The organism is Leifsonia sp. KNZ13-11D (genome assembly GCF_056754895.1).
On the sequence record NZ_JBPGWU010000001.1, the window covers coordinates 3,868,662 to 3,919,375 of the forward strand.

General features: G+C 64.5%; 55 protein-coding genes, 1 tRNA gene and 1 pseudogene (1 of these 57 only partly in view). 32 read left to right on the forward strand and 25 right to left on the reverse strand.

What is annotated here, in order from left to right:
- The 4 genes in view from ACR9Y5_RS19030 to ACR9Y5_RS19045 are tightly spaced (at most 2 nt apart) and all read right to left on the reverse strand, a layout consistent with a single transcriptional unit that may run on beyond the window.
- Nucleotides 1–768 carry the 5' portion of a Gfo/Idh/MocA family protein gene (locus tag ACR9Y5_RS19030; RefSeq protein WP_481299443.1) on the reverse strand. The gene continues 327 nt to the left of window position 1, outside the view, so 768 of the gene's 1,095 nt are visible here — the first part of the coding sequence; its start codon is at nt 766–768; its stop codon lies off the left edge, out of view.
- Nucleotides 765–1,814: a Gfo/Idh/MocA family protein gene (locus ACR9Y5_RS19035; protein WP_481299444.1), complete on the reverse strand. Its 1,050-nt coding sequence runs from the start codon at nt 1,812–1,814 to the stop codon at nt 765–767. Before ACR9Y5_RS19035 ends, ACR9Y5_RS19030 begins: the two co-directional genes overlap by 4 nt.
- Nucleotides 1,811–2,857 (reverse strand): Gfo/Idh/MocA family protein, encoded by a 1,047-nt coding sequence (locus ACR9Y5_RS19040; RefSeq protein ID WP_481299445.1) that lies wholly within the window; start codon nt 2,855–2,857, stop codon nt 1,811–1,813. The genes ACR9Y5_RS19035 and ACR9Y5_RS19040 overlap by 4 nt, the downstream gene beginning before the upstream one ends.
- A 2-nt stretch (nt 2,858–2,859) precedes the next feature.
- Nucleotides 2,860–3,963 (reverse strand): Gfo/Idh/MocA family protein, encoded by a 1,104-nt coding sequence (locus ACR9Y5_RS19045; protein ID WP_481299446.1) that lies wholly within the window; start codon nt 3,961–3,963, stop codon nt 2,860–2,862.
- A 144-nt stretch (nt 3,964–4,107) separates the two neighbouring features.
- Here ACR9Y5_RS19045 and ACR9Y5_RS19050 point away from each other — a divergent pair, with 144 nt between their 5' ends.
- The 5 genes from ACR9Y5_RS19050 to ACR9Y5_RS19070 all read left to right on the forward strand — a co-directional run bounded on the left by ACR9Y5_RS19050 (nt 4,108) and on the right by ACR9Y5_RS19070 (nt 7,875).
- Nucleotides 4,108–5,112 carry a LacI family DNA-binding transcriptional regulator gene (locus ACR9Y5_RS19050; RefSeq protein WP_481299447.1) on the forward strand — a complete coding sequence of 335 codons (1,005 nt, stop codon included), beginning with the start codon at nt 4,108–4,110 and terminating at the stop codon, nt 5,110–5,112.
- Nucleotides 5,113–5,229: 117 nt separating this feature from the next.
- A complete protein-coding gene (gene panD, locus ACR9Y5_RS19055) occupies nt 5,230–5,640 on the forward strand; it encodes an aspartate 1-decarboxylase (RefSeq protein ID WP_481299448.1) in 411 nt (136 codons plus the stop codon).
- Between the two features lie 108 nt (nt 5,641–5,748).
- Nucleotides 5,749–6,267 carry a hypothetical protein gene (locus ACR9Y5_RS19060; protein WP_481299449.1) on the forward strand — a complete coding sequence of 173 codons (519 nt, stop codon included), beginning with the start codon at nt 5,749–5,751 and terminating at the stop codon, nt 6,265–6,267.
- 238 nt (nt 6,268–6,505) lie between these two features.
- Nucleotides 6,506–7,429, forward strand: coding sequence for a Ppx/GppA phosphatase family protein (locus tag ACR9Y5_RS19065; RefSeq protein WP_481299450.1), 924 nt, complete (start codon nt 6,506–6,508; stop codon nt 7,427–7,429).
- 146 nt (nt 7,430–7,575) lie between these two features.
- Entirely contained in the window at nt 7,576–7,875 is a 300-nt protein-coding gene (locus ACR9Y5_RS19070) for a hypothetical protein (RefSeq protein ID WP_481299451.1), read from the forward strand.
- Here ACR9Y5_RS19070 and ACR9Y5_RS19075 read toward each other — a convergent pair whose 3' ends face one another.
- The 3 genes from ACR9Y5_RS19075 to ACR9Y5_RS19085 are packed head-to-tail and all read right to left on the reverse strand — an operon-like array spanning nt 7,876 to nt 9,828.
- The gene (locus ACR9Y5_RS19075) at nt 7,876–8,346 is read right to left on the reverse strand and encodes a hypothetical protein (RefSeq protein WP_481299452.1); all 471 of its coding nucleotides are present in this window, start codon (nt 8,344–8,346) and stop codon (nt 7,876–7,878) included. It lies immediately after the preceding gene.
- Nucleotides 8,339–9,103, reverse strand: a complete 765-nt coding sequence (locus ACR9Y5_RS19080; RefSeq protein WP_481299453.1) for a hypothetical protein — start codon at nt 9,101–9,103, stop codon at nt 8,339–8,341. The genes ACR9Y5_RS19075 and ACR9Y5_RS19080 overlap by 8 nt, the downstream gene beginning before the upstream one ends.
- A complete protein-coding gene (locus tag ACR9Y5_RS19085; protein ID WP_481299454.1) occupies nt 9,100–9,828 on the reverse strand; it encodes a hypothetical protein in 729 nt (242 codons plus the stop codon). The genes ACR9Y5_RS19080 and ACR9Y5_RS19085 overlap by 4 nt, the downstream gene beginning before the upstream one ends.
- Nucleotides 9,829–10,021: 193 nt before the next feature.
- On the opposite strand from ACR9Y5_RS19085, the gene ACR9Y5_RS19090 reads away from it, so the two are divergent.
- A complete protein-coding gene (locus ACR9Y5_RS19090; RefSeq protein ID WP_481299455.1) occupies nt 10,022–10,300 on the forward strand; it encodes a hypothetical protein in 279 nt (92 codons plus the stop codon).
- Nucleotides 10,301–10,726: 426 nt separating this feature from the next.
- Here the strand turns inward: ACR9Y5_RS19090 and ACR9Y5_RS19095 are convergent, their stop codons facing one another.
- A complete protein-coding gene (locus ACR9Y5_RS19095) occupies nt 10,727–11,305 on the reverse strand; it encodes a TetR/AcrR family transcriptional regulator (RefSeq protein WP_481299456.1) in 579 nt (192 codons plus the stop codon).
- 96 nt (nt 11,306–11,401) lie between these two features.
- Between ACR9Y5_RS19095 and ACR9Y5_RS19100 the strand changes: the two are divergent.
- From ACR9Y5_RS19100 to ACR9Y5_RS19110, 3 genes and pseudogenes are all read left to right on the forward strand, one after another.
- Nucleotides 11,402–12,325, forward strand: a pseudogene (locus ACR9Y5_RS19100) (aldo/keto reductase).
- A 29-nt stretch (nt 12,326–12,354) separates the two neighbouring features.
- Nucleotides 12,355–12,759 (forward strand): nuclear transport factor 2 family protein, encoded by a 405-nt coding sequence (locus ACR9Y5_RS19105; protein WP_481299457.1) that lies wholly within the window; start codon nt 12,355–12,357, stop codon nt 12,757–12,759.
- A 29-nt stretch (nt 12,760–12,788) separates the two neighbouring features.
- Nucleotides 12,789–13,559, forward strand: a complete 771-nt coding sequence (locus ACR9Y5_RS19110) for an SDR family oxidoreductase (RefSeq protein ID WP_481299458.1) — start codon at nt 12,789–12,791, stop codon at nt 13,557–13,559.
- Nucleotides 13,560–13,728: 169 nt separating this feature from the next.
- Here ACR9Y5_RS19110 and ACR9Y5_RS19115 read toward each other — a convergent pair whose 3' ends face one another.
- Together ACR9Y5_RS19115 and ACR9Y5_RS19120 are read right to left on the reverse strand one after the other, a co-directional pair.
- Nucleotides 13,729–14,445, reverse strand: coding sequence for a DUF998 domain-containing protein (locus ACR9Y5_RS19115; RefSeq protein ID WP_481299459.1), 717 nt, complete (start codon nt 14,443–14,445; stop codon nt 13,729–13,731).
- Nucleotides 14,442–15,491, reverse strand: coding sequence for an aldo/keto reductase (locus ACR9Y5_RS19120; RefSeq protein WP_481299460.1), 1,050 nt, complete (start codon nt 15,489–15,491; stop codon nt 14,442–14,444). Before ACR9Y5_RS19120 ends, ACR9Y5_RS19115 begins: the two co-directional genes overlap by 4 nt.
- A 103-nt stretch (nt 15,492–15,594) precedes the next feature.
- Between ACR9Y5_RS19120 and ACR9Y5_RS19125 the strand changes: the two genes are divergently transcribed.
- Entirely contained in the window at nt 15,595–16,167 is a 573-nt protein-coding gene (locus tag ACR9Y5_RS19125; RefSeq protein WP_481299461.1) for a TetR/AcrR family transcriptional regulator, read from the forward strand.
- A 12-nt stretch (nt 16,168–16,179) separates the two neighbouring features.
- Here the strand turns inward: ACR9Y5_RS19125 and ACR9Y5_RS19130 are convergent, their stop codons facing one another.
- Entirely contained in the window at nt 16,180–17,415 is a 1,236-nt protein-coding gene (locus tag ACR9Y5_RS19130) for an amidohydrolase family protein (RefSeq protein ID WP_481299462.1), read from the reverse strand.
- Between the two features lie 59 nt (nt 17,416–17,474).
- Nucleotides 17,475–18,329 (reverse strand): isocitrate lyase/PEP mutase family protein, encoded by an 855-nt coding sequence (locus ACR9Y5_RS19135; RefSeq protein WP_481299463.1) that lies wholly within the window; start codon nt 18,327–18,329, stop codon nt 17,475–17,477.
- Between the two features lie 131 nt (nt 18,330–18,460).
- Between ACR9Y5_RS19135 and ACR9Y5_RS19140 the strand changes: the two genes are divergently transcribed.
- On the forward strand, nt 18,461–19,051 hold the full coding sequence (locus ACR9Y5_RS19140) for a TetR/AcrR family transcriptional regulator (RefSeq protein WP_481299464.1): 591 nt from the start codon (nt 18,461–18,463) through the stop codon (nt 19,049–19,051).
- 213 nt (nt 19,052–19,264) lie between these two features.
- On the opposite strand, the gene ACR9Y5_RS19145 is transcribed toward ACR9Y5_RS19140, so the two are convergent.
- A complete protein-coding gene (locus ACR9Y5_RS19145) occupies nt 19,265–20,638 on the reverse strand; it encodes an MFS transporter (protein WP_481299465.1) in 1,374 nt (457 codons plus the stop codon).
- Nucleotides 20,639–20,899: 261 nt separating this feature from the next.
- Here ACR9Y5_RS19145 and ACR9Y5_RS19150 point away from each other — a divergent pair, with 261 nt between their 5' ends.
- Both ACR9Y5_RS19150 and ACR9Y5_RS19155 read left to right on the forward strand, forming a co-directional pair.
- Entirely contained in the window at nt 20,900–21,829 is a 930-nt protein-coding gene (locus tag ACR9Y5_RS19150; RefSeq protein WP_481299466.1) for a LysR family transcriptional regulator, read from the forward strand.
- Nucleotides 21,830–21,938: 109 nt separating this feature from the next.
- Nucleotides 21,939–22,964 carry an alcohol dehydrogenase catalytic domain-containing protein gene (locus ACR9Y5_RS19155; protein ID WP_481299467.1) on the forward strand — a complete coding sequence of 342 codons (1,026 nt, stop codon included), beginning with the start codon at nt 21,939–21,941 and terminating at the stop codon, nt 22,962–22,964.
- A 322-nt stretch (nt 22,965–23,286) separates the two neighbouring features.
- On the opposite strand, the gene ACR9Y5_RS19160 is transcribed toward ACR9Y5_RS19155, so the two are convergent.
- Together ACR9Y5_RS19160 and ACR9Y5_RS19165 are read right to left on the reverse strand one after the other, a co-directional pair.
- Nucleotides 23,287–24,174, reverse strand: a complete 888-nt coding sequence (locus ACR9Y5_RS19160) for a class I mannose-6-phosphate isomerase (protein ID WP_481299468.1) — start codon at nt 24,172–24,174, stop codon at nt 23,287–23,289.
- Between the two features lie 143 nt (nt 24,175–24,317).
- Nucleotides 24,318–25,730, reverse strand: a complete 1,413-nt coding sequence (locus ACR9Y5_RS19165) for a sugar porter family MFS transporter (RefSeq protein ID WP_481299469.1) — start codon at nt 25,728–25,730, stop codon at nt 24,318–24,320.
- A gap of 121 nt (nt 25,731–25,851) precedes the next feature.
- Between ACR9Y5_RS19165 and ACR9Y5_RS19170 the strand changes: the two genes are divergently transcribed.
- The 3 genes from ACR9Y5_RS19170 (at nt 25,852) to ACR9Y5_RS19180 (ending at nt 29,031) form a co-directional block, all read left to right on the forward strand.
- Complete coding sequence (locus ACR9Y5_RS19170) at nt 25,852–26,853, forward strand: LacI family DNA-binding transcriptional regulator (protein ID WP_481299470.1); 1,002 nt, start codon at nt 25,852–25,854, stop codon at nt 26,851–26,853.
- 12 nt (nt 26,854–26,865) lie between these two features.
- Complete coding sequence (locus ACR9Y5_RS19175) at nt 26,866–27,894, forward strand: aldose 1-epimerase family protein (protein WP_481299471.1); 1,029 nt, start codon at nt 26,866–26,868, stop codon at nt 27,892–27,894.
- A 249-nt stretch (nt 27,895–28,143) separates the two neighbouring features.
- Nucleotides 28,144–29,031 (forward strand): hypothetical protein, encoded by an 888-nt coding sequence (locus ACR9Y5_RS19180; protein WP_481299472.1) that lies wholly within the window; start codon nt 28,144–28,146, stop codon nt 29,029–29,031.
- Here the strand turns inward: ACR9Y5_RS19180 and ACR9Y5_RS19185 are convergent.
- Together ACR9Y5_RS19185 and ACR9Y5_RS19190 are read right to left on the reverse strand one after the other, a co-directional pair.
- A complete protein-coding gene (locus ACR9Y5_RS19185) occupies nt 29,028–29,366 on the reverse strand; it encodes a helix-turn-helix domain-containing protein (protein ID WP_481299473.1) in 339 nt (112 codons plus the stop codon). The two genes, ACR9Y5_RS19180 and ACR9Y5_RS19185, sit on opposite strands and share 4 nt — an antisense overlap.
- A 24-nt stretch (nt 29,367–29,390) precedes the next feature.
- The gene (locus ACR9Y5_RS19190) at nt 29,391–29,795 is read right to left on the reverse strand and encodes a helix-turn-helix domain-containing protein (RefSeq protein ID WP_481299474.1); all 405 of its coding nucleotides are present in this window, start codon (nt 29,793–29,795) and stop codon (nt 29,391–29,393) included.
- 95 nt (nt 29,796–29,890) lie between these two features.
- On the opposite strand from ACR9Y5_RS19190, the gene ACR9Y5_RS19195 reads away from it, so the two are divergent.
- The 3 genes from ACR9Y5_RS19195 (at nt 29,891) to ACR9Y5_RS19205 (ending at nt 34,058) form a co-directional block, all read left to right on the forward strand.
- Nucleotides 29,891–30,949: a hypothetical protein gene (locus ACR9Y5_RS19195; protein ID WP_481299475.1), complete on the forward strand. Its 1,059-nt coding sequence runs from the start codon at nt 29,891–29,893 to the stop codon at nt 30,947–30,949.
- Entirely contained in the window at nt 30,946–32,775 is a 1,830-nt protein-coding gene (locus tag ACR9Y5_RS19200) for a hypothetical protein (protein ID WP_481299476.1), read from the forward strand. The genes ACR9Y5_RS19195 and ACR9Y5_RS19200 overlap by 4 nt, the downstream gene beginning before the upstream one ends.
- Before the next feature lie 221 nt (nt 32,776–32,996).
- On the forward strand, nt 32,997–34,058 hold the full coding sequence (locus ACR9Y5_RS19205) for a DUF4917 family protein (RefSeq protein WP_481299477.1): 1,062 nt from the start codon (nt 32,997–32,999) through the stop codon (nt 34,056–34,058).
- Between the two features lie 173 nt (nt 34,059–34,231).
- Here ACR9Y5_RS19205 and ACR9Y5_RS19210 read toward each other — a convergent pair.
- Nucleotides 34,232–34,315: transfer RNA gene (locus ACR9Y5_RS19210), tRNA-Leu, on the reverse strand.
- Nucleotides 34,316–34,457: 142 nt separating this feature from the next.
- On the opposite strand from ACR9Y5_RS19210, the gene ACR9Y5_RS19215 reads away from it, so the two are divergent.
- The 7 genes from ACR9Y5_RS19215 (at nt 34,458) to pknB (ending at nt 43,385) form a co-directional block, all read left to right on the forward strand.
- Complete coding sequence (locus ACR9Y5_RS19215; protein WP_481299478.1) at nt 34,458–35,195, forward strand: FhaA domain-containing protein; 738 nt, start codon at nt 34,458–34,460, stop codon at nt 35,193–35,195.
- Entirely contained in the window at nt 35,192–35,788 is a 597-nt protein-coding gene (locus ACR9Y5_RS19220) for an FHA domain-containing protein FhaB/FipA (protein WP_481299479.1), read from the forward strand. The genes ACR9Y5_RS19215 and ACR9Y5_RS19220 overlap by 4 nt, the downstream gene beginning before the upstream one ends.
- 2 nt (nt 35,789–35,790) lie before the next feature.
- Nucleotides 35,791–37,041, forward strand: a complete 1,251-nt coding sequence (locus ACR9Y5_RS19225) for a PP2C family protein-serine/threonine phosphatase (protein WP_481299480.1) — start codon at nt 35,791–35,793, stop codon at nt 37,039–37,041.
- Nucleotides 37,025–38,431, forward strand: coding sequence for an FtsW/RodA/SpoVE family cell cycle protein (locus ACR9Y5_RS19230; RefSeq protein ID WP_481299481.1), 1,407 nt, complete (start codon nt 37,025–37,027; stop codon nt 38,429–38,431). Before ACR9Y5_RS19225 ends, ACR9Y5_RS19230 begins: the two co-directional genes overlap by 17 nt.
- A gap of 1 nt (nt 38,432) precedes the next feature.
- Entirely contained in the window at nt 38,433–39,887 is a 1,455-nt protein-coding gene (locus ACR9Y5_RS19235; RefSeq protein WP_481299482.1) for a peptidoglycan D,D-transpeptidase FtsI family protein, read from the forward strand.
- Nucleotides 39,884–41,611, forward strand: a complete 1,728-nt coding sequence (locus ACR9Y5_RS19240) for a serine/threonine protein kinase (protein WP_481299483.1) — start codon at nt 39,884–39,886, stop codon at nt 41,609–41,611. The genes ACR9Y5_RS19235 and ACR9Y5_RS19240 overlap by 4 nt, the downstream gene beginning before the upstream one ends.
- Before the next feature lie 79 nt (nt 41,612–41,690).
- Complete coding sequence (gene pknB / locus ACR9Y5_RS19245) at nt 41,691–43,385, forward strand: Stk1 family PASTA domain-containing Ser/Thr kinase (protein WP_481299484.1); 1,695 nt, start codon at nt 41,691–41,693, stop codon at nt 43,383–43,385.
- Between the two features lie 16 nt (nt 43,386–43,401).
- Here the strand turns inward: pknB and ACR9Y5_RS19250 are convergent, their stop codons facing one another.
- The 3 genes from ACR9Y5_RS19250 to ACR9Y5_RS19260 are packed head-to-tail and all read right to left on the reverse strand — an operon-like array spanning nt 43,402 to nt 44,971.
- Entirely contained in the window at nt 43,402–44,040 is a 639-nt protein-coding gene (locus ACR9Y5_RS19250; protein ID WP_481299485.1) for an anthranilate synthase component II, read from the reverse strand.
- Complete coding sequence (locus tag ACR9Y5_RS19255) at nt 44,037–44,195, reverse strand: hypothetical protein (RefSeq protein ID WP_481299486.1); 159 nt, start codon at nt 44,193–44,195, stop codon at nt 44,037–44,039. Before ACR9Y5_RS19255 ends, ACR9Y5_RS19250 begins: the two co-directional genes overlap by 4 nt.
- 2 nt (nt 44,196–44,197) lie before the next feature.
- Nucleotides 44,198–44,971, reverse strand: coding sequence for a class E sortase (locus ACR9Y5_RS19260; RefSeq protein ID WP_481299487.1), 774 nt, complete (start codon nt 44,969–44,971; stop codon nt 44,198–44,200).
- Between the two features lie 111 nt (nt 44,972–45,082).
- On the opposite strand from ACR9Y5_RS19260, the gene ACR9Y5_RS19265 reads away from it, so the two are divergent.
- A complete protein-coding gene (locus tag ACR9Y5_RS19265) occupies nt 45,083–45,343 on the forward strand; it encodes a cell division protein CrgA (RefSeq protein WP_064110473.1) in 261 nt (86 codons plus the stop codon).
- 215 nt (nt 45,344–45,558) lie between these two features.
- Here the strand turns inward: ACR9Y5_RS19265 and ACR9Y5_RS19270 are convergent, their stop codons facing one another.
- Together ACR9Y5_RS19270 and ACR9Y5_RS19275 are read right to left on the reverse strand one after the other, a co-directional pair.
- Nucleotides 45,559–46,416: a rhomboid family intramembrane serine protease gene (locus ACR9Y5_RS19270; protein ID WP_481299488.1), complete on the reverse strand. Its 858-nt coding sequence runs from the start codon at nt 46,414–46,416 to the stop codon at nt 45,559–45,561.
- A 23-nt stretch (nt 46,417–46,439) separates the two neighbouring features.
- Nucleotides 46,440–46,979, reverse strand: coding sequence for a peptidylprolyl isomerase (locus tag ACR9Y5_RS19275; protein ID WP_310132698.1), 540 nt, complete (start codon nt 46,977–46,979; stop codon nt 46,440–46,442).
- Nucleotides 46,980–47,101: 122 nt separating this feature from the next.
- Between ACR9Y5_RS19275 and ACR9Y5_RS19280 the strand changes: the two genes are divergently transcribed.
- Both ACR9Y5_RS19280 and ACR9Y5_RS19285 read left to right on the forward strand, forming a co-directional pair.
- Nucleotides 47,102–47,668 (forward strand): hypothetical protein, encoded by a 567-nt coding sequence (locus ACR9Y5_RS19280; RefSeq protein WP_481299489.1) that lies wholly within the window; start codon nt 47,102–47,104, stop codon nt 47,666–47,668.
- A 68-nt stretch (nt 47,669–47,736) separates the two neighbouring features.
- The gene (locus tag ACR9Y5_RS19285; RefSeq protein ID WP_481299490.1) at nt 47,737–47,934 is read left to right on the forward strand and encodes a PspC domain-containing protein; all 198 of its coding nucleotides are present in this window, start codon (nt 47,737–47,739) and stop codon (nt 47,932–47,934) included.
- On the opposite strand, the gene ACR9Y5_RS19290 is transcribed toward ACR9Y5_RS19285, so the two are convergent.
- Complete coding sequence (locus tag ACR9Y5_RS19290; protein ID WP_481299491.1) at nt 47,931–48,371, reverse strand: NUDIX hydrolase; 441 nt, start codon at nt 48,369–48,371, stop codon at nt 47,931–47,933. The genes ACR9Y5_RS19285 and ACR9Y5_RS19290 overlap by 4 nt on opposite strands.
- Nucleotides 48,372–48,419: 48 nt before the next feature.
- On the opposite strand from ACR9Y5_RS19290, the gene ACR9Y5_RS19295 reads away from it, so the two are divergent.
- Nucleotides 48,420–49,283 (forward strand): Fpg/Nei family DNA glycosylase, encoded by an 864-nt coding sequence (locus ACR9Y5_RS19295; RefSeq protein WP_481299492.1) that lies wholly within the window; start codon nt 48,420–48,422, stop codon nt 49,281–49,283.
- Nucleotides 49,284–49,327: 44 nt separating this feature from the next.
- A complete protein-coding gene (locus ACR9Y5_RS19300; protein WP_481299493.1) occupies nt 49,328–49,459 on the forward strand; it encodes a hypothetical protein in 132 nt (43 codons plus the stop codon).
- A gap of 69 nt (nt 49,460–49,528) precedes the next feature.
- On the opposite strand, the gene ACR9Y5_RS19305 is transcribed toward ACR9Y5_RS19300, so the two are convergent.
- Nucleotides 49,529–49,960 carry a rhodanese-like domain-containing protein gene (locus ACR9Y5_RS19305; protein ID WP_481299494.1) on the reverse strand — a complete coding sequence of 144 codons (432 nt, stop codon included), beginning with the start codon at nt 49,958–49,960 and terminating at the stop codon, nt 49,529–49,531.
- Between the two features lie 93 nt (nt 49,961–50,053).
- On the opposite strand from ACR9Y5_RS19305, the gene ACR9Y5_RS19310 reads away from it, so the two are divergent.
- Entirely contained in the window at nt 50,054–50,518 is a 465-nt protein-coding gene (locus ACR9Y5_RS19310) for an Lrp/AsnC family transcriptional regulator (protein WP_481299495.1), read from the forward strand.
- Nucleotides 50,519–50,714 lie beyond the last annotated feature (196 nt).

Consider the following 50,714-nt stretch of genomic DNA (forward strand, 5'->3'; position numbering starts at 1 on the left):
CTCGAGCGCGTTGCGCATCTTGATGTCGACGTTCATGCTCCAGGCGGTGGTGATCTCGCCGAGCGCGCCGTTGCGGTACCGCACGATGGCGACCGCGACGTCCTCGTCCTCCAGGGCCGGCTTCGCACGGTTGGCGGTGAAGGCGGAGATCTCCTGGATGTCGCCCACGAGCCAGCGCAGCAGGTCGACGCCGTGCGAGCCCTCGTCGATCCAGGCGCCGCCGCCGTTCAGGTCGTGGTCGGACATCCACTCGACCATGTCGGGCGGGCAGCCGATCTCGGCGATGCCGGCGAGCCCGATGATGCTGCGGGTGAACAGCACAGTGCCGAGGACGCCGCTGTCGACGATCTGCTTGGCGCGGTCGGCTTCTTTCGAGAAGCGGCTGACGAACGCAGCGGTGCCTTCGACCCCGGCCGTGGCGACTGCGTCGGCCATCCGCTCGGCGTCCTCGGTCCGGGTGGCGATCGGCTTCTCGCAGAAGACGTGCTTCCCGGCCTGGGCCGCCGAGACCACCTGGTCGACGTGGCGGCCGTTCTCCGAGTGGACCATAACCACATCGATGTCGTCGCGGGCGACGAGCGCGCGCCAGTCGGTGGTGAAGTCCGCGACCCCCCAGCGTTCGGCGGCGGCGCGGCCGCGCGCCTCGTCATCGTCGGCGATGGCGACGATCTGCGCGCCGGGGATCTCGGAGAGGGCGCGCGCGCGGAACTCCGCGTGCACGTGTGCCCAGCTGATCATCCCGATTCGGACCGTGTCGGTCGCGGTCATACGTTTACTCCTGCTCTTGCGTCGATTGCGTGGCTGTCAGTGGTCTGGTGCTGAATGGCCTGCCGGCGGCCGGTGCGTGCCGCGGTGAGCGCGGCCTCCACAACTCGAAGGACGGCGAGTCCGGCCTCTCCTTCGGAGGGCGACGGCTCACCCGTCGTACGCACATGGAGGAAATGCCGCAGCATGTCCTCGTGCCCGTCGGCCAGAAGCCCGGGGATCGGGAGGGGATACGTCCAGCCACCGCTCGCGCCAACCTGTTCGATCGGCTGGCGGTGGAGGTTGTCGATGAGGATGCGACCGCCAGTGCCGACGATCTCGAAACGCGAATCCATAGCGCCGACAAGACTCCAGCTGTCCTCGCAGACCCCGATGGAACCGTTGGCGAACCGAAGCGTGAGCACCGCCGTGTCCTCCGCGCTCGTGCGCTCGCCCCAGACGAAGGTGCCGACCTCCGCGGACACCGAAGCGACCTCCGAGCCGACGAAGAAGCCACAGAACGCGATGCTGTGCACCGCCATGTCGAGCACGGCGCCTCCCCCGCTCCGGTCCGGGTCGAAGAACCAGTCGGAATGCGGCTTGCCGATTCCCTCGCGTGCGGCGACGCGGAAGACGGCACCGATCGATCCGGTGTCGACCGAGCGCTTGGCCTCCTGCAGCGCCGGGATGAACGGGACGTTCTCAGCGTAAAACAGTCGCGTACCCGCCGCTTGCGCGGCGTCAATCATCGCTTCCGCCTCCGCGACCGTGCGGCCGAGCGGCTTGATGCAGATCGCGTCCTTGCCGGCGGCTGCGGCGAGCAGCACCGCCTCGGCATGCACTTGCGGTGGGGCCACGATGTCAATTACGTCGATGTCGTCGCGGGCGACCGTCGCGGCGATGTCCGTGCTCCAGCTCGGAATCCCGAACCGTTCCGCGGTGGCGCGGGCGGACTCCTCGGTTGCTGCGACAACGCATCGCACCTCCGCCCCGACGATGCGCTGGAAGGCGGGCAGGTGCATGTTCTCGGCCCAGAACCCCGCGCCGACGACGGCGATCCCAGTGGTCATCGGCGCGGCTCCCCGTTGAGGGCCACGGTGCGATGCTCATCGAGCGACTGCTGGGCGGCGAGCATGAGCTCGAGTGCGTCGCGGGCCTCCGCCGCGGTCGCTGCCTTGGTGCCGTCCTCACGGCCCAGGATGCGGTCGACGAAGTACTGCTGCTCGCCGCTGTAGCCGTAGTCCCAGACCAGGTCGGGGTAGACCCAGCCGCGCTGGTCGGCACCCTGCCCGTCACCAATCAAGTGGAGGTTGAGTGCCTGGGAGTGCACGAGGTCGACCGTGGCGCTGCCATCGTTCCCGTAGACGTCGAGGGTGAAGTTGCCGCGCCCTGCGGTCCACGAGACGTACATGCTGGACACGACGCCGCTGGTGTGGCGAACCGTGACGATCGCGTTGTCCGGGCTTCCGTACTTCTTTGCCCCCTCGAGCTTGTAGGCGCCGCCCTCGGTCGTGACGTGTTCCGCCGGCCCAAAGAGCCACAGCACCAGGTCGCCGAAGTGGACGAGAGTGTCCAGGATCACGCCACCACCGTTCGCCGGGTCGTAGAACCAGTCGTTGGAGGGTTCCCAGCCGAACACGGCGGCCTGCGCGGCGATCAGCGGACCGAGCTCGCCCGAGTTGATCCGCTGTTGAAGCTGCGGAAGCGGCGGGGTGAAGCGGAGCATAAAGCCGAATTGCACCACGCGGTCGGATGCTGCCGCCGCGGCCACAACCCGGTCCGCGTCCGGAAGGGTCAGTGCGATGGGCTTCTGGCAGAAGACGTGCTTGCCCGCCTCCAGCGCCTGCACGACCTGGTCGGCGTGCAAGAAGTTCGGAGTAGCCAGCAGCACGGCGTCGACGGCGTCGTCATCGAGGATGCTCGAGAACGACGGCGCCACGTCAAGTCCGTACTGTCCTCCGAGGCGCTCGGCGGCCTCGAGGATCGGGTCGGTCACGGTGACGAGGCGGCCGCGCGCGATCCGCTCGTAGGCGGCGGCGTGGACCTTGGCGATGCGTCCGGCGCCGACAAGGCCGACGCGGACGGTGTCGGTGAGGGTGGTCAAATCGGTCATGGTCACGCCTCCGCCCCAGTGCCGATGAGCTGCTGGCCTGGCTTAACGTCGGCCGCGAGCGGGAAGGAGATCCGCTGCCCGGTCCGGTGCGACTCGTAGGCGCCGAGGATCATCTCTAGTGCCGCACGCCCGTCGCGGGCGTCGGGTACGGGTCGATCGCCGGTGCGGATGACGCGCTCGAACTCCACCAGCAGCTCGCGGTAGCAGGCGTCGTACCGTTCTTCGCCGACCAGATCGACGTAACGCCGGCCGAGCCACGGTTCCTCTGTGCCCTGGATTTCGTACTGCGGGCTCTTTTGGTAGTGCAACTCGATCTCGCCCTTGGTGCCGCTGAGGGAGGCGTGGTCTGGGCTGTTGAGCGGGCCGAAGTAGTCGGGCGCGTGCCAGGTGCTCTCGACGGTCACGATCGCGCCGTTCTCGAGTGTGTAGGTGGCGACGCCGTAGTCCTCGACGCCGAGGTCTTTGTAGGTGAGCGATCCGATGTGCGCGGTGACGGATGCGGCGTCGCTGCCGAAGAACCAGCGGAAGAAGTCGGTGAAGTGCACGCCGTGGTCGAGGAAGCCGCCACCTCCGCTCTTGACCGGGTCGGCGTACCAACCCTGGTCGGCTGCGCCCGGGTGGTCGAGGATCGCGCCTACCGGGAACCGGATGGAGTAGAAGCCGGACACCAGGTCGCCGACCGCGCCCGCATCCACAGCCTCCTTCACCTGCTGATAAGCGGGAAGGAAGCGCAGCAGGTAGGCCAGCATGACCGGCACCTTCTCGCCTGCGGTGACGATGCGGTCGGCGTCGGCGAGGGTCGTCGAGATCGGCTTGTCGAGCAGCACAGGCTTTCCTGCCGCGGCCGCCAGTTCGACGTGGTCGGCGTGCGCGGAGGTGTAGGAGGTGACGATCACCGCGTCCACATCGTCGCGCTGGATGAGTTCGGCGTAGTTCGTGGTCCAGCTGCCGCCGAACTTTTCGACGAAGCCGCGGGCGACCTCGGGTCGTTCGTCAGCGACACCGACAAGTTCGAGCCCGTCGATGCCCCGGACGAGTTCCTTGGCGAAGGGGTACGCGTGGTAGTGGTTGTGAAGGCCGGCGATGCCGATCCGGATGTTACTCACAGAAGTGCTCCGTTACAGATCTGTCCCCGGTGAGGGGCTCGGTGTAGAGTTACGCAACCGGTTTACTAAACCGCTTGCGTTAGCATTGCATGCGAGCGACGTGTTGCGCAACCGGTTTAGTAATCTGATTCGTAGGGAGCTTTGATGGACGGGAAGCCAACGACGATCCGAGAGATCGCCGCGATCGCCGGCGTGTCGGCCGGGACGGTCTCCCGTGTCATGAACGGCAAGCCCGGTGTCGGCAAAGAGGCCCGGGAGCGGATCTCCAAGCTGATCGCCGAATACGACTTCCGCGGGGACGGTAACGCACGGCAGTTAGCCAAGGGGCGTAGCGACACAATCGGAATCGTCTTTCCGCTTCACGCGTCGGAAGTCGTGATGCACCCGGTGTATCCCGACCTTCTCGGCGCAATCAGCGACGCCGCCCAAGAACTTGGCAAGGATGTAAACCTGTTCACGACAGCCGCCGGCGATCCGGTCGGTCATATCGTCGACGCGTTCAGGCGCAAGCGTATCGATGGCCTGATTCTTCCCGCCGCGAGCTCGGAAGATCCGTTGGTTGCCCGGGTCGCGGCGGAGGGCATCCCCACGGTGCTTATCGGTCACCGTCAGGAGGCGGAATTCATGACGTGGGTGGACTGTAGTCACGATGACGCGATCGATGAGATAACCACAGCCCTTATCCGCGCAGGTAGCCGACGTCTTGTACTGCTGAACGGGCCGAAGCGCGTCTCCGCGTACGCGCTCCGATCCGCCGGCTTTTGGCGGGCGGTGGAACGGTCCGAGTTCGCCGAGTTGACGTGCAAAGAGGTCGATGTCGAGATGAGTTACGGCGCTGGTCTTGCAGCTGCCAGCGTCATCGCTTCTGCTGATGCGGTGATCTGCTCCGCGGACAGCACCGCGGGGGGTGTCTTGGAACAGTTGCGACAGTTGGGGCGGGAAGTGCCGCTGGACGTTAGTGTTACTGGCTTCGACGACACACCATTCAGTTCGCATTCGAACCCGTCGCTGACGACCGTGAGAATGCCGCTTGGGGAGACGGGCAAACGAGCAGTCCGGCACCTCATTCAGATGACCGAATCAGCTGAGACACCCGACCCGGTCACCTTGAAGACGACCGTGATTTGGCGCGAATCGACCCGAAGGTGACGTGCCGCCGCCCGCTCGTTGAACGGCTAATGGTCGGCACATCAGGTCAGATGCTCTAATGCTGAGTTGCGGTGGACAAGCTGCCTTGTTGGTGAACTGATCTGCTTGGATTGGCATGTGCTGCGCACCATGTTCAAATCGAAGGTCCACAGGGCTGTAGTGACCCATTCAGACCTTCATTACGTCGGCTCGTTGACGATGGACAGCCAGTTGATGGAAGCTGCCGATCTTCTTCCGGGCGAGCAGGTAGCTGTCGTCGATGTGACGAACGGGTCGAGGTTCGAAACGTATCTGATCGCTGGCGAGCCGGGCAGCGGTGTGATCGGTGTCAACGGGGCGGCGGCTCACCTGGCCGATGTTGGCGACCTCGTCATCGTCATCTCCTACGCACAGATGGAGGACTCCGAAGCACGCCGGTTTAGACCGACTGTGGTTCATGTCGATGCGGAGAACCGGATCCTGAAGATTGGAGAGGATCCTGCTGCGGCGGTCGTGGAGGGATTGAGTTCACCGCCGTTCGCCCTCTGAGCCGCTGTGGAACCACGTCGGCAGCCGCAGCTCCCTATCCCGACGAGATGTCCTCTCCGAGCGTTTGAGTTGATCTATCGCGAACGCATCATGCCGTGAAATTCGGCCGTGTCGGCGGTGCCCGATAGCTTCGAGGTGGAGGAAACGATGAGTGAGGAGTTGGAGGCGCAGCTCGAAGCCCATTCCGAGCAGTTGCGATTGGTCGGTGAGGAGCTTGACCGTCAGCGCGACTCTGTGACGAAGCGGCGAAGCGCCTTGGGCTCGCGGGCTGCCTTGCTGGTCGGAGCGGCAAGCATCGCCGCAGGTTTTCACGTGTCAGGAACCGTCAACGGTTGGCAGGTTCTCGCCGTCGCTGCCTCCCTTGTCTCCGCGATTCTCGGTGTGGTTGCGCTCTGGCCGCGTCAGGGGCCGGATGTGAACGTCGAATCGTTCATCGACGGCCTTTACCGGTTGGGGCCCGCCGCGACCCAGCTTGAACTGATCAACACCAAGGCCGCCGTTCACCAGCATGAGGAGCTTGCATTGAAGCGCTCCGGTCGGATCTTGCGCCTCGGCTTCTCCTTTCTTGTACTCGCAATCCTGTTCACCGGCCTTCAGGCCGCTGGCGTATCGGTCACGATCACTTAGGAAGGGTCGCTTCTCACATGGGAGACAATCAGCAGCCAACGCCGCAATCGAGCCCGCCGAGAGATGTCCCGGCGGACCGGTTCCATTACGTGCAGAAGGAAGCTCAGCTGCCTACGCGGCCGACGCCGCCAGCTCGGGAGAACCCGAAGCGGTAGCCCTTCTCGTTCGCGGAGCCTCCGTCGCTCGAGCAGGGTTTTGCGGACGCAAGCCCGATGTGTGGGCACGCTAATGTCGGACAGTGCGCCTAGGAGTCTTGGACGTCGGTTCCAACACCATTCATTTGCTTGTTGTCGACGCTCATCCCGGCGCACGGCCGATACCGGCAGCCACTCACAAGTCAGTCCTCCGCCTGATGCGGTACATCACCCCCTCTGGCGCGATCAGCGACGAAGGCCGCGCGACCATCCTCGACGCCATCAAAGCGGCGGCCCGTGTCGCTGAAGAGGAGAACGTCGACGCGCTTCTGCCGTTCGCCACATCCGCGCTACGTGAGGCGACCAACGGTCCGGAGCTCCTCGACGCGATCCGCGCGCAAACCGGGGTGGATCTGCAGGTGCTCTCCGGAGCCGATGAGGCCCGACTGACGTTCCTTGCTGTGCGACGCTGGCTTGGTTGGTCCTCCGGCCGGATCCTGCTTCTCGACATCGGCGGGGGCTCGCTGGAGATCGCCGCGGGGGTGGACGAATACCCCGACGTCGCCGTGTCTGTTCCTCTTGGGGCAGGCCGAAGCACCATCAACTTCCTCCACGAGGACCCGCCCCAGAACGGCCACGTGGACGCGCTTCGCGACCACGCCAAAAACACGCTCGAAGGTGTTGTCGGGCAGTTCGAGCTATCCAGCGACGACCACGTGATCGGCACTTCCAAGACGATCCGCTCTCTCGCACGGCTCGCTGGCTCAACAATTCCAAGGCCGGGAGGGGCGGACCGTGTCACTTTGAGCCGAGGCGCGCTCGTCGACTGGGTGCCGCGGTTAGCGCGTATGCCCGCCGAGGCGCGCATGGCACTCCCAGGCATCACCGCCGACCGGACGTTTCAAATCGTCGCCGGCGGCGTGGTCCTTCGCGAAGCGATGCGCGCCTTCAACGTCGAAGAGCTCGAAGTGTGCCCTTGGGCTCTCCGAGAAGGGATCATTCTTCGTTACTTGGACCACTTGGACTAGCGCTATTGCATGCCTGCCAACGGTTGCCGTGACCGATGGTCCCGTAACGCCGGCTCAGGTGTGGTGTTGCGCGGTGAAGGTCGGACATTCCTGGTAGGTGCCCTGGGCGAACCTGGCGAGCCTCGATTAGCGACCAGAATAGGCGCATGGCTCTTTCTGGACCGGTATCGACCTTGTTAGTGGCGATCGACGGCGTGGACTCCGACGAGGACACCGCTCGGCTTCGCGATTTCATCCGGGCGGTCGCGGACGGGAATGGGTGGTGGCACCACATGACTTCGGTTTGGCTGGTTCGCACGGACCAGACACCGACGCAGCTACGCGATGGATTGAAGACCCAGTTCAGCGCCGATGCCCGGACCCTTGTGGTGGACGTCAGCGATTCGGTTCGCGCGTGGGCGGGACAACCCGAGCACGGAAGCGCGTGGCTCGCGAATCGCTGGTGATCACCAGGGCTGGAATCGGGACTTCGTGCCGTAAGTGAACGCGAAGTCTCGATCACCGTCGAGGTAGCCGATGACCATGTCGGGGATCTCGGGGGTGCCCCGAGTGGGGTCCCACGGCCCGAACTCCGATTCGGTTTCAATGAACTTCACGATGATTGCCGGCACTCCGTAGTGCGGGAACCGCGCGTTCCGCATCTGGGATTTCCACTGAACAAGCTGGCCCTCGCGCAGTTCGAAATCTTCCGAGAACGTGTCGTATGCCCGCTTGAGATCAGCCTCATAGGTCTCTTCGCCGGCGTACTGCAGATATGTCTGATCCATTTCGCGCTGCCGGCGTTGAAAGTCGCTGACCTCTCCGAAAAGCTCCGCGAAACCGTCGAGCGGGGTGGGGCGCTTCTCTTCGTCAGGCGCCTCCGAGCCCTCACCGGGTACTTGCGGGGCGCCGGTCTCATCGAGAGCATCGTCAGACACTGGACACCTTCTTCTTCTCGAACGCTCGCCGCATACGAGCAAGCGTTTCGGCCGACGCGACAAGGTCGTCTTCGCGGATCGGCGTGTACTCGCCAGCACCGATGTGCTCTGCGGTCAGCTCGTTCCGCTTGTCCGCGAGAGCAGCGTCGTATTCGGCTTCCGACTGGAATACCCGGAAAGCGAGCGCCTGCTTCTTCACCCACGCCATACCGTAGTGATCCGTGATCGACTCGAAGTAGAGCGCACGATTCAGTTCCCGCGACGGCGAACGGTCAAGCGGAAGCGCTGCGTACAGCTGGTAGACGCGCTTGGCTTCGCCAGCTGCCTTCTCCATCGGGTCGAACATGCACCTATGAAGAACAGGAGTGATGGAGTTCGCGAGACCGTTGACCATTTCCTGGAACTCGCGGACGTAACCGAAGCGAATGCGGAATCCACGCTCTTCTGTCTCCCATGCGTGGATGCCGCGGCTGGCCGCCGCCAGCTCTGGGGCCGCGAGCAGTCGAGCCACGAACGTCGGGCCTGCCACCCAAACGTTTTGACCCTCCTCGATCTGGCGCGGCCGCGAACTACGGAAATGACGGATTGCAGCGTTGTGGTTGTCGCCGATCGGGGCGAGGTCCTCTTCTATCCAATCGCGAGCGGTAGGCGAATAAAGAGAGCCTTCGATAAGCAGCACCGGCGGTGCCTGCACGATAGTGCTTTCATCTCCGCGCGCTTCGCCGATGTAGCCGACGACTTGGTAGTAGTCGCTCATGCTCCGCCCTCTCTGAGTAGGTAGTCACGCGTGTCCGGTCCGGGCCGTTCGGAGTCTGTGAATAGTTGCTCGACTAGAGCCAAGAAAGCGGCCACATCCTCCTCGGCGAGCGGCCGGGTTTCGAGAACGTATTCGAGAAAAAGGTCTATCCGCTCGGGATACGCGTATCCGATTACCGGATTGAGTACCGGCTCGGAACGTCTTTGCACCTTTACTCGACCCTCCCACATCCAACTTCTTCGCGTGTTGACGTCGGTGTTGATGATCTCTTTAACACTATTCCACGCCGGACGTTCACCCGTGACATATGCGGCGGCGGCAGTGAACGCGTCGTCGACCCAGTCGGTGAATGGTTTCGTGTAGGCGTCGATGTCGTGCGAGTGCTGCTGCACGAGATCGCGGCGTTCCCCTTTGTTCAGTGTCGGGTCCGTTTCGATCTTCCCTAACGCGAGCCCGCCGGTGTCGAATGGGCTCACCATTACGTCCACGCAATCCGCGGAGCTGTTTCTCTCGTAGCAGACATGGATGTTGCCGAACGCTTCATCCAGCGCGTTCACGTAGTAGTAGGTGTTGCCACCGATGCGAAGTATGCGCTCAGCCTCTTTCGTGGAAGCCTCCGGTTCGATGCGTTGGTGCTGATTTGTCAACCGAAGAAACAGCAACTCGCGCCAGTCGTTGCTCGTCTTCGGCTGCGAGTCGGGGCTCGATTGCACCCATACCACCATTCGGTGCGCACCTCCGTCCAGGGACCTTTCAGATTAGGGAACGCGTACAGTCAGGGCAAGGCCCAAAGCGGGGTACGCGGCTAGGAATGGTTTCGCGGCGAGCCCGCGCGAACGGCGCGCCGACCGCCAACTACGATTGTGGTGCCTGACGCCCGGCGCCCGGGCACGACAGCGCGGAGAGGCAGGTGTCCGGTTGGCGACAATCCTGATCAGCTATGACTTGAACCGTCCCGGGCAGGACTATAACGGACTCATCGCAGCAATCAAGGGTTTAGGTACCGGTTGGTGGCATCACCTCGACTCCACATGGCTCGTGGTGACGAGCAAGAACCCCAAGGAAGTACGTGACGAGCTAGTCGCCTTCCTCGACAAGGGCGACGAAATCTTGGTGATCGATGTCACTGGTGACGCGCGCGCGTGGCGTGGGTTCAAGAAGAGCGGGTCCGAGTGGCTCCACAACTCTTATAGGTAGCTCCCCCTTTATGGGTGGATCTACCGCAAACGGACGAGCCGAGTGCGGCTCAAACCTCAGCCGCCGGTGTGGCTCCCCGAGCGACAGTGCCACTATTACGCGAGTCCGCGACGTTTGAACCGGCCAGCACCAGGTCGAGCAAACCCGGGTATCGGGTGTTGAGTTCCGTTCGCCGCAGTCTGACCTGTTGAGTTCGTCCGGCCACAATGGTGTCGATGATGCCTGCATTGTGGAGGGTGTGGAAGTGGTGCGTCATCGTCGACTTTTGAACTTTGACGCCCCATCCTCGGACGGTTTTCCGGCGGGGAAACCCGTCCGAAAGTACCCGGATGATCTGTAGTCGGGTTGGGTCGGCGACAGCGCGTAGAACTGTGATGAGATCGGCGACGCCGAGCTCGGGGAGAACTCAGGCATAGCGGGACTCGATCACCGATACCCGACCGCATCGAATGCCGCGTCCACGAACGGCGCGAGCGGATCAGCGCCGTCTCGGTTGACCCATTGCACCAGGGCGGCGTCCCAGCAGGCGAGAGCACTCATGACGAGGGCGTTGGCAGCGGTGTCCGATAGCGCGTGACGCTGCTGGAGGGCCGTGACCAGCCCCTTTGACCAGTCGCGATGCTTCTGCATGCTCTTAGCCATCAGCTCGGGAGTGCTGTGCAGCACCCGCATCCCACGTAGCGGGCGAACCGAGTCCACTTCAGTGTCGTGGATGAGCGGCTGCAGAGATTCTCGCAGCGCGGTCCACGGCGGCGCCGTTGACACTTCGAGGGCTTCCTGGACACGTTCTCCGTCAGCTCGGGCTTCAACGAGGACGGTTTCCTCTTTCGAAGCGAAGTAGCGGTGAAAGCTGCGCGGGGAAACGTCGGCCTTCTGCGCGATCTCCTCAACGGTGACGCTGTTGTAGCCCCTGTCGATGTAGAGATCGAGCGCAACCGAGGCGATGTGCCGCCGGACGGCGTCGCGCGCGACTTCGCGGACGGACGCTCGTGTGATCTCGGACATAGAACAATTCTAGGCTGGCAGACTCTGACAGGAAAGGCATACACTGCCGGTGTGAGCGAACTACATAAAAGACGGTTGGGCACTCAGGGGCTTGAGGTGGCAGAGGTCGGCTTCGGCGCGATGGGGATCACGCTCGCGTACGGAGATGCTGACCCGATCGGCGGTACGGCTGCGATCCGGCGGGCGTACGAACTCGGCGTCACCCTTTTCGACACCGCGGAAATGTACGGGTGGGGCGAAAATGAACGAGTTGTCGGCGCCGCGCTCGCTCCGGTCCGCGACGGCGTCACGATCGCAACCAAGTTCGGTTTCACCCACGACTATGGCGTGGACAGCCGGCCAGACCATATCCGGGAAGTCCTCGAGAACTCGCTCCGATTCCTTGGGACCGATCACATTGACGTTCTGTATCAGCACCGACCGGACCCGTCCGTCCCCATCGAGGATGTCGCTGGGACGGTTGCGGAGTTCATCGATGCCGGCAAGGTGCGCTTCTTTGGACTGAGCGAGGCAGGCGAGGCGACGATCAGGCGCGCGCATGCTGTCCACCCGGTTTCCGTGCTGCAAACGGAGTACTCGCTGTTCGAACGTGACGTTGAAGTACTCTTCCCGGTGTTGCGCGAGCTCGGGATCGGGTTCGTTCCGTACTCGCCGCTTGGTCGCGGCTTCCTGACTGGGTCGGCGCGACCGGCAGCAGAATAAGACGACGACATGCGCAGCCGCGACCCTCGCTGGGCGCCGGGGAACTTCGAACGGAACGTTGCCGCGACCGCCCGGCTGGCGGAGCTTGCCGCATCAAAGGGGGCAACGGTTTCCCAACTCGCCCTCTCGTGGCTGCTTGCTCAGGGTGAAGACATTGTTCCTATCCCCGGCACTCGTAACGTGGACCGGGTCGCTGAGAACGTCGGCGCTGCTGCGCTCACCTTGACCAGAGAAGATCTGGCTGAAATCGACCGGATCCTCCCCCACGGGGGGTTCGGAGCCCGCTTCCCCAAAGGCCTCGTCCCTGTCTGGGACTAGCGCTTCGAAGGCCACTGGAAAGGCAAGGCATGACTTCTGACCGAACTATTGAACTCGATCGTGTTGCAGACGCGTTTGCTGCCGCATGGCTCGTCGGCTCCTGGGAGGACTACTTTGCCCTCTGGGGGGAGGACTTCACGTTCGAGTATCCGTCCCCTCCGTTCACTGGACGCTGGGAAGGGTCGTCCGCCCGGGAGAAACGGGACGCCTGGCGTGCCCTATTCGAGAACGCTCGGCTCACCTCCACTGGCGAAGACCTGCGCCTGTACGACGGCGACTGGGTCATCGTCTGCAACCACGGCGAAGGGATCGTTCGCGGCAAGCCCTACCGCGGCCTGCTCACAACCGTCCTCCATCGTGTTGACGCCGAAGGTCGCATCGTGGAGTATCGCGAGTTCCTTGGCGGAATAACCGTCAGCCCGACCGGGAACTAACTCCTCGATTAGCAAAGAAAGGTCATGACGTGAAGACACAACCGTTGAATGGAACAGTCGCCCTGATCACGGGTGCCTCAAGCGGTATTGGTGAGGAGACGGCGCGCCGGCTAGCTCAGGAGGGAGCAGCGGTATCTCTTGTCGCCCGTCGCGCGGACAGGCTGACCGAACTGGCCGCAGAGATCCGCGACACAGGCGGCCAAGCCGTCGTCATCCCGACTGACATCACCCAGCGAAACGAGGCGGAGAATGCGGTCGCGACGACGATTGACGAGCTCGGCCGCTTGGACATAGTCGTGAACAACGCCGGTCTCATGCTCGTCCACCCCGCCGCCACTGCCGACATCGACGAATGGGAGCGGATGATCGATGTGAACGTTCGAGGGATGCTTTACATCACTCGCGCCGCACTACCCCATTTGACGAAAGCGGCAACCGACGGTCTACGCCAGGTTGCGGATATTGTCAACATCAGCTCGGTCGCCGGGCGCCGCATCGCGGTCGCATACGGTGTTTATAACCTGACGAAGTTCGGCGTGAACGCTTTCACGGAGTCGCTCCGACAGGAGCTGACGAAAGCCACGAACGTTCGCGTCGGTGTCCTCGAACCCGGTGGAGTGAAGACGGAACTCGTCAGCCACAACTCAGCGGAGATCCGTGAGCGATGGACCGGCCGCCACGATGTCGAGGACCTTCGCCTCGATCCCGCAGACATTGCCGAAGGCATCACGTTCATGGTGACTAGGCCCCGTCACGTCTCCGTTCCCGACCTGTGGATCATGCCAACTGATCAAGTCTGAAACGTGATTGACCTGGCACGAGCTTGGCTCGACTTCGTCCAATGGACCCATAGCTGAGCCGAAGAAGGGCCCGCGTTTCTCGCCGCGGGCAGATCAGCTAGAGGCGTGCACCCCGCGGTCGACCTCGACCGGATCCACCGGTTACTAAAACGCTACTCATGGCTATCTCCTAGTTCGTCGCTGCGGGGACGGTTGTCAGAAGCTGCCGTCTGCGAACGCTCTGTCGCGCAAGGACGCCGCCGCCGAGAATGACGTGTCCGAACATGATGGGGTAGATCACAGCTCGTTCGAACAGGCCGATGTTCCAGATCCAGCCTGTGAGGAAATCGGTCATGAGCAAGGGGAATGCAACCAAGCCGACGATGCCCAGGACGACGCTGAGAATCGAAAGTGGCCGGGTGAGGCCAATACGGGACCCGGACGCTCCCACGAGAATCGCCATCACGTTGCCGGCGACCATTACACCTTGCGCTCCGAATGTGTGAAACGCGATCAATCCGTTAGCGACGTTCGCGCTTGAGCCTTGGAAGATCCCGACGAGCGACACTCCGATGCCGGCGATGGTCGCCGTTGTCACGATCCAGATCGGCCGCGAGCCCTTTCGAAGGTCGAATAGAAGGAACGCCCCGGCGATCAGAAGTAGGCCATAGAGCACCCAGCCGACATCCATGACTGCACCGAGCGGAGAGTTTCCAACCTGTCCGAACGCCGTCTGTGATGGACCGGTTAAGCCGAGATGACTGACCCAGTTGTAGAGCGCAGAGTACGGCGGGCTCTGCCACGCAGAAGCGGTGATGAACTCAGCGGTCCAGGAGATCAGCGGACCGAGAAGAATGAACAGCGCACCCGTGCGCGCGCGGGCGCCGGTTTTCAGGATCGAGTTCACGAGAGTGCCATACCCGGGATGCGCTTGCGGATAGCGTCGAGCTCGGCTTCATCGGAGATACCCTGCCAGTCGTACCGCGGAGTGTACGACTCCTCCAGCCTGAGGATCTCCTCGTCGCTAAGCGTGACCGTCAACGAGGCAACTGCGTCGTCGATCTGAGAGGTCGAACCGGCACCAACCAGTGGTGCTGTGACGACGGGCTTGCTTCGCAGCCATGCCAGGGCGATCTGCGCCCGGTTTACTCCGTGAGCTTCAGCGACTTCTCCGACGGTGTCGATGATCGCGTGGTTGGAATCCTCCTGGGCGGCGGAATACAGGGTGTCGGCAAACGCACCGTCGCTCGCAGAACGAGGCGTGACGCGAGCGTCGTCCCATGCTCGGGCAAGGCGCCCGCGGGCCAGCGGACTCCAGATGATGGTTCCCACGCCCTCGTCCAGGCAGAGAGGAATCATCTCGCGCTCCTCCTCGCGCGTCAGCAGGTTGTAATGGTTCTGCATGGACACGAACCGAGCCCAGCCGTTCTGCTTCTGAAGGTGAAGGGCCTTCGCGAACTCCCACGCGTGCATTGAAGAGGCCCCGAGGTAGCGGACCTTGCCCGCCTTAACCAGGTCGCTGAGAGCCTCAAGCGTCTCCTCGAGAGGCGTAGCGTGGTCGTTACGGTGCACCTGGTATAGGTCCACATACTCGGTGCCGAGACGCCGAAGCGAGTGATCGATCTCCGTCATGATCGCTTTGCGTGAGAGTCCACGACCGTTGGCCCCGGGGCGCATCGGGTGGCGGAGCTTTGTGGCGATGACGACCTGGTCGCGGTCGGCGAAATCTTTCAGCGCGCGGCCGAGGATCTCCTCGCTGGACCCGTTGGAGTACATGTTCGCGGTGTCGAAGAAGTTGATGCCGGACTCCAAGGCGTGCTTGATCAGCGGTCGGGACTCTTCCTCGCTCTTCGACCACACCGGGTGGCCTCGGTTGGGCTCCCCGTACGTCATGGCGCCGATAGCGATGGGTGATACATCCATGCCGGTGGTCCCGAGCTTCACGTACTCCATGTGTCCGCCTCCTGATAAGATCGCAACGTGCGGAGAACTCTCCGCACGTTGCGACAAACTAGCGGAGGATTGTCCGCATGTCAACGTGGGGCATCATCGGTTCATGAGCGAAGCGACCAGCGAGACTTACGGGACGCAGCGGAAAGCGGCCGCGCGCAACAGAATTGCGATCATCGAGGCTGCGCACCAGCTGTTCGCTGAGAATCCCCTCGTGCCGCTCAGCGAGGTTGCCAAGCGAGCCGGCGTCGGCGCGGGAACGCTTTACCGGCATTTCCCCACGCGAGACGACCTGATCCTCGCCGCATACGAACATGACATCGACCGCTTGACCCGCGGCGTGGATGAAATCCTGCAGCGGCAAACCTCCGGCAAGGCAGCGTTCATCGAATGGTTCGAGACCCTCTCGGCCTACATTCGAATCAAGCACGGTCTTGGCGAAGCCCTTCATAGCGCGGCAGCGCAGGAGGTCATTGACGCTTCTTGGGAACCGACGAGCGCGGCGGTGCAGAAACTCCTCGACCGTTGCGAAAAGGAAGGGTCGATCTCCCCAGGTCATCACGCAGCGGACATCATCATGTTGATGAGCTTCCTCTGGCGGGTGGCACCCAACGATGAGGGAGCAGCGCAGGCAAACCGGATCATTGAGACGGTCTTCCAAGGACTGAGTCCGCGCTAACCGGGCGGTCCCTCAGTAGTCGAGCGACGCCTGCAACGCTGCTCGGTCAAGCGCCTTCCCCGCAAAGTAGACGTCCTCGATCTTGCGAGTGTTGCGGATGTCAGAAAGCGGGTCCGCTGACAGCACGAGCAGGTCCGCGCGCCGGCCGACCTCGACAACTCCGCGGTCGCCGAGGCCCAATAACGCCGCCGGAACAGATGTCGCCGACGCGATCACATCGATAGGGGACATCCCCGAAGCGACCATCACCTCCATTTCATGGTGCTCCGCGAACCCGAAGAACCGAGTGATCACGCCCGTGTCGGCTGACATCACCACCGGCACACCGCCCTCGACATTCCGTCGCAGGCTCTCGCGGACGACATCGATTGAGCGTTGCGTGAATACTTCTGCGCTCCCGACGGGAGCTCGCTCACGCATGCCGAGGATTACCTCATGCATTGCAGTGCGCGTTTCGGGACCGACGGTCTCGGCAAGGAAAGGATCATCGAGCCAATCGACGTTTGACATGGAGGCTTGAATCGACACCGACGTGAAGGCGTAGACACCCTGCTCGCGCGAAAGCATGATGAGCTCGTCGTCCGGCCCAGGTGCGCGAACCAGGTGGGCTAATGCGCTGACCCCGGCACGAATGGCCCCTTTCGCATCTTCCAACTGGTACACGTGAGCGACCGTTCGCAAATTGTTCGCGGCGGCTTCTTCAACCGCGGCAGCGTAGACATTCGGTGGCAGTTTGGCTTTAGTGCCGTTGCGGTCGTCAATCCAGATTTTGATGCTGTCCGGGTGCGTCTGCGCAATCTGGCGGACCGCGTGTCGTGCCTGTTCGGGAGTTGAGACCTCCTGAAGGACGTCGGTCGCGAAGAACGGACCGCCGTTGCGTTCGCCAGGGGTGGGCGCAACGATGCCTGTCCCAGCGCTCAGGATCAGCGGAAGCGCCGCATCCAATTCGCCGCGGCGCTGACGATCTCGCAAAGAAATCTCCGCACCGGCTCTGTCTGTCCCCAGTGAGTGGACGACGGACACGCCGCAGTAGGCAAAGCGTCGCAACGCGTCCAGGACGTTGGCTTCCGAGAAGTTGGCAGCCGACGTGGTGGCACCCCGCAAGTATCCAAGATGGCCGTGGGCGCTGATCAGCGCCGGCATCACAAACTTGCCGGTCAAGTCGACGATGGTCCCGTCGGCCGCCGATCGTTGAGTGTGGCCGTCCCGCACGTCGACGATCAGCCCATCGTCGATGACGATGTCCATCCCTGGGGCGACGACTCCATCGCGGCCTGTTATAACCGTGGCGCCGACAAGTGTCGTTCTCATCGCTGCGACTCCTCCATCAAACCCCAGGAACGCGCTTGGGATCGGGCGTCCTCGATTCCCAGAAAGGCGTCGAACTCCGCGAGCGTGGGAAGTCGGTCCTCGATCTCAGTTGTGGATCCAGTCCGAGCGAGCTCGCCGAGCGCCTGGTCGATGGCCCGCTGCGCAGCGAAATGCGAAATAGCGTTATAGATGACAGCGTCGACGCCGGCGGCGGCCATTGTCGCCGCTGTCATTCCGGGTTTGTCAGTGGTGAAGATGGGCACGTGCACGGCCTGTCGCAACGCCGACCATTCAGCTTCTCCGACTTTCTCGGCTGCGATGAATACACCGTCCGCACCCGCTTCTTGGAACGCGTACGCCCGTGAGATCGCCTCCTCCGCGCCGAGCCGCCCGAAACAGTCGGTTCGGCCGATGACCATGAACTCTGACGACGAGCGGGCATCCAAACTGGCTGAGATCTTCGCTACCGCCTGTTCAACCGGCATCACCTCGGGCCTGGGGTGCAGGTGCTTGCCGAATACATGGTCTTCAATGTGAATGCCGGATGCGCCTGCCTGCTCCAAGGTCCTAGTCGTCCGCGCCACCTGAAGCGGGTTCCCGAAACCGCCTTCGCCGTCGACCAGAATCGGAGCAGACGCTATTGCGGCGACGCGGCGAACAACGCCAGCCAGATCCTCCAGGCCGATGTATCCGAGGTCAGGCAGGCCGTACAAGGTTGCGCCGGTTGCGTAGCTTCCCACGTACAGCGCATCGAACTCGTACGCGGTTGCGACTCTTGCCGAGATGCCATCGTAAACGCTTGCGAGGACGAGTGGATGATGAGAATTGACAGCCGAACGCAGGGTAACCATTGTGCTCCTTTGCAGCGAAGGCCGAGTCGCGCAAACCGGCGACTGTTTCAGACCATTTCGGTCTATAATCTACGGCGGAGACGATCGGAAGTCAACGACGTGCGGTCGACGTTGTGCGCAAGAATGAGTGGATGGTCTCATCTGCGCCATCTCGAGTGGGTCGTCCACCGGACCCCGACCTGCGCGATCGAGTGCTGGCAGCATCGATCGAGTGTTATGCCGAGCTTGGTTGGAGCGGGTTCAACTTCGGAGTGATCGCGCGCCGAGCCCGCGTCGGGAAAGCCGCGCTCTACTCACGTTGGCGCGATCCGCAGGAGCTGCTCTCGGACGCCTTCCGTGCAACTACTCCAGCCTTGGACAAACCCGAAACCGGGTCCCTGGAAGCTGATCTTGTGCAGGTGCTCACACAGTTCAGCAACCAGATGGAAGGGTCTCGAGGCAAAGCGGGTGCTCGGATCCTGCTTGAAAAGGAGCTAGTGCCCGAGGTTCATGAGGCAGTCCGAGCCGATATCACGCGGCCCCGCGTGGAGCTCTTGACAGCCGTGGTCGACCGCGGCCGTGCGCGCGGTGAGATCAATGTTCGCTCAGCCCCCAACGCGATCGCGAACATGTTGTTGAGCTTTGTCTTCGCGCGCATGGTACTGATCGAGGATGCCCCTCCGCGGTTTACCCGGGACGACATCGAACGGCTGGTCAAGATAGTGATTGACGGCGCGCATTAGGGCCGCCTCCGACCATTCCACCGAGCGATTGGCTCGGAGGCGGCGGGAAGGCTCACGCGCCATTAGGAGAAAGGCCCGATCATCGTCGCGGCCGTTCCTTTTGGCGCTTGTAGCGGATTGCAATGCGATGCCAACGAAGCCCGGCATCAGCTGCGCTGAGCCGGGCTCCATCGGTGTTTGCAGTGGTTGCTGAGACCGCGGTTTGTGGTCGACCTATTCGTGTGAGATGGACTCCAGTGATCGGCCTGTCGTCTTCGGCCCAAACAGCGCCAGAACACCCATCAGAACAAGCACGGCCGCCACAACCGAGAGGGTGATAGGCGCGCCCAGACCCTGGAGCATGAGGGACACGAGAATTCCTTGAAGCACGCCGGCGACGCGTCCCATCGCGTTCACCGTGCCAGAGGCGACGCCACGAACCGAAGTGGGGAATGCCTCGCCCATGTATGTGTAGAACGTCGTTGTGGCGGCGCACAACGCGGCGTACACGACGAAGGTTGCGACCACAGTTACCACCGGCGACGTCGACGCGACGAAAACAGCGACACCGATAGCGCCCAACACTCCCGCGACCAGGATCGCCGTCCGTCGTTCGATGCGATCGGCGACAATCATCAAGACGATGGGTCCGAGTAGGGTGCCCCACGTCGCGACACTGAGGACGCCGAGGGCGTCTGCCTGGCTCAGTCCCCGCTCAACCAGGATCGTCGACACCCATGACTCGAACCCGTAAAGTCCAAACACCAGGAGGAAGAAGGAGACCCCGATGACGATAAGGCGTCGAACATAAAGAGGCTTGAAAAGGTCCCTGAACGATCCGCGGTGCTCATCGACAACAACCTCTTCCTCGATCGGCGGGAGAGGTCCACGCCGCAGGAATGCCGACTCCAAACCGTCAACGATCTTCGATGCCTTCTGCACCTTGCCGTGCGTGCTGAGCCACCGGACGGTCTCAGGTAGTCCAATCGCGACCGCAATCGCGATAACGATACCGACGGCGCCCAGGACGAACATCCATCGCCATGCGCCGACCCCCGCCGGCACGATCAGCCGCGAGAGGCTGGCCGTGATGGGGCTCGACAACGCGCCCACGAAAACAACGATCGAGAAGAATCGACCTCGTGTGGCGCGGGGGAACATCTCGCTCAGGTAGACGATGACGACACCCGTCGCTGCTTGCACACCGACGCCCGTGAGGATGCGGCTGACGAACAAGGTCTCAAAGTTCGGCGCCAATGCTGAAAGCAAGGACGTGAGCGAATAGAAGACCGACGCGGCGATGAGCACGGGCTTTCGCCCAAAAGCGTCAGCCAGCCGCCCGCCCAGAAGGGCGCCGATCAGCATGCCAAAGAACACCGCGGAGGTAACCAGACCGACTTGAGCCAGTTCCAGATGCCACTCGGCCATCACGGTGGGAGCGGCGTAGGCGAACACCGCATTGTCGAACGACTCGACCACGTAGGCCAGGCCGAGAACGATCACCCAGAGTATATGAATACCGCCAGTGGGTATCCGATCCAGACGAGCTGTCGGGCTCGCTGTGACGCCGCCGGGAAGCGCGGACGCCGTTGTCGCTTGTTCGCTCACTGCCTTTCCTCTCCATGATGTGTTTGCAGGGCTTAGCCGGTCCGGAACGTGTTTTGGACGATTTCGGTCCGAATTGTGACAATAGTCGTCCCTTCACGCCAGCGCTGTCAAGAAGAACGTGAGGCCGAGGGAGATGAGGGCGCCGCTAGGGTTTCGCACACCAGCGACTTGGGCGTCCCCGAATCCCCTGCATGAAGGGCCGATATGATCTGGCAAAAGCCAGCCCGCGCTCGTAAGCGCGTCTAGTCTGGGAGAAGCAGCATGGATGTGCGACAGCTGGAATTCTTCGCTGCGGTCGCGGAGACGCAGAATTTCACGCGTGCCGCAGAACGGACATACGTCAGTCAGTCGGGTCTTTCGTCGTCCGTCCGCGCACTTGAACGAGAACTCGGCGTACCGTTGTTCGCCCGAACATCCAGCGGTGCCACGCTTACTTCGGCAGGGCGCGCGTTCCTGCCGCGTGCGCATCGTATGTTGGCCGATGCACGCGCGGCCCAGCGGGAACTCCTCGTACTTAGCGGCGAATTTGCTTCGCCCTCGGTGGCAGTTGGTTCCGAACAGTGCCTTGGGGATTTGGTCGATCTGGTCGACCTGATCACGACGTTCAACGTGAAAGAGCCGAACTACGAACTCACCTTTGTACAAGCGCCATCAGACCAGCTCGTGGAATCCGTAAGTTCGAGCGATTTGGACCTGGCTCTCGTCGCTCGCGGGCAGTTCCAAGCCGTACCCGCCAATTCGATTGCCGGGACGAGATTCGTCCGGTTGCGAAGCGAACCTTTTGTTGCGGTCGTCCCCCGGAATCACCAGTTAAGCGATACTCGCGTGGGCCTGGCAGCCTTTCAACAGGAACGCTTCGTCGATTTTCAGCCTAGTTGGCCGGCGCGCAGAGAGCTTGATTATGCGTTCCGTCGCGTGGGCATCGAACGTCGCACAAACACCGCTGTCGGGGACGTGCACTTGCTGCTTTCTCTCGTGGCGAGCGGCTTTGGCATTGCGGTCGTCCCGCTGTCGATCGCCGCCAAGCCCGAGGCGTCGGAGCTGAGAGTGATCACCCTCGAAGAAGAGCTGGGGTGGGAGATCTACCTTGCCGTTTCCGAGAATGCCACTCGTGCTGCCCAAGCGTTTGCATCCATGCTGCTTTCGGACGAGGAAGTTACGGCTGCCCGGATGGAACTCGATAGGGTTTAGCACTGCAAGTGCTCGGCTCCCGACATAAACGCAGCCAACGGATTGTCTTCTAACGGGCATAAGAATCCGCTGTTGGACGAGGACGCGGCAGTTTTCTACCGTGGAACACATGGCTTCCATGTATGCGCAACAGTTGGACATCCCGGGACCGATTGGGTCCCACCCGCTGCACTGGCGTGAGATCACGCGCCCCGAACCTGGGCCAGGTCAGTTGCTGATCGAGGTGGCCGGGTGCGGAGTGTGCCGGTCGAATCTCCACATGATCGAAGGCGATTGGGTCGACGGTGGGGTGCCCGCCATCAGCCCGATCATCCCCGGGCACGAAGTGACCGGCCATGTAGCCGCCATCGGTGATGGCGTTGCCGGCTACGCCGTGGGCGACGCGGTCGGGGTCACACCTCTCTGGTGGACGTGTGAGAAGTGCGAGTACTGCACGACCGGTCGTGAACAGCTTTGCCACGAGCGTCGGATCACAGGTGAGCACGTCGACGGAGGATACGCGCAGTTCATGCTCTCCAACGCCGCGCACACGTACCACGTTCCTGACGGACTGGACCTGGCTGAGATCGCACCGCTTTTCTGCCCGGGGATCACCGCCTACGGAGCTGTCGACAAGATCGATATTGTCCCCGGAATGACCATCGCGGTGTTCGGTTTGGGTGGGGTGGGCCATATGGCCGTCCAGTTTGCGGCACTCACCGGCGCCCGGGTGGTCGCCGTAGGACGAAACCGCGAACATCTCGACGTCGCGTTGGAGCTCGGCGCTCACGAGGCGGTCGACTCCACGGATGCTGCTGCACTCGCGGCCATCGCTGAATCCGCGGACGCGGTTCTCACGTTCGCGCCCTCAGATAGCGTCACGCAACAGGCGCTTCAGACCTTGAAATGGGGAGGGACCTTCGTCAGCGCCGTCCCGGTGAGCGTCGAAGGCTTCCCGTTCAATAAGGCGCAAACGATCAAGGGCTCAATCCTGGGAAATCGTGAGCAGATGCGCGCGATTCTGCAACTGGCAGCCGAGGGCAAGATCCGCACGATCGTCGACAGATTCCCGCTGGAGAACGCAACTCACGTGCTCGAGAAGCTCGCTTCCGGAGCAATTCGTTCGCGCGCTGTGCTCGAGAACGTGGCTAGATAAACCCGACTGGCACAAGAGAAGGCCCCGACCGTCGCGGTTGGGGCCTTCTTCTTTCAGTGCCTGTTATCGCGATGGCTTCCTGACTGCGCTAGGAAGGATCGCGAATGATCAGGCGGATGCCGGATTCTCTCCAACCGCGGCAAGAGCTGGAGACTGGCCTGTGGGTGAGACGGCATACGGGCAGGTAGAGCGCAGCCCACCGCGTAACGTCTCGACGACGGGTTCAGCTGCGACCAGTCACGGCAACGCATGCTTTCATCCTTGAGCTCGCATCATGGAAGCTCTGATCCGGCCAGCATGAGCTCCGCACTCGTTGTGGGTTTCAGCCAGCGGGAGTGCAACGAATGACGCGCACGTCCCCGCTGACTGTTGTCGTTCCGGCCGAATGCGGTACAAGGAGTACCTCGCCTCGTGACAGCGACCGTGATCCCTCGTTGTCACCGTCCCACGCGAGCTCCCCGTGCCCGTCGAGCGTAATGAGCACCGCGAAAGCCGCCTCCAGCGCCAGCGGGTCGAGCGGGTGCAGCAACTCGGCATGGAAGTACGAATCCGCTTCGGGAGGGAGCAGGCGCACTCGTGCGCCTTCCGGCGCGCGACCGTGGGCAGCTTCCAATCGCTCGCCGGTGAATCCGCGCAGGTTCACGGCGTCCAGAGCGGTCTCCGGTTCAAGACCGAGGAACGCATCCGCCTCGTCCAATGCGGGGTACGGTGCGAACTCCAGAATGATCGACAGATCCGTGGGCTCCTGAAGCTCCACGAGGGTTATATCGGGGCCGATCGAATGCGGAGTGCCTGCCGGGACGTACAACCAGTCCCCGGCAGTCACGGTCAATTCGTTGAGGCCGTCGAGAAGCGCCTGCGAATTCTGCTCGCGCACCCAACGTCGCAGCGTCTCCCGGTCCACGTCTTCGCGAAATCCCAGCCACACCTTGCCTTCGGACTCCCCGGTGTCCGTGATCAGCCATGCCTCGGTCTTGCCGCGCGGCGAGTCCAAATGGGCGGCCGCGAACGCCGCGTCGGGATGCACGTGATTAAATAGCCGCTCGCCTGTGCTGAGGATCTTGACGAGCAACCCAGTATCGACCCCGAATCGCTCTACGTGTTCTCGCCCAAGATAGCTCACGGGATCCTGTGCGATCGCCTGCTTCAATGTGGTGCCGTCATCCAACGTGGTGAGCCCGACGGTGTCGCTGCCGTAGGTCGTGGTCACGGAGGCGACGAAGTCCTCAGGGACATGGTCGCTGCGTGAACCTGATCCACGAAGCGCAAGGATTCCGGCGCCTCCTCGGTAGGGACGATCAGCCGGCTGGTTCGGGCCGAGCAGGATTGGTTCCATAAGGGCTCTCTCTTCTATCAGTGGTGGTCGCGAACGGAATGCATCGAGCCGGTCTCCAACTCGACCTCGATGTCTTCAAGCGTCCGAGCCTTGGTTTCTGGCAGGATCCGCCAAAGGACGATCGCGCCAGCTACGGCGAAGACGGCGAATGCCCAGAACAAGGTCGTCGCGCTGAAAGTCGAGATGACCGACAAGACCACGAGAGAGATGATCAGGTCAAGGCTCCAGTGAGTGACCGTTCCGAATGAGGATGCTTTGCCTCGCACATGGCTGGGAAAGATCTCGCTGTTGACCAACCAGATCGCGATGCCCAGGCTTGCGGCGAACACGCCTTCGTAGACGACTAGGCCGAGGACAAGCAGTTGGCCGACGAGGGTTGATTGCGGGAAAAGGTACAGCACTCCGATACCGACCAGAGCCGCAGCGACAATCAGAGTCCCGCCGATCAGCAGCGGCCGTCGCCCGAGGAAATCCACCAGCAGCAGCCCGAGCAACGTGAACACCAGGAACGCGCCGCCGATTCCAACCGACGACAGAATCGCCGACGAGTCGCCGAATCCCGCGTTCTTCAGCATCGTCGGTGCGTAGTAAAGGATGGCGTTGACACCCGAGAGCTGATTGGTGGCTGCAACGACCACGCCGATCACAATTCCCCGGCGGACGCCGCGGGAGGCGAACAGAGTCTTGAAGGAGACGGCGCGTTCGCGACCGACGGCCTCCTCGATCGACGCGAGTTCCTTTGACACTGTCTGCTCGTCCGGCCGGATTCGGTTGAGTACAGCTCGTGCGTCCGCCCTGCGGCCGGTTGTCGCCAGCCAGCGCGGGCTCTCAGGCAACGGGATCAGGCCGATCAGCATGATGACAGCAGGTACCGCGGCAAGGCCGATCATCCACCGCCAACCGTGGATCGCTGCGAACGCGTAGCCGACGAGGTACGAAACGAAGATCCCGAACGCGACGAACAGCTGGTTGAACGACACCAGGCGACCGCGGACTTTCGCTGGCGCAATTTCGGCGATGTACATCGGCACGACTAGCGAGGAGGAACCAACCGAAAGCCCCAGCAGGAAACGAGCAACATAGATCAGTGGGAGCGAATCGATTAGCGAGCTACCGAGCGCACCGACGATGTAAAGGACAGCCAACGCAATCAGCGTGCGTTTACGGCCAATCCGGTCGACCAGGGGGCCACTGACAATGACGCCGACGACTGCTCCGGCGAGGAGGACGGCGACGAAAGCTTGCTGCCCGAACTGGTTGAGATGGAGTTCGGGCGTCACATAAAGCAGCGCTGCCGACACTATCCCGGTGTCGTAGCCGAATAGCAGCCCTCCCAACCCTGCAATGATCGACGCCCAAATCACGATGCCTCGGTGATGGGACGGCGCGGATGTGTTTTGGCGGGCCGCAACGGTTCTATTGGTGGTCATTGTCGTCTCCTGAACGTCGTTGTTGTGGAATCAGAGCCTTTTCGCGTTTGAGGTAGCGTTACCTTTGCTCTAGGTAGCGCTACCATAGTGCGAAACCGTCGGAGTGTCAAAGGAGGAGACCGTGGTGACATTGCATGAAGTGGCCCGCCGCGCCGGAGTCTCTCCAATGACCGCATCCCGCGTGTTCGCGGGAAAAGCGTCCGTGGCGGAGGCTTCCCGCGCCGCCGTCCTCGCAGCTGCAGCCGAGCTTGGCTACGTTCCGAATGAAGTCGCGCGTAGCCTGCGCAGCAACCGCAGTCACGTCATCGCGCTCATCGTTTCCGACATCGAGAACGCGTTTTTCGCGACGATCGCAAAGACCGCCGAGAAGGCGTTGGCCGAAGCCGGATATCGGTTGATGATCTCCAGCAGCGACGAAGACGTGGAACAGGAACGCGACTTGCTTGTGGGCGTCGGACAGGTCCGCGCGGACGCGCTCCTGATCACGCCGACTCCACACAATGGCGAGGCGCTGCATCAGTTGCGAGCGCGCGGCTTACCGATTGTTCAGCTCGATCGAGCTGTACCGGGGGTCGAGTGCCCCAGCGTGCTGCTGGCAAACGCTGAAGCCGCCGAGCTCGCAATCAACCACCTGTATCAGCGCGGACATCGAGAAGTCACGATGATTAGTGGTCCCTTGAGTTTGACGACCGGGCATGAGCGCGCTGACGGCGCCCGCGCTGCCGCGGCGGCACTGACCGATATGAAGTTGACCGTGATCGAGGCGACATCGTTCATGCACGAGCCGTCCGTCGACACCGTCGTCGCCGCGCTCGAAACCTCAGCGACGGCGATCATCGCCGGCAACAACATCGTCCTCGAAGCGTGCATGGACGCGTTCACTCGCAATCACGTCTCAGTTCCGGACGACATAGCGTTGATCGCGTTCGACGACCTGCCGTGGATGAATTGGGTGCAGCCCGCTGTCACGTCGATTCGTCAGCCGCTTGAAGCAATGACCCGCACCGCGGTCGACAGGTTGCTTCAGCAGCTTGCTGGCCCCTCTGACCTTGAGCCGACCGCTACGGTGCAGCGATTCTCCGCTGACCTCGTCGAACGCGATTCGGTGCCGACCCGCCGCTAAGGAATCCCCAAAATGACCAAATCCAATGTGCACGACCTCGTCCGCGCGCGTTCTCATCTGTTCGGAACCCATCGTGCCCCGGCACGAATTGACGAGTTCACGGCCGAACAGGGCCCCGAGCGAGGTGCGAGGGTCATGCGTCTGGTCAATGGCGGAGGATTGGAGCTCGAGCTTCACCCCGACAGAGCTTTGGATATCGGCCATGCAACGGTCGATGGCATCCCGTTCGCGTGGGCGTCGCCGGTCGGATTCGCCGCTCCTGGTCTCGCTGAACATTTCGGGCACGGGTGGCTGCGCACCTTCGGCGGTGGACTCCTCGCAACCTGTGGGATGGATACCTTCGGCGATCCGAGCAATGGCGTTGACGGTGAACCGCACCCGCAGCACGGCCGCTTCGGGACGCAGCCCGCCCGAGTCACCCGCGCGGTGGCAAGTGACGAGTCCCTCACGGTGGATGCGGAAATAGTTCAAGCCGCGGTCCACGGCGAGTACATCGTCGTGCGGCGGCGAATCGAAACCCGCATCGGATCACGTTCAGTCAGCGTTGTCGACGACGTCACCAACCGCTCCGACCGCGAACAACCGCACATGGTGCTGTACCACGCGAACGTGGGGTGGCCGGTCCTCGGTCCGCGAAGCATTCTGTCGAACGACGCGATCTCAGTCGAACCGGAGAACGCGGAAGCGATGTCCACCGGAGATGACTGGTCTGCCGTCACGGAACCGGACCCTGATGCCGGCAGTTTGGTCTACCTGCACCGCATGCCTGCCGACCAATGGGCGTCCACGCGTATCGAGAACCCTGAAACCCGGCTCGCGCTGACGATTTCTGCGGACACCAGCACGTTGCCCTACCTGCATTCATGGAAGGTGATGCGCACGTCGCAGTACGTCCTCGGCGTTGAACCGGCGAACAGTCCTGTCATGTCGGGCGCGGCGGATGCATCCAGTCGGGGCGCGCTGCTCATGCTGCAGCCAGGGGAAACCGTCCGCCACCGGCTCAGATACGACTTCGAGACCTCACTTGATCGTGGTGAGTAAGACCGAACTTACAAAACGAACGCGGAGCTACGCGGATGCCTTCTTGCGTGCCGGGGCGCGGTCCCAGAAGGGCCACGACTGTGGTCGTTGATACGGCGTCATGCGATCCAATACTATACGGAGCGTTGGTATATCGCTGCGAAAGCGCAAGGGCGCTGGCTGCGCGCGGGGCCGATAGCGGGATCGTGCACCTAACCTCCGCGGAGGTCGCCCTGGTGCGCCGGTCACGAAGCGCACTATTAATAGACAATGAGCGAGTTCAGACCGGTCATCGATGATCCCGTCTGGTCGGAGGTACGCGACTTCGTACGCGATCGCGTAAACGCGTGTGTTGGCCGTACCGCTTATTCCGAGGGCGAATTGAACATCGCCGCGACAAAGCTGTGCGTCTGGGCGTGGGAGACAGCAGGGTTCGATCTGGAGACGGAGATTGTCTTCCGCCCCGACGTGATCGCCCATTACATCGCCTCCGGGGCGAGCGAATATAAGCCGGCCGGACGAGGCAACCTCCGTTCGCAGTTGCTGCGCATGTCCGAGGTGATGCTTCCCAGCCTCGCTCAAAGGAAGATGCCGCCTCTGCCCGCTTCCGATCCGACGCGACCCTATAAGCCGAAGGAGGTCGTCTCGATGCGCGGCTGGGCGGAGTGGCAGAGTACGCCCGCAAGGCGGGCGAACGCGCGCACACTGATAGCCCTCGGCTTTGGCGCCGGCCTCAGCACGATAGAAATCGGGCATCTGCGGGTGCGGGACATCGAGGTCGACGCAAACGGCGTCATGGTTCACGTGTCCGGTGAACGAGCCCGGCAGGTACCCGTACTCAGGGAGTGGGAGCAGGAATTGGTGGCGCGGACGGAACAACTCGAGTCGGACCGATGGGTGTTCCGCGAGAACCACACAGCGTTCTACCCGAATCTTGTCTCGAACTTCGTCAATCGCTCTCAGGCGACAGTGGTGCGACCGCAGGTCCAGCGGATGCGGACGACCTGGCTGCTCACACACCTCAACGCGCGCACGCCGTTGGCGCCTCTACTGGCTGCGGCAGGCGTCGACTCGCTCGGATCCCTTGGCCGCTACCTTCGCTTCGTGGACCCGCTGCCCGCGTCGGCGGCCAGATCCTTGCTGCGAGAGCCGGTTTAGGCGAACTCGTCTGGAACGTCGGGCGCGGCATGCCTGTCCTCGAAATAGATGAGGAATCGGGCGCTATCTTCGGCGGTCATGATGGTCGCGCCGTTCAGCATCCGCGACACCTTCGCCGTCCGCAAGCCTGTTGCTTCCGCGACGAGGCGCTGAGTAACTCCGTGTTCAGCCATCTGTCGACGAATCCTGCTCGCGCGTCTCGCCTGCATGAGAGACGCACGCGCACGCGCACGCTCGTCGATTCCGATGGTCGGCACCAGCTCTGGCGTGTCAACGAGCCCGAAAGTCTTCGGGTAAATCAGATAGTCGCGGGGACGGTAACGCGGATCGGGCACCGCATTAGCGTATATGTTGCGCTGTTAGCGCATCTCACGCCGCGCTCGCGCCTGAGGACCCGCTGGCGCCGCCGTTTCCTTCGCCGAGGGTGCCATGTACATCTGATCCATCATCTCGCGCAAGTGCCGAGAGGCGTAAACGAGACGCCCGAGGTCATCTAGTCGCATCACGATGGTGCCGTTGAGAAGACGGGAGAGCCGGTCGTAGCTGATGCCGGAATCCGACGCAAGCTGTTTCCGGGTCACGCGGTGCCGTCGTAAGCCAGTCCGAACATGCTCCGCAACCACATGTTGGAAGTGCGCGGCGAACCGCTCTGCTTCCTCACGACCCGGTGCCACGCCGACGAGGCGCACCGGTTCGTCACCGTCGCGCCCGAACGCATCAGGTGGGACAAGGTAATTGCGTGGCACATAGCGCGGGTCCGGCACCCCTTCAGCTTACCTTCTAGGGCTGTAGGCCCGCCCTCGCGCGCTGTAGGCCCCAAAATGGCCGGCAACGCTTTTCGGTCGCTCATAGACCCAACATGAACGAAGACAACCTTCTCCACAGCACCCCGTCCACCACGAAGCTGACCACCGCAGACCGGGCGTACTACATTCCCGACGGTGCCGCTTCAAAGCCTCTTGACCTTGACGGTGCCGAGCTATTTAATAACCAACACGACGAACGGATTCGCCGCACTATTGCGAACTTCACTCCACGAATGTCCAGAGAGCTCTGGCGCCGGGTCGGAGATTTCACCCGGTCTGCTGTCACTGACTTCGCGCCGAATCATGGGCGTGAAGCCGAACTGGTCATGTCGGTCGTCGCACGTCTCGCCATCTGGTCAGAGTCCGTTGGTGCCCTAGAGCTCGAACGCGAGACGGTGTTCAGCGGTCACAACATCGAGCAGTACATCGCCAGCGGCAGCCACAAGGGTTCTGCATCGGCAGTGTCCGACGCGCGACTGATGCTCATGCGGGTAGGTGCAGAGCTCGGCGTCATCGACCGAGAGCGTGTTCGCAGCCGGCCCCGTAAGCGCCCCTCCGTAATGTCCCCGTACACCGCGGCCGAGATGGCACTATTCCGGTCGATGGGGACCACCCGGTCCAGCGCATCCCGCCGACACAACTGGACCGTGTTCCTGACCCTCGCCGCCGGATGCGGTCTCTCCGCAGACGAACTGCTGAGCGTCAAGCACACCGATGTCAGCAGCCTGAACGGAGCCCTCGTCGTCCACGTCGCGGGTCGGACAGTCACCTGCTCCGCACGGTTCGAAGACGACCTCGCATCCTTGCTGGCGAACATCACCAGCGAGTACCTGTGGACCATCCCAAGCGGGTGGCGTCCAGGGGAAAGAACCCCCTCCGGCTGGCTCCACGCAATGATTCGGGGGTCAGCACGCAACGAACCGTATCCCGTCGCCGGAAGGCTCCGCGCAACCTGGATTGTTGAGCAGCTGAACAAGGGCGTGCCGGTGAACACGCTCACCGCGGCGCTCGGAATCACATCGCTTCGCCCCCTCGAAGGCTACCTGCCCTACATGACGGCGCAGAGTCCCGAAGCGGCCAGTGCCGCCCTCCGTTCGGAGGTGGCCGCGTGACCATCCGCACCGACCGCAACCGTGCCGCGGCAATCGTCAAGGAATACCTTCCCAGCATCACCATCGTCGGCAGCACCGGAATCATCGTCGACGACAAAGTCGCCTTCATCCGCGACCTCATCCGCTCCTCCGGCATCCCGAACCAAATCGACGCTTGGAACGCCGAAGACAATGCCGACAAATCCGCCGGCGGCCGACCGCGCATCATCTCCACCGAGACAGTGCTCACGCTGCTCCTGCTCGCCGCAGCAGAACAGGAGAGCCTCGAGGTCGTCGACATCGCACGCACCGTTCACGAACGGCTCTCCGACCGCAGTCTGACCCTGCTCGGACTTCCCACTCGGAAACGGGACTTCGCGAAAGACTGGTACGCCCCGATTCGTTTCGCGCTCAACCGCCTCGTCGCAACCATCGACCCCAAGCCGGGCCGTCGCAACAAGTTCCCGACCCGGGAAGAATACGAGGCCATCCTCGCCCAACGTGTGAAAGAGAACAGCGCGGCGAAGCAGGAGCGGCTTGACTGGGTGACGAACACCCTTCTTCACTCCACCATGAGCCTGCTGCCGCCGCGGTTCTGGTCCGCATGGAAGGGCGACCTCACCATCGATGCGACCGTCGTCCCGGCGTACGGGAAGAAAGGCGCTCCCTACCAGCCGAGCACGGTCGACCCTCTGAAGCAGCACCTCGCTGTTGAATACGACGCCGGGTGGTACATGCGCAACGCGAAACACGACAGCGTCGAGAAGATGAAGCTCGCGAAGAAGGCCGTGTTCGGATGGGACCTCACGCTCTGCGCGATGACCAAGCATGACCCGAATGGTGAAACGACGTTCCCCCAGCTCATCCTCGGCATTGGAATGACCGTACCCGGCAGCGCGCTCATCCAAACGGGACGCAGCGTGGTCGAGTTCATCGCCGCCAACGGACACCCGGCAGGCCGCATCACCGGGGACCGCGGCTACGCCGCCAGCGCCAGTCCTGCGGACTTCCAACTGCCGCTGAGGCGGCTCGGCTACGACATGGTCACCGACTACAAAGTCGACCAGCTCGGCGACAACGACCTCTACTCCTACGCGGGCGCCATCGGCGTCGAAGGAGCCTTCTACTGCCCGGCTATGCCGAAGAACCTCATCAACGCGACAAAGGATTACAGGGCGAAGAACATCCCTTGGGACGTCTGGCAGAAGCGCATCCAGAAGCGCAGAGACTTCCGCCTCCGTCCCAAGGGAAAGCCCAACGCGGACGGCAGCATCACCATGATGTGCCCGGCACGCGGCTCGGGAGCCACCGCCACCTGCCCCATCGCCGGCGCCTGCTCCACGGAGCAGTACAGCCCTCTGGTCCCCATCACCAACCCGCCAGTCGAAACCAAACGGGGCCCCATCTGCACCAACAAAGCTTCCGTGAAGTTCCCCATCGAACACGGCGCGAAGTTCCAGCAGAAGTACCACTTCGGCAGCCAGGAATGGCGCGACATCTACCAAACCGACAGAAGCACCATCGAGGGCATCAACGGCGCGCTGAAGTCAGCGAACATCCCCCTCGACGGTGCAACGGTCCGCCGTCTCCGCGGGTACACCTCCCAGTACCTGCTCGTCACGATGCTGGTCGCCACCGAGAACCTGCGACGAATCCAGTCGTACCGCGACTCGCTACTCCAACACGCGAACGAGACGGCCCGAGACAAGCACCTGGACGCGAAACACGTCGCCAAACAGACGCGCAAGTCCAAAGAAGAGGTGCGAGTCGGCGCCTGGGATGGGTTCCCCGAGAAGACCGACGCCGAACGCGAGGAAACCGCCCGCGTAGTGAAGGGCACCAACTAACGCAACGCAAAAGAGAGGAAGGCCCCCGAACACTCGGGGGCCTTCCTCTTATTGTTTCCATCTCATTCCGCGCATGGCCCTCGCTCGCGGGCTCGCGGCGCCAAACATTGACCAGACAGACTGAGAAGCAAACCCCGACACAAGGACTAAATGCTGGACTTTGCCTTCTTAAGCACTGCAATCGTCAACGCCCGCGCACCTCGTCGCCGGGAGTATCGCGCATGATCGGTTACGAGGAAGCGTTCGCCTGGATCGAGCAACTGCCCGGCAAAGCGCCCACACTTCTGCTCGGCAACGGATTCAGCGTCGCGTACGATCCCGCGCGCTTCTCCTACAGGGCCTTGCGTGAGACCGCGCAACAATCCGGGTTCATCGGTGCAATCGCCGGCAAGTTCTTCGACGCCCTCAACACATACGACTTCGAACTCGTCATCCGTCAGCTGCTGGACGCGGCATACGCGCTGGAAGTCCTCGACCCGATGGCACACGCCACCGAAATCGCCCAGCTCCGTAGCGAGGCGGCGGCGCTAAAAGACGGACTAGCGAAGACCCTCGCCGATCTCCACCCGGAACGCCCAACGGACATCAACGATGCTCAATACAGGCGAGTCCGCGCCTTCATCGACCGCTACTCCCGCATCTACTCGGCGAACTACGACCTCCTGCTGTACTGGACAACGATGCACGACGAAGCTGCACCCAGCCAGTTCGGCACAGCAGATGACGGATTTCGTCAACCCGAGAACCGCGACGCCGAATACGTGGTGTGGAACTACCTCTCGCCGCAAACACAGACGATCCACTACCTCCACGGCGCGCTGCACCTCTACCGAGACACCGAAGAGGCCGAACTTCGCAAACTCACCTGGGTACGCACCGGCGAAGCACTTATTGACCAAATACGTCAACAGCTCGAAGCGAACCGCTTCCCGCTCATCGTCGCGGAAGGCACCAGCAAAGAGAAACTGAGCCGCATCCAAACCAGCGACTACCTATCCAAGGGATTGCGATCTCTCGCAACAATCGGCGGCGGAATGGTCGTCTTCGGCTTGTCGATGAGCCCCAACGACGAACACATCATGAAAGCGATCGCGCAGTCGAAAGTCAGCCGGCTAGCAGTGTCCGTGTACGGGGATCCCGCCTCCGACGCGAACCGGCAACTCATCACAGCCGCACAGCAGCTCGTGACCCGACGCCTTGACGGACGCGGTCGAGTCGCTCTCGAAGTCGTTTTCTTCGACGCCTCAACCATTCCACTGTGGACGGAACCGCCGGCACCATAGGGGCCTCACCTTGCGGGGCTTCCCAACCTGCCTAGGCTCGGAGTGCCGCAGATGCGGAGGCCCGCCGGACGGCCCCGACAAATGAAGAAGGCCCCCGATAACTCGGGGGCCTTCTTCATTCGTTCGTCAGGGTTTTATCAATAGATCAGGTGAGATCTATCAATACCCCTTCGTGCGCGAGGGGGGACTTGAACCCCCACGCCCTTGCGGGCACTGGCACCTGAAGCCAGCGCGTCTGCCAATTCCGCCACTCGCGCGAACCCAGGAACTCTAACACGACGCGCGGATCGTTCACGAATCCGGGCATCCTCCGGTCGGCTGATCTTCACCCGATAGCCAGTGGCTTTCCCAGGGTTCCGACTAACATGCATGTAGTCATCGAGCCGGAAGCGGGAGACTGTGGGCATTCTGGACAACTTCGAGCGGGGGCTCGAGCGCGCCGTCAATGGCGCGTTCGCGAAGACCTTCCGCTCCGGGCTGCAGCCGGTCGAGCTCACCAGCGCTCTCCGCAAAGAACTCGACACGAAGGCCGCGGTCGTCGCGCGCGACCGCGCGCTCGCGCCCAACCGCTTCGTGCTGCGGATGTCCGACGCCGATTTCACTCGGATGCGCTCGATGGGCGCCGCGCTCACCGACGAGCTGATCGACTTCGTGCAGAAGCACGCGGCCGCCCAGCACTACCAGTTCGCCGGCGGCATCTCGATCGAGCTGGAGCAGGACGCCGAGCTGTCGGTGGGGATGCTGCAGGTGGAGTCCGAGAATGTGAAGGGCGACGTCGCCTGGACGCCGGTGCTCGACATCGACGGGGTGCACCACCCGCTCACGCACTCCCGCACCGTGATCGGCCGGGGCGCCGACGCCGACATCACCGTGAACGACACCGGCATCTCGCGCCGCCACGTCATGATCACCTGGGACGGCCACCGCGCGCAGGTCGAGGACCTCGGGTCGACCAACGGAACGAAGCTCGACGGCGAGCCGCTCCGCAAGGCGATCCTCGAGCCGGAGTCCGTCATCACGCTGGGCCGCACACGAATCGTCTTCCGCGTGCTCCCCCAGGCCGCTCCCGTTCAGCGCGGCCGCGTCGACGACGCGACCCGGCGGCACGATGTCGGCAACTTCTGGAGCCCTTCGTGAACCCCAGTGAGCTGACCCTGCTGGTGCTGCGGTTCGGCTTCCTCCTTCTGCTGTGGCTGTTCGTGTTCGGGATCGTCTACGCCCTGCGCACCGACCTGTTCGGCCAGCGCGTCCGCAAGCTGCCCGAGTCCCGTTCGGCCGCGACGCCCGCGTCCCCGTTCCCGGCGGCCGCCCCCGCAGCTGCCCCAGCCCCCGCGCCGGTCGCGGCCGGTCCCACCGAACCGGTCATGAGGGCCGCGCCGGTCTCCACCCTGCCGTCCGGCGCCAACCGCGCCGGCGGCCACACCAACGCCAGCGTGCAGACCACGCGCCGCCTGGTCATCACCTCGGGTCCGCGGGCCGGCACCGAGCTTCCGCTCGGCCGCGACCCGATCACGATCGGTCGCTCCAGCGACTCCAACCTCGTCATCCGCGACGACTACACCTCCACCCACCACGCCCGCCTGCTCCTCTGGAACGACGAGTGGATGATCCAGGATCTCGACTCCACGAACGGCACGTTCCTCGACGGCCGCCGCGTGACGGTCCCGACCCAGGTCCCGCTCGACACGCCGATCAAGATCGGTACGACCACGTTCGAGCTGCGGCGGTAATCGTGGCGGCGAACAAGGCGGCGGCGATCTCCCACGTCGGGAAGATCCGCTCGAACAACCAGGACTCCGGGTACGCCGGACGCCAGCTGTTCGTGGTCGCCGACGGCATGGGCGGTCACGCCGGCGGCGACGTCGCCTCGGCGATCGCCGTCACCCGGATCCGGGAGGCCGACCGCGAGTACGAGACACCTGGCGAAGCCGAGTTCGCCCTGCAGTCGTCGCTGATCGCCGCCAACTCGCTGCTCGCCGAGACAGTCTTCGAGCATCCGGAACTGACCGGGATGGGCACCACGGTGAGCGCGATGGTACGCGTCGGCGATCAGGTCGCCTTCGCCCACATCGGCGACTCCCGCATCTACCTGTTCCGCGACGGCGAGCTCAAGCAGGTCTCCACCGACCACACCTTCGTGCAGCGACTCGTCGACAGCGGCCGCATCACCGAGGAGGAGGCGATGGTCCACCCCCGCCGCTCGGTGCTCATGCGGGTGCTCGGGGATGTGGACGCCTCCCCCGAGATCGACACGTGGACGCTGGACACCCGTCCGGGCGACCGCTGGCTCATCTGCTCCGACGGTCTGAGCGGCGTTGTCAAGCACGACGACATGCTGGCGGCCCTCTCGTCGAAGGACGGACCCAAGCAGGTGGCGGAGCGCCTGCTCAAGCAGAGCCTCGACGCCGGAGCCCCGGACAACGTCACCGCGATCGTGCTCGACATCGGCGACACCGCGCGCGGCGACGTCGTCAAGGAGCCCGTCACCGTCGGCTCCGCCGCGTCCCCGCTGCAGTTCGGCGTCGAGCCCAAGCCGACCACACGCGCCGCGCGGCTGCCCGGCCTCCGCCTGCACCCGATCCGCCCGGCCACCGGGCCGACGCACTTCGAGCCGCAGTCCGAGGACTACCTCGACGAGCTGATCGAGGAGGATGCGCGCCGCGCCCGGCGCCGCCGCCTCACCTGGATGATCGGTCTGATCGTGCTCGTGGTGGCGATCGTGCTCGCCATCGTGCTCGGCTACCAGTGGACCCAGTCCCGCTACTACGTGGGAGCGGCTCCCGACGGCAAGGTCGCCATCTACCAGGGCGTGCAGCAGGGCATCGGACCGATCAGCCTCTCGCACCTCTACCAGGAGTCGGACGTCGACATCGACGACCTGCCGGTGTACGACAAGCAGCAGGTCGAGCAGACCATCAACGCCGACGACCTGCGTGCGGCCCAGACGATCGTGGAGCAGCTGAGCGATGCCGGCAGACAGTAGGACCGCCGCGCGCGAGCAGGCCCGACCGCCCCGGAACCCGACCGGGCCGGTGAAGCGGCTGCGCCTTCCGGCGAAGCTCCGCAACCGCGAGCTGTTCCTCCTCCTGATCGCGTGCGCCATCAATGCGGCGGCGGTCGTCCTCGTGCAGCTCGGCGCGCTGGGGCATGTGGACCTGACGCTCGTCTACCTGGGCGCCGGGCTCTCCGCGCTGGTGCTCGGCATGCACATCGCGCTGCGGTTCGTGGCGCCCCAGGCGGACCCGTTCCTGCTGCCGATCGCGACCCTCCTGACCGGCATCGGGATCGCCGAGATCTACCGCATCGACATCCACTACAAGGATGCCGGCTGGGACAGCGCCGGGGTCAAGCAGATCGTATGGAGTGCCATCGCGATCGTCTGCGCGATCCTGGTGGTGGTGCTCATCCGCAACCACCGCATCCTGCAGCGCTACACCTATCTCTTCGGCTTCGCGGCGCTCGTGCTGCTGCTCCTCCCGATGCTTCCCGGCATCGGGCGCGAGATCTACGGCGCGCGGGTGTGGATCGGGATCGGGCCGTTCAGCTTCCAGCCCGGCGAGATCGCGAAGATCTGCCTCGCGGTGTTCTTCGCCGGCTACCTGGTGCAGGCGCGCGACTCCCTCTCGACGGTGGGAAAGAAGTTCCTCGGCATCCGCTTCCCGCGCGCCCGCGACCTCGGACCGCTGCTCGTCGTCTGGCTGATGGCGATGGCCGTCATCGTCTTCCAGCGCGACCTCGGAACGGGTCTGCTCATCTTCGGTCTCTTCCTCGTGATGCTGTACGTGGCGACCGCGCGCATCAGCTGGGTCATCCTGGGTCTGCTCCTGATCGTGGGGGGCGCCGTGGTCGCCAGCCAAGTGCTCCCTTACGTGCACGACCGCTTCGCCAACTGGCTGAGCCCGTTCTCGCAGAACGTCTACGATGCGCAGGGCGGCAGCTTCCAGCTCGTCCAGGGGCTCTTCGGGCTCGCCCACGGCGGCCTCATCGGAACCGGTCTCGGACAGGGTCAGCCCTGGATCACCCCGGTCTCGCAGAGCGACTACATCATCGCGAGCCTGGGCGAAGAGCTGGGCCTCGCCGGCCTTTTCGCGCTGTTCGCGCTCTACCTCGTCTTCGTCGCACGCGGGCTCCGCATCGGCTTCGCCGGTCAGGACGACTTCGGCAAGCTGCTCGCCGTCGGTCTCTCGTTCACGCTCGCCCTGCAGTGCTTCATCGTCATCGGCGGCGTGACCCGCGTCATCCCTCTGACCGGCCTCACCACGCCGTTCCTGGCCGCGGGCGGCTCGTCCCTCGTCGCCAACTGGATCATCGTGGCGCTGCTGCTGCGGTTGTCCGACACCGTCCGCAATCAACCCCGGCTGGTGGTGAGCTGACATGAACCGTGAGATCAAGCGCGTGAGCACGATCGTGCTCGGGATGTTCCTGGCCCTGCTGGTCTCGACGTCCATCCTGCAGGTGTTCCAGGCGGACACGCTGAACACGGATGCGCGCAACACCCGCGCGCTCAACGACAGCTACTCCGCGCAGCGCGGCGCCATCCTCGTGCAGGGGCAGCCGATCGCGCAGTCCGTGCCGTCGAACGACGTCTACAAGTGGCAGCGCGTCTACAGCAACGGCCCGCTCTACTCGGCCGTCACCGGCTTCTTCCCGATCAACGGGGAGCCGACGGGTCTCGAGGGCGCGCTCAACGCCAAGCTGAGCGGCTCGGCGAACTCGCAGTTCTTCGACCGCGTGAACGCCATCCTGACGGGCAAGAACCCTCAGGGCGCGGCGGTCGAGACGACGATCGACCCGGTGGCGCAGCAGGCGGCGTGGGATGCGCTGGGCGACAAGCAAGGGGCCGTGGTGCTCCTGCAGCCCAAGACCGGCAAGATCCTCGCGATGGTCTCGAAGCCCACCTACGACCCGAACATCCTGGCCTCCCACGACGGCAACGCCGTCGACGCCGCCTACAAGCAGCTCCTCGAAGCCCCCGGCGAACCGTTGATCAACCGCACGATCGGCGGCAACCTCAACCCGCCCGGGTCCACCTTCAAGCCGGTGATGAGCGCCTCCGCGTTCGGAACCGGCCAGTACACCAAGGACAGCCAGCTCCCGAACCCCGCGTCCCTCCCCCTCCCCGGCTCGGGCACCGTCGTCAAGAACGACTCGCTCACCACCTGCGGGCCCGGCGCCACCGTCTCGATCGCCACCGCGCAGATCCTCTCCTGCAACATCCCCTTCGCCGAGCTCGGCATGCAGCTGAAGCCCGAGGTGATCAAAGATCAGGCGGACAAGTTCGGGTTCAACCAGTCGCTCAGCATCCCCATCCCGGTCGAGAAGAGCGTCTACCCGCTGTACCCGGACCCGGCCGAGCGCGCGCTCGGGTCCTTCGGGCAGATGGACGACCGCGCCACCCCGTTGCAGATGGCGATGGTGTCCGCGGCGATCGCCAACGGCGGCACGCTGATGACGCCCAACCTGGTGGACTCCATCCGGTCGGCCGATCTGCAGACCGAGGAGAGCTTCCAGCCGAAGGAGTTCTCGCGCCCGCTGAGCCAGCAGAATGCGGACACCATCAAGCAGATGATGGTGGACGGCGTCGATCACGGCGTGGCGAGCAATGCAAGAATAGACGGGGTCCAGGTCGGCGGTAAGACGGGCACTGCGCAGAACGGGGAGAACGATCCCTACACGCTGTGGTTCACCGGTTTCGCGCCGGCGAACGACCCCGAGTTCGCTGTGGCTGTAGTTGTCGAAAATGGCGGTGGACAGGGTCAGAACGGCACGGGGAACTCTCTTGCCGCTCCGATCGCGAGGAAAGTACTAGAGGCGGTGCTGAATAAATGAGACCCACAGCAGGGCTCACCTTCGGGGGACGTTACGAGCTGCAGTCGCGGATCGCGATCGGCGGCATGGGCGAAGTGTGGCAGGCCACGGACCTCGTCATCGGTCGCACCGTCGCCATCAAGATCCTGAAGGACGAGTACCTCGGCGATCCCGGCTTCCTCGAGCGCTTCCGTGCGGAGGCCCGCCACGCGGCTCTCGTCAACCACGAGGGCATCGCCAACGTCTACGACTACGGCGAGGAGGAGGGCAGCGCCTACCTCGTCATGGAGCTCGTCCCCGGCGAGGCCCTGTCGAGCATCCTGGAGCGGGAGCACGTCCTCAGCACCGACCGGACTCTCGACATCGTCGCGCAGACGGCCGCCGCCCTCCACGCCGCGCACGCGGCCGGCCTGGTGCACCGCGACATCAAGCCCGGCAACCTGCTGATCACCCCGGACGGCCGGGTCAAGATCACCGACTTCGGCATCGCCCGCATCGCGGACCAGGTGCCGCTGACCGCCACCGGTCAGGTCATGGGAACCGTGCAGTACCTCTCGCCGGAGCAGGCGTCCGGTCACCCGGCCTCCCCGACGACGGACATCTACTCGCTGGGCATCGTGGCCTACGAGTGCCTGGCCGGGCGCCGGCCGTTCACCGGCGAGTCGCAGGTGGCGATCGCCATGGCGCAGATCAACGAGGCTCCGCCGGAGCTCCCCGCCACTGTGGCGGAGCCGGTCCGCAACCTCGTCTTCGCGTGCATCGCGAAGAACCCGGCCGACCGTCCCGCGTCCGCCGCGCACCTCGCACGCGCCGCCCAGGCCCTGCGCCGCGGCGACGTGCATGCGGCCGCCGCGGCCGTCCCGGCGATCCTCGGGGCCGCCGCAGCGACGGACGCCGCCACCGTGCTCATGCAGGGACCGGTGGCGCCGACCCAGGCGACGACGGTCCTGCCGGCCACCGCCGTCGCGCCGGTCATCGAGGAGGAGACGACCGCGCCGGTCGAGGAGCGGAAGCGCAGCCGGTGGACCTGGCCGCTGATCGCCCTGATCGCCCTGCTCGCGCTGGTGCTGATCGGCACGATCATCACACTGGTCGCCCAGCCCAAGGCGGCGCCCACGTCGTCCCCCGTCGTCACGTCCAGCAGCCAGCCGACCACGCCGTCGCCGAAGCCGACCCCGACGAGCAACACCGTCCAGATCACGGAGAGCGACTTCCTGGGCCTGACCGCCGACCAGGCGCGCGACAAGCTCCAGCAGCTCGGGATGGTCGCCGACGTCTCGCAGGGCAACGCTGCGACCACCCAGGACCAGGCGAACAAGGTCTACTCGGTCAACCCGACCGGCCCGGTGCCGAAGGGCTCGACCGTCTCGGCGAAGGTCTACGGCCCCGTCGCGCCGATCCCGACGCCGACCGACACCGTCTCGGCGACACCACCGTCGGGAGAGGGCACGCCGAACTCGCAGATCACGGTGAACTTCGGCTCGGCCACCTGCCCCGCAGGGCAGAACCTGATCGGGCGCCGGCTGTACGTGAACGGCCAGCCGCAGACGCCGGTGAACGACACGAAGATGGTGTGGTCGCCGAGCGCGGCCGGGACCTACCAGCTCACTTACACCATCTTCTGCGGGGAGTCCGTGGAGTCCGGTCAGTCGCCTGCGCTGCCGTACGAGGTCACCTCCTCGACCTCGACGCCGGCGCCGGGAGCCGGCGGCGCCGGGGGCGGCGGGGGCACCGGCAACAAGTGACCCCGGCCCGGAGCCTCGGGCGGATATCCAGCCGGGCCCCGCTACACTAACCGGAGTCAGCACCCAGAAGGAGTCCGCATTGAGCCCAGATAGCCGCCTGCTCGCAGGCCGATATCAGGTCGGCGAACTCATCGGCCGGGGCGGTATGTCGGACGTTCACCGCGGCACCGACACCCGCCTGGGCCGTACGGTGGCGATCAAGCTGCTGAAGCCTTCCCTGGCGACCGACCCCGCGTTCCGTACCCGCTTCCGGCAGGAGGCGCAGGCCGCAGCCCGCATGACCCACCCGACGATCGTGCGCGTCTTCGACGCCGGCGAGGAGACCGTTCGCGAGCCGAACGGCCACGAGGCGCAGCTTCCGTTCATCGTCATGGAGTTCGTCGACGGCGTCCTCCTGAAAGACCTCATCAAGAAGGGCCCGCTCGAGCTCTCGGAGGCTGTCCGCATCACGGAGGGCATCCTCACCGCTCTCGAGTACTCGCATCGCGCCGGCGTCGTGCACCGCGACATCAAGCCCGGCAACGTGATGATCACCAAGACCGGCCAGGTGAAGGTGATGGACTTCGGCATCGCCCGGGCCATCAGCGACTCATCGGCGACGGTCGCGCAGACCACCGCGGTGCTCGGCACCGCCAGCTACTTCTCGCCCGAGCAGGCGAAGGGCGAGTCCGTCGACGCCCGCACCGACCTCTACTCCACCGGCGTCGTGCTGTTCGAGATGCTCACCGGGCGTCCGCCCTTCCGCGGAGACACCCCGGTGGCGGTCGCCTACCAGCATGTGAGCGAGACCGCTGTCGCGCCCAGCACCGTCAACCCCAAGATCTCGCCCGCAATGGACGTCGTGGTCGCCCGGGCTCTCACCAAGGACCGCTTCGAGCGCTACCAGACCGTCGCGGAGTTCCGCGCCGACCTCGAGGAGGCGGCCGCCGGTCGCGTCCCGAAGCGCAAGCACGAGGACGAGCTCGCCGAGACCCTCTTCGGTGCACCGCCGAGCTCGGTCTCCGGGCCGGAGGCGGCCTTCCGGCAGCTGGCCGAGGACCAGACGATGACGCGCACGCAGCGTCGTCCACCGGTCATCTGGATCTGGGCCGGCATCGCCATCATGGCGGTCGTCATCGTCGCGGTGCTCGCGTGGGTGCTTCGGCTGGCGCCCAGCACGACGATGCCGGACTCGTCCCGCAAGGTGCCCAACCTCTCCGGGCAGACCATCGACAAGGCGTCGACCGAACTCGAGAACATGAAGCTCAAGTGGGTGCAGACGACCGAGTCGAGCCCGACGTACTCGCAGGGCGAGGTGATCCGCACCGACCCCGGCGCGGGGATCGTCGTCGCCACCGGTGACACCATCACGGTGTACGTGTCGACAGGCAAGAAGACGGTGTCCGTCCCGGACGTCCACAACATGACGGTGGATGCGGCGACGCAGGCGCTTCAGCAGGCGGGGCTCACCGTGGGGCCGACGACGTCGGAGAACTCGGCGACGGTGCCGGCGAACGTGGTGATCTCCACGGATCCCGCAGCGAACGCGTCCGCGCACGAAGGCGACGCGATCGGCCTGCACGTGTCCAGCGGCAAGGTGACTCTCACCGACCTGACCGGTCAGACCATCCAGGCCGCCACCGGCATCCTGTCGCAGCTCGGGTTGACGGCTGATCCGAAGCCGGATCCGACGTGCCCGCAGGACAAGGGCGCGACGATGGTGCACACCCAGTCGGTCGCCCCCGGGGATGTCCCGCAGGGCACGACCGTGGATCTGACCTACTGCTCGGGCTGATCCGACGCCGGGCCGGTCAGCCCAGCTTGACCAACGGGTTGAGGGAGCGGGACGCCTCCGCCGCGCCCGCCAGCCCCGCCGCCTCGAGCCAGTTGCCCAGCATCCGGTAGCCGCCCTCGGTCAGCACCGACTCGGGGTGGAACTGCACCCCGTAGATCGGGGCGTCGCGGTGCTGCAGCGCCATGATCACGCCACCCTCGGTGCGCGCGGTGATCTGGAGTTCCTCGGGCAAAGTCCCGTCCACGACGGCGAGGGAGTGGTACCGCGTGGCCGTGAAGGGCTGCGGAACGCCGTCGAAGAGCGTGGTGTCGTCGTGGCTGACCTTCGAGGTCTTGCCGTGCATCAGCTCTTCCGCGTTGGTGACCACTCCGCCGAACGCCTCGGCGATCGCCTGGTGGCCGAGGCACACGCCGAGCAGCGGCTGCCCGGTTCGCAGCACCTGCTCGACGATGGCAATGGAGACCCCGGCGTCAGCCGGCTTGCCGGGACCGGGAGAGAGCAGGATCGCGTCGTACTCCGCGAGCCTGCCGGCCAGTTCGTCCGCGGAGATGTCGTCGTTACGGACGACCTCCGTCTCGGCGCCCAGTTCGCGCAGATAGCCGTTCAGCGTGTAGACGAAGCTGTCGTAGTTGTCGATGACGAGTACGCGAGTCACGGCCCCACGGTACCTTCCTGCGGACCGAGGAGCGAATCCACCCAGGGAAAGACCCAGGTCACGAGGACGAAGAGCGTCACGGCCACCAGCACGAGCAGGATGAGCAGCCGCACCCACCAGGGTCCGGGCAGCACTCTCCAGAGGGCTCCGTACATCGTCAGCCTCCCTGTCCGACCGCGGCAGCGATCTCGCTCGGAACGTCCTGGGGCGGAGCGAACGTCTGGAACACGCTGTAGGCGATCAGGCGCTCGCCCGCGTGGAAGGGCGGGTTGCACGTCGTGATCGTCATGAACCGCTCGACGGGAGTTGCCGCGGGCTCCCGCGGGACCGGGAGCAGCACGCTGACCGCCGTCGGCTGCACGTACTCGAAGTTCCGGAAGGTATAGGTGTACCAACCGTCCTGGGTCTGCACGTAGATCCGGTCGCCGATGCGGAGCTTCGAGAGGTCGATGAAGGTGTTGCCCCATCCCGAGTCGTGCCCGGCGACGGCGAAGTTGCCGACCTGACCGGGCATCTGGGTGTCGACGTAGTGCCCGACGCCCGCGGTGTAGCTGTTCAGGACGCGCTCCGTGTCGACGGTCTGCCGGATGACCCGCTTCCAGTCCGGACCGAGCCTCGGCACATACAGCACTGCGAACGGCTGGTACGGCGCCGGAGCGGCCATGACGGGTGGGTCGAGCTGCGCCGTCTCGGTGCCGGGCGTTGGCTTGGGTGCCTTGAGCGCATCGTTCACCCACTTCTGGCTCTGCTGGGCGGCGGCGGTGGTCTGCTGGCCGGCCAGCACGAGGTTGTTCCACCAGAGCTGCCAGCCGAGGAAGAGGAGGACGAGCACGCCCGCCGTGATCAGCAGCTCGCCGATGACGCCGACCACCGTGGGACGCCGCGCAGGCCGGCGCAGCCGTCGGCGGTCGCGGGTGTCGGGCGTGGTCATGTGTCGGATTCTAGAGACGGTCGCTGGGAAACGGCACGGCACATTCCGGCTCACGACCCCTGTTCGGGGGCCTCAGAAAGCTCCGGGCCTTCCCCGCTACACTGTGGAGCTATGGCCCGCAGCAAGTCGAAGACGAAACCCGAGCGACCCGCCCGCGCCGAGCGCACGGCAGCGGCGTCCGGAGAAGAGGCGCCGAACCCGGTGTGGTTCAAGCCGCTCATGTTCGGCTTCATGCTGCTCGGGCTGATCTGGATCATCGTCTTCTACGTGAGCCAGAACCAGTACCCCATTCCGGCCCTCGGCGCCTGGAACATCCTCGTCGGCTTCGGGATCGCTTTCATCGGGTTCCTGATGACCACTCGCTGGCGCTAGCGGCCTCTCACACGTCTTCGACCCGGGCCGGCTCCCAGCCGGCCCGGGTCGTGTGTTTTCCACACTTCTCCACAGGCGGCCTGTGAGTAGTCGGGCCGCGTTCGGCCGCGCTTTCCCCAGTGTTAATAAGCCTGTGGAGAGTTACAAGCGTGTAATTACCCACAGTGTTAATAAGCCTGTGGATAACTTATCCACGCCTTGTGGGATTACAAGACTCACACGAAGAAGTGGATGAGGCTGATCGCGACGAACACCACGCAGAGCAGCACGAGCAGCGGAAGCTGCCAGCGCCGGCGCTGAGGCTGGCGGGTCTCCACGTAGATCAGCCCGACGAGCAGGCCGCCGATGAGGCCGCCCACGTGCGCCTGCCAGGCGATGTTGAACCCCGGCAGGAAGCCGATCCCCAGATTGATGGCCAGCAGCACGAGCATCTGCGTCGCGTTGCCGCCCAGTCGTCTCTGGATGATGAAGAACGCTCCGAACAGGCCGAAGATCGCTCCGGAGGCGCCGAGCACCGGCTGCACCGGCGACGCGAGCAGCAGCACGCCGAGCGATCCGGCGAAGCCGCTGATCAGGAAGAGCGCCAGATATCGAGCCCGTCCGAGCATCGGCTCCAGGGCCATCCCGAACACCAGGAGCGTGTACATGTTCAGGGCGATGTGGATGATGTTGGCGTGCGCGAAGACGCTGGTGAACATCCGCCAGGGCTCGAAGGCCACCCCGAACGTGCCGCTCGGGTACGAGTACGCGCCGGCGTACACGATGGCGCTGTTCACGGGGAGGTTGAGCAGTTGCCCGAGCGTCTGGACGATGAACACGAGCACGCAGACGGCGATGATCGCATAGGTCACCACCGGCGCGCCCGACCCGGTGAGCCGCGTGAGCCAGGCCGGCTTGGTGCGAGGGTGCGTCGCGCGCTGCTGCGCCATGCACTCCGGGCACACCACGCCGACGGCTGCCGGGGTCTGGCATTCGCCGCAGATCGTGCGGCCGCAGCGCTGGCAGAGCACATAGCTCTGACGGTCAGGATGCCGGTAGCAGTAACTCGCGCGGGCGTCGACGGGCTGAGTCATGTGTGCCGCTCGCCCGTCCTCTCTCAGACCTGCTCGACGTCGATCGACTCGATGACCACGTCGTCCAGCGGCCGGTCCCGGGCGTCCGTCGGCACCTCGGCGAGCTTGTCGACGATCTTGCGCGACGCGTCGTCGGCGACCTCGCCGAAGATCGTGTGCTTGCCCTGCAGCCAGGTGGTGGGCGCGACGGTGATGAAGAACTGCGAGCCGTTGGTGCCGCGTCCGCCCTGGATGCCGGCGTTGGCCATGGCCAGGATGTACGGCTGGGTGAAGTCGAGCTCCGGGTTGATCTCGTCGTCGAACTGGTAGCCCGGACCGCCGACGCCCTGGCCGAGCGGGTCGCCGCCCTGGATCATGAAGCCCGGGATGATGCGGTGGAAGACCACACCGTCGTAGAGAGGAGCGGTCGACTTCTCGCCCGTGGCGGGGTGCGTCCACTCGATCTCGCCCGTCGCCAGCCCGACGAAGTTGCGAACCGTCTTCGGCGCGTGGTTGCCGAAGAGGTTGACCTTGATGTCTCCGTAGTTAGTGTGGAGCGTGGCGACAGCGGTGTGCTTAGACATGGCACCAATTCTTGCACAGGGCGTACAGACGACTTGGGCGGCCTGAGGACCTCTCGGGCCATCCTCAGCCCTTTCGGTGGCAAGATGGAGTCAGTCGCCACCCCGACTCGACGGAGGAACAGATGAGCCTGACACGGAAGCGCAAGAAGGAGCTCAAGCGACTGCGCAGCGGAGCCGAGGACCTGTGGACCCAGCAGCAGGAGGTGCTGGCGAACGCCAACGCCCTCGCGGCCGAGGCTCGCAAGCAGGCGGCCTACTACACCCGCGAAGAGATCGCGCCGCGCGTCCGTGGGGGGTACGACCAGTACGTGCGCCCCGCCGCCGAGACCGCGAAGGCCACCGCCGGCCGCTACGCGGGCCAGGCGCGCGAGCGCGTCGTGAGTGACGTCATCCCCGCGGTCGGCACCGCCGTCGGAACCGCGCTGTCCGTCGTCGACCACGCACGCGCGGCCCGCTCCGCCGCCTTCGCGGGCGAGTTCAAGAAGGCCGGCAAGGAGCTGACGAAGAAGACGAAAGCGGCCACGCAGAGCTCGGGTCCGGGTGCGGGAGGCGTCATCGCCATCGGACTGGGCATCATCGCGGCCGTCGGTCTGCTCTACGCGGTCTGGCAGACGTTCCGCGCCGACGATGAGCTGTGGGTCGCCGACGAGGAGCCCGCGGCTCCGGCGAGCGGCACCACCGAGCAGTAACGACCCCCGGGTCTTTTCGGGGGTTTCCCCGATGGTGAGGATGCGCGCCCGCTGACACGCTGGAGCGCATGAACAGTCTCTTCCGGCCGCGCGATGGCCGCATCCTCGCCGACGTCTGCGCCGGACTCGCCCTCCGCTTCGGCTTGCGGCCGTGGACCGTGCGCCTGCTCTTCCTGCTGTCGTGCCTGCTTCCGGGTCCGCAGTTCATCGCCTATCTCGTGATGTGGATCGTCATCCCGAGCGAAGGCCGGACGGCGACGGTCTAGCCCCCGGTTCCGGCCGAGCTCTCCTGCAATCCGGCGAAGGCCAGTGCGATGTCGACCAGTTCGACGTGCCGCTTGGGGATGCTCGTGAGGGCGAACCACGCGGCCTCGTCCGTGGTTCCATCCTGCTCATCCGTCAGCTCCCCGCCGACCACCGTCGCGCGGTACACGATGCGCAGCGCATGGAGGGGACCCGCCTCCGGGACGAACCGGTGCTCGGCCGGGATCACCTTCGAGTCGATCCCGAGCAGCTCCCCGACCTCGGCGACGTACCCGGTCTCCTCCGCGATCTCGCGCACCACAGCGTCCGCCGGATCCTCGCCCGGGTCGATCCCGCCGCCCGGCAGCGTCCATCCGGACCGGCCGCTCTCGTTCCAGTGGGCGAGAAGGATGCGGTCGCCCTCCGTGATCACGCCGTAGGCGGCGACGCGGATGTCCATCGCCACACTCTACTTCCGTTGTCGGTGGTGAGGGGCAGACTAGAGGTGATGCCCGAACTGCCGGAAGTCACCGCTCTCGCCGCCGACCTCGATGGCCGGCTGAAGGGGCGCGTCGTCGAGCGGCTGTCGATCGTGGCCTTCTCGGCACTCAAGACGTTCGATCCTCCGGCCGATGCGCTTCACGGCCTGACCATCGCCGGCGTCAGCCGTCACGGCAAGTTCCTCGACATCGCGGCGGGTGAGCTCCACGTCGTGGTGCATCTGGCCCGTGCCGGCTGGATCCGCTGGCGCGATGCTCCGCCGCCGCCGTCGACCGGGCGCCTGGGCAAAGGCCCGCTCGCCGCGCGGCTGGTCCTCGACGACGGCTCTGGCCTCGACATCACCGAAGCGGGCACCAAGAAGAGCCTCGCGATCTACGTCGTGCGCGACCCGGCGGAGGTGCCGGGCATTCAGCGACTCGGACCGGACCCGCTCGATCCGTCGTTCACGGAGGAGGCGTTCGCCTCCATCCTGGCGGCGCAGGGGCGCGCGCAGATCAAGGGCGTCCTGCGCAATCAGTCGCTCATCGCCGGGATCGGCAACGCCTACTCCGACGAGATCCTGCACGTGGCCAAGATGTCGCCGTACAAGCCGGCCAACATGGCAGCCGACGACGTGGCGCGCCTGTACGAGGCGATGCAGTCGACGCTGCGGGAGGCGCTGGCTCGCGCCGACGGCCTCGCCGCCTCCGAGCTGAAGAGCGAGAAGAAGTCCAACCTGCGGGTCCACGGTCGCCCCGGTCAGCCGTGCCCCGTCTGCGGCGACACCATCCGCCAGGTCATCTTCCACGACTCCACCTTCCAGTACTGCCCCACCTGCCAGACCGGCGGCAAGCCGCTGGCCGACCGCGTGCTCTCCCGCCTGCTGAAGTAGGAGCCGATTGCGGACAACCCGCCGAGCGCGAAGGTGGGAGACGGATGGGGTCACCGACCACGCGCCTGGTCTTCCAGGGCAACGACGCATGGAAGGGCGTCCCCGGCCACTGGCGGGTCAAGATCGTCAAGAACATCCGCTCGGTGACGGTCAGCGAGTACGTCTGGCGTCCGTGAAAGACCCAACGCCCCGCACAAGCGGGGCGTCGGCTGTTGCGGGAGGCTTTCGCGTCCTGCCCGTTCAGCTTAACAGGCGCACTCGAACCCGCGCGGCGCGGTGAGCGGGTCGAGCGACCCGGCGATCCGACCGGCCTCGTCCTCGGTCGGGAGGCCCTCGCGCGCCCAGTACTCGTATCCGCCGATCATCTCGCGCACTTCGTAGCCCAGTCGGCCGAACGCAAGCGCCGCACGCGTCGACCCGTTGCATCCCGGTCCCCAGCAGTAGACCACCACCGGCATATCGAGCGGGATCACCTCCGGGGCGCGCTGCGGGATGTCCGCGGTCGGGACGTGGACGGCGCCCGCGACGCGGCCTTGAGTCCAGGCCGCTTCCGACCGGCTGTCCACGAGCACGAAGCGGTCGCCCCGCTCCAGGGCGGCGTGGACGTCGGACGGGTCGGTCTCGAAGCGGAGCTTCGCGGAGAAGTGCTGGATGGCATCGGAGGTCTTGATGGTCATGGCTTCGAGACTAGGAAATCGGACCGCGCTGCTGAAGAGACCATCGACGGCATCCGGCGCATCCCGCCGTGGATCTCGTGGCAGAATCACGCCATGACCGTCACATCAGCGTTCGTCGTTGACAGCACCGACCGCACCATCCTCGCGGAGCTGCAGCGCGACGGCCGGCAGTCGATCGCGGAACTCGCCCGGACCGTCCACATGTCGAACAGTGCGGTGGCGGAGCGGGTCCGACGTCTGGAAGAGGTCGGCGTGATCACGGGCTACCGCGCGGTCGTCGATCCGGAGCGACTCGGCTACGGCATCCTCGCCTACCTGCGGCTCCGCTACCCGAGCAGCCAGTACAAGCCGCTGCACGACCTGCTGGCAGAGCTGCCCGAGGTGGTCGAGGCGCACCACGTCACCGGGGACGACTGCTTCATCCTGAAGGTGGTGGCGACGTCCATGCGCCACCTGGAGCAGCTCAGCGGCCGAGTCGGGACGCTCGGAAGCGTGACCACGAGCGTCTCGTACTCGAGCCCGTTCCCGACGCGGACGATCACTCCGCCGCAGCAGTGAGCCGCACGTGGTGCGATAAGTGTGGAGCCTAGGAGATTCGTTATCTACAGGCCGACACGCCGGTTTCCATGACCTAATCGACGATGTGACGATCCCTCGCTAAGTTCCGTCGTAGAGCATTCGTGACTGGGGGTTCTACGACATGGTTTCAGCGGCCATCCGGGCGGTCCAGTTCGACACTCGCTCCGGTCGGAAG

What these genes read in the sequence shown, in the direction of transcription:
- ACR9Y5_RS19035 (WP_481299444.1), bottom strand. Translation starts at nt 1,814, where the DNA reads ATGACCACTGGGATCGCCGTCGTCGGCGCGGGGTTCTGGGCCGAGAAC.
- ACR9Y5_RS19040 (WP_481299445.1), bottom strand. Translation starts at nt 2,857, where the DNA reads ATGACCGATTTGACCACCCTCACCGACACCGTCCGCGTCGGCCTTGTC.
- ACR9Y5_RS19050 (WP_481299447.1), top strand. Translation starts at nt 4,108, where the DNA reads ATGGACGGGAAGCCAACGACGATCCGAGAGATCGCCGCGATCGCCGGC.
- ACR9Y5_RS19070 (WP_481299451.1), top strand. Translation starts at nt 7,576, where the DNA reads ATGGCTCTTTCTGGACCGGTATCGACCTTGTTAGTGGCGATCGACGGC.
- ACR9Y5_RS19080 (WP_481299453.1), bottom strand. Translation starts at nt 9,103, where the DNA reads ATGAGCGACTACTACCAAGTCGTCGGCTACATCGGCGAAGCGCGCGGA.
- ACR9Y5_RS19085 (WP_481299454.1), bottom strand. Translation starts at nt 9,828, where the DNA reads ATGGTGGTATGGGTGCAATCGAGCCCCGACTCGCAGCCGAAGACGAGC.
- ACR9Y5_RS19095 (WP_481299456.1), bottom strand. Translation starts at nt 11,305, where the DNA reads ATGTCCGAGATCACACGAGCGTCCGTCCGCGAAGTCGCGCGCGACGCC.
- ACR9Y5_RS19105 (WP_481299457.1), top strand. Translation starts at nt 12,355, where the DNA reads ATGACTTCTGACCGAACTATTGAACTCGATCGTGTTGCAGACGCGTTT.
- ACR9Y5_RS19120 (WP_481299460.1), bottom strand. Translation starts at nt 15,491, where the DNA reads ATGGAGTACGTGAAGCTCGGGACCACCGGCATGGATGTATCACCCATC.
- ACR9Y5_RS19125 (WP_481299461.1), top strand. Translation starts at nt 15,595, where the DNA reads ATGAGCGAAGCGACCAGCGAGACTTACGGGACGCAGCGGAAAGCGGCC.
- ACR9Y5_RS19130 (WP_481299462.1), bottom strand. Translation starts at nt 17,415, where the DNA reads ATGGACATCGTCATCGACGATGGGCTGATCGTCGACGTGCGGGACGGC.
- ACR9Y5_RS19135 (WP_481299463.1), bottom strand. Translation starts at nt 18,329, where the DNA reads ATGGTTACCCTGCGTTCGGCTGTCAATTCTCATCATCCACTCGTCCTC.
- ACR9Y5_RS19140 (WP_481299464.1), top strand. Translation starts at nt 18,461, where the DNA reads ATGGTCTCATCTGCGCCATCTCGAGTGGGTCGTCCACCGGACCCCGAC.
- ACR9Y5_RS19150 (WP_481299466.1), top strand. Translation starts at nt 20,900, where the DNA reads ATGGATGTGCGACAGCTGGAATTCTTCGCTGCGGTCGCGGAGACGCAG.
- ACR9Y5_RS19155 (WP_481299467.1), top strand. Translation starts at nt 21,939, where the DNA reads ATGGCTTCCATGTATGCGCAACAGTTGGACATCCCGGGACCGATTGGG.
- ACR9Y5_RS19165 (WP_481299469.1), bottom strand. Translation starts at nt 25,730, where the DNA reads ATGACCACCAATAGAACCGTTGCGGCCCGCCAAAACACATCCGCGCCG.
- ACR9Y5_RS19175 (WP_481299471.1), top strand. Translation starts at nt 26,866, where the DNA reads ATGACCAAATCCAATGTGCACGACCTCGTCCGCGCGCGTTCTCATCTG.
- ACR9Y5_RS19180 (WP_481299472.1), top strand. Translation starts at nt 28,144, where the DNA reads ATGAGCGAGTTCAGACCGGTCATCGATGATCCCGTCTGGTCGGAGGTA.
- ACR9Y5_RS19195 (WP_481299475.1), top strand. Translation starts at nt 29,891, where the DNA reads ATGAACGAAGACAACCTTCTCCACAGCACCCCGTCCACCACGAAGCTG.
- ACR9Y5_RS19205 (WP_481299477.1), top strand. Translation starts at nt 32,997, where the DNA reads ATGATCGGTTACGAGGAAGCGTTCGCCTGGATCGAGCAACTGCCCGGC.
- ACR9Y5_RS19230 (WP_481299481.1), top strand. Translation starts at nt 37,025, where the DNA reads ATGCCGGCAGACAGTAGGACCGCCGCGCGCGAGCAGGCCCGACCGCCC.
- ACR9Y5_RS19235 (WP_481299482.1), top strand. Translation starts at nt 38,433, where the DNA reads ATGAACCGTGAGATCAAGCGCGTGAGCACGATCGTGCTCGGGATGTTC.
- ACR9Y5_RS19240 (WP_481299483.1), top strand. Translation starts at nt 39,884, where the DNA reads ATGAGACCCACAGCAGGGCTCACCTTCGGGGGACGTTACGAGCTGCAG.
- ACR9Y5_RS19255 (WP_481299486.1), bottom strand. Translation starts at nt 44,195, where the DNA reads ATGTACGGAGCCCTCTGGAGAGTGCTGCCCGGACCCTGGTGGGTGCGG.
- ACR9Y5_RS19260 (WP_481299487.1), bottom strand. Translation starts at nt 44,971, where the DNA reads ATGACCACGCCCGACACCCGCGACCGCCGACGGCTGCGCCGGCCTGCG.
- ACR9Y5_RS19265 (WP_064110473.1), top strand. Translation starts at nt 45,083, where the DNA reads ATGGCCCGCAGCAAGTCGAAGACGAAACCCGAGCGACCCGCCCGCGCC.
- ACR9Y5_RS19270 (WP_481299488.1), bottom strand. Translation starts at nt 46,416, where the DNA reads ATGACTCAGCCCGTCGACGCCCGCGCGAGTTACTGCTACCGGCATCCT.
- ACR9Y5_RS19275 (WP_310132698.1), bottom strand. Translation starts at nt 46,979, where the DNA reads ATGTCTAAGCACACCGCTGTCGCCACGCTCCACACTAACTACGGAGAC.
- ACR9Y5_RS19280 (WP_481299489.1), top strand. Translation starts at nt 47,102, where the DNA reads ATGAGCCTGACACGGAAGCGCAAGAAGGAGCTCAAGCGACTGCGCAGC.
- ACR9Y5_RS19285 (WP_481299490.1), top strand. Translation starts at nt 47,737, where the DNA reads ATGAACAGTCTCTTCCGGCCGCGCGATGGCCGCATCCTCGCCGACGTC.
- ACR9Y5_RS19290 (WP_481299491.1), bottom strand. Translation starts at nt 48,371, where the DNA reads ATGGACATCCGCGTCGCCGCCTACGGCGTGATCACGGAGGGCGACCGC.
- ACR9Y5_RS19295 (WP_481299492.1), top strand. Translation starts at nt 48,420, where the DNA reads ATGCCCGAACTGCCGGAAGTCACCGCTCTCGCCGCCGACCTCGATGGC.
- ACR9Y5_RS19300 (WP_481299493.1), top strand. Translation starts at nt 49,328, where the DNA reads ATGGGGTCACCGACCACGCGCCTGGTCTTCCAGGGCAACGACGCATGG.
- ACR9Y5_RS19305 (WP_481299494.1), bottom strand. Translation starts at nt 49,960, where the DNA reads ATGACCATCAAGACCTCCGATGCCATCCAGCACTTCTCCGCGAAGCTC.
- ACR9Y5_RS19310 (WP_481299495.1), top strand. Translation starts at nt 50,054, where the DNA reads ATGACCGTCACATCAGCGTTCGTCGTTGACAGCACCGACCGCACCATC.